The organism is Leptodesmis sp. (assembly GCF_052746595.1).
On sequence record NZ_JBRAGO010000016.1, the window covers coordinates 1 to 55,350 of the forward strand.

Annotated in this window: 55 protein-coding genes; 32 read left to right on the plus strand and 23 right to left on the minus strand. The window is 50.5% G+C overall.

Features of this window, described 5'->3' with window-relative positions:
* Window positions 1–251 precede the first annotated feature (251 nt).
* The 10 genes from ACUVQO_RS05310 (at window position 252) to ACUVQO_RS05355 (ending at window position 9,960) form a co-directional block, all read left to right on the plus strand.
* Window positions 252–1,478, plus strand: a complete 1,227-nt coding sequence (locus ACUVQO_RS05310; protein ID WP_445924849.1) for a Coenzyme F420 hydrogenase/dehydrogenase, beta subunit C-terminal domain — start codon at window positions 252–254, stop codon at window positions 1,476–1,478.
* Window positions 1,435–2,274 (plus strand): MOSC domain-containing protein, encoded by an 840-nt coding sequence (locus tag ACUVQO_RS05315; RefSeq protein ID WP_445924850.1) that lies wholly within the window; start codon window positions 1,435–1,437, stop codon window positions 2,272–2,274. The genes ACUVQO_RS05310 and ACUVQO_RS05315 overlap by 44 nt, the downstream gene beginning before the upstream one ends.
* Window positions 2,275–2,300: 26 nt before the next feature.
* Window positions 2,301–2,936 (plus strand): ribonuclease H1 domain-containing protein, encoded by a 636-nt coding sequence (locus tag ACUVQO_RS05320; RefSeq protein WP_445924851.1) that lies wholly within the window; start codon window positions 2,301–2,303, stop codon window positions 2,934–2,936.
* A 317-nt stretch (window positions 2,937–3,253) separates the two neighbouring features.
* On the plus strand, window positions 3,254–3,799 hold the full coding sequence (locus ACUVQO_RS05325; protein ID WP_445924852.1) for a response regulator: 546 nt from the start codon (window positions 3,254–3,256) through the stop codon (window positions 3,797–3,799).
* 131 nt (window positions 3,800–3,930) lie between these two features.
* Window positions 3,931–4,647 (plus strand): PAS domain-containing protein, encoded by a 717-nt coding sequence (locus ACUVQO_RS05330; protein ID WP_445924853.1) that lies wholly within the window; start codon window positions 3,931–3,933, stop codon window positions 4,645–4,647.
* A 97-nt stretch (window positions 4,648–4,744) separates the two neighbouring features.
* Window positions 4,745–5,590, plus strand: a complete 846-nt coding sequence (locus ACUVQO_RS05335) for an adenylate/guanylate cyclase domain-containing protein (protein WP_445924854.1) — start codon at window positions 4,745–4,747, stop codon at window positions 5,588–5,590.
* A gap of 94 nt (window positions 5,591–5,684) precedes the next feature.
* Window positions 5,685–6,113, plus strand: coding sequence for a DUF3067 family protein (locus tag ACUVQO_RS05340; RefSeq protein WP_445924855.1), 429 nt, complete (start codon window positions 5,685–5,687; stop codon window positions 6,111–6,113).
* A 26-nt stretch (window positions 6,114–6,139) separates the two neighbouring features.
* Window positions 6,140–7,561 carry an FAD-binding oxidoreductase gene (locus ACUVQO_RS05345; protein WP_445924856.1) on the plus strand — a complete coding sequence of 474 codons (1,422 nt, stop codon included), beginning with the start codon at window positions 6,140–6,142 and terminating at the stop codon, window positions 7,559–7,561.
* A gap of 204 nt (window positions 7,562–7,765) precedes the next feature.
* Window positions 7,766–9,112: a (Fe-S)-binding protein gene (locus ACUVQO_RS05350; RefSeq protein ID WP_445924857.1), complete on the plus strand. Its 1,347-nt coding sequence runs from the start codon at window positions 7,766–7,768 to the stop codon at window positions 9,110–9,112.
* Window positions 9,112–9,960 carry a TIGR01548 family HAD-type hydrolase gene (locus ACUVQO_RS05355; RefSeq protein ID WP_445924858.1) on the plus strand — a complete coding sequence of 283 codons (849 nt, stop codon included), beginning with the start codon at window positions 9,112–9,114 and terminating at the stop codon, window positions 9,958–9,960. Before ACUVQO_RS05350 ends, ACUVQO_RS05355 begins: the two co-directional genes overlap by 1 nt.
* Before the next feature lie 111 nt (window positions 9,961–10,071).
* On the opposite strand, the gene ACUVQO_RS05360 is transcribed toward ACUVQO_RS05355, so the two are convergent.
* From ACUVQO_RS05360 to ACUVQO_RS05370, 3 genes are all read right to left on the minus strand, one after another.
* Window positions 10,072–10,512: a 4a-hydroxytetrahydrobiopterin dehydratase gene (locus tag ACUVQO_RS05360; protein ID WP_445924859.1), complete on the minus strand. Its 441-nt coding sequence runs from the start codon at window positions 10,510–10,512 to the stop codon at window positions 10,072–10,074.
* 91 nt (window positions 10,513–10,603) lie between these two features.
* Window positions 10,604–10,960, minus strand: coding sequence for an STAS domain-containing protein (locus ACUVQO_RS05365; protein WP_445924860.1), 357 nt, complete (start codon window positions 10,958–10,960; stop codon window positions 10,604–10,606).
* A 145-nt stretch (window positions 10,961–11,105) separates the two neighbouring features.
* The gene (locus ACUVQO_RS05370; RefSeq protein WP_445924861.1) at window positions 11,106–12,440 is read right to left on the minus strand and encodes an ABC transporter substrate-binding protein; all 1,335 of its coding nucleotides are present in this window, start codon (window positions 12,438–12,440) and stop codon (window positions 11,106–11,108) included.
* A 115-nt stretch (window positions 12,441–12,555) separates the two neighbouring features.
* Here ACUVQO_RS05370 and ACUVQO_RS05375 point away from each other — a divergent pair, with 115 nt between their 5' ends.
* Both ACUVQO_RS05375 and ACUVQO_RS05380 read left to right on the plus strand, forming a co-directional pair.
* Window positions 12,556–13,173 (plus strand): chorismate lyase, encoded by a 618-nt coding sequence (locus tag ACUVQO_RS05375; protein ID WP_445924862.1) that lies wholly within the window; start codon window positions 12,556–12,558, stop codon window positions 13,171–13,173.
* A gap of 132 nt (window positions 13,174–13,305) precedes the next feature.
* Window positions 13,306–13,806: a Tic20 family protein gene (locus ACUVQO_RS05380; protein WP_445924863.1), complete on the plus strand. Its 501-nt coding sequence runs from the start codon at window positions 13,306–13,308 to the stop codon at window positions 13,804–13,806.
* On the opposite strand, the gene ACUVQO_RS05385 is transcribed toward ACUVQO_RS05380, so the two are convergent.
* Window positions 13,803–14,630 (minus strand): fumarylacetoacetate hydrolase family protein, encoded by an 828-nt coding sequence (locus ACUVQO_RS05385; protein ID WP_445924864.1) that lies wholly within the window; start codon window positions 14,628–14,630, stop codon window positions 13,803–13,805. The two genes, ACUVQO_RS05380 and ACUVQO_RS05385, sit on opposite strands and share 4 nt — an antisense overlap.
* A 237-nt stretch (window positions 14,631–14,867) precedes the next feature.
* Between ACUVQO_RS05385 and rpsF the strand changes: the two genes are divergently transcribed.
* The 3 genes from rpsF (at window position 14,868) to ACUVQO_RS05400 (ending at window position 16,921) form a co-directional block, all read left to right on the plus strand.
* Window positions 14,868–15,185, plus strand: coding sequence for a 30S ribosomal protein S6 (rpsF, locus tag ACUVQO_RS05390; protein ID WP_445924865.1), 318 nt, complete (start codon window positions 14,868–14,870; stop codon window positions 15,183–15,185).
* A 427-nt stretch (window positions 15,186–15,612) separates the two neighbouring features.
* The gene (locus ACUVQO_RS05395; protein WP_445924902.1) at window positions 15,613–16,155 is read left to right on the plus strand and encodes an Npun_F5560 family protein; all 543 of its coding nucleotides are present in this window, start codon (window positions 15,613–15,615) and stop codon (window positions 16,153–16,155) included.
* On the plus strand, window positions 16,148–16,921 hold the full coding sequence (locus ACUVQO_RS05400) for a hypothetical protein (protein ID WP_445924866.1): 774 nt from the start codon (window positions 16,148–16,150) through the stop codon (window positions 16,919–16,921). Before ACUVQO_RS05395 ends, ACUVQO_RS05400 begins: the two co-directional genes overlap by 8 nt.
* A 24-nt stretch (window positions 16,922–16,945) precedes the next feature.
* Here the strand turns inward: ACUVQO_RS05400 and ACUVQO_RS05405 are convergent, their stop codons facing one another.
* Window positions 16,946–19,285 carry a hybrid sensor histidine kinase/response regulator gene (locus tag ACUVQO_RS05405; RefSeq protein WP_445924867.1) on the minus strand — a complete coding sequence of 780 codons (2,340 nt, stop codon included), beginning with the start codon at window positions 19,283–19,285 and terminating at the stop codon, window positions 16,946–16,948.
* A gap of 307 nt (window positions 19,286–19,592) precedes the next feature.
* A complete protein-coding gene (locus tag ACUVQO_RS05410; protein ID WP_233746422.1) occupies window positions 19,593–19,793 on the minus strand; it encodes a hypothetical protein in 201 nt (66 codons plus the stop codon).
* Between the two features lie 357 nt (window positions 19,794–20,150).
* Between ACUVQO_RS05410 and ACUVQO_RS05415 the strand changes: the two genes are divergently transcribed.
* Complete coding sequence (locus ACUVQO_RS05415; RefSeq protein WP_445924868.1) at window positions 20,151–20,567, plus strand: hypothetical protein; 417 nt, start codon at window positions 20,151–20,153, stop codon at window positions 20,565–20,567.
* Between the two features lie 120 nt (window positions 20,568–20,687).
* On the opposite strand, the gene ACUVQO_RS05420 is transcribed toward ACUVQO_RS05415, so the two are convergent.
* Window positions 20,688–21,149 carry a DUF3531 family protein gene (locus tag ACUVQO_RS05420; protein ID WP_445924869.1) on the minus strand — a complete coding sequence of 154 codons (462 nt, stop codon included), beginning with the start codon at window positions 21,147–21,149 and terminating at the stop codon, window positions 20,688–20,690.
* A gap of 124 nt (window positions 21,150–21,273) precedes the next feature.
* On the minus strand, window positions 21,274–22,800 hold the full coding sequence (gene bchB / locus ACUVQO_RS05425; RefSeq protein ID WP_445924870.1) for a ferredoxin:protochlorophyllide reductase (ATP-dependent) subunit B: 1,527 nt from the start codon (window positions 22,798–22,800) through the stop codon (window positions 21,274–21,276).
* 762 nt (window positions 22,801–23,562) lie between these two features.
* Here bchB and ACUVQO_RS05430 point away from each other — a divergent pair.
* Complete coding sequence (locus tag ACUVQO_RS05430; protein ID WP_445924871.1) at window positions 23,563–24,186, plus strand: TMEM165/GDT1 family protein; 624 nt, start codon at window positions 23,563–23,565, stop codon at window positions 24,184–24,186.
* Window positions 24,187–24,276: 90 nt separating this feature from the next.
* Here the strand turns inward: ACUVQO_RS05430 and ACUVQO_RS05435 are convergent, their stop codons facing one another.
* Window positions 24,277–25,194: a tetratricopeptide repeat protein gene (locus tag ACUVQO_RS05435; RefSeq protein ID WP_445924872.1), complete on the minus strand. Its 918-nt coding sequence runs from the start codon at window positions 25,192–25,194 to the stop codon at window positions 24,277–24,279.
* Window positions 25,195–25,477: 283 nt separating this feature from the next.
* Between ACUVQO_RS05435 and crtA the strand changes: the two genes are divergently transcribed.
* From crtA to hpsJ-A, 3 genes are read left to right on the plus strand one after another with little or no spacing between them, the layout of a single operon-like run.
* Window positions 25,478–26,338: a cyanoexosortase A gene (gene crtA, locus ACUVQO_RS05440; protein WP_445924873.1), complete on the plus strand. Its 861-nt coding sequence runs from the start codon at window positions 25,478–25,480 to the stop codon at window positions 26,336–26,338.
* Complete coding sequence (locus ACUVQO_RS05445) at window positions 26,331–27,023, plus strand: cyanoexosortase A system-associated protein (protein ID WP_445924874.1); 693 nt, start codon at window positions 26,331–26,333, stop codon at window positions 27,021–27,023. Before crtA ends, ACUVQO_RS05445 begins: the two co-directional genes overlap by 8 nt.
* A gap of 41 nt (window positions 27,024–27,064) precedes the next feature.
* Complete coding sequence (gene hpsJ-A, locus ACUVQO_RS05450) at window positions 27,065–27,745, plus strand: HpsJ-like protein, cyanoexosortase A-associated (RefSeq protein ID WP_445924875.1); 681 nt, start codon at window positions 27,065–27,067, stop codon at window positions 27,743–27,745.
* A gap of 104 nt (window positions 27,746–27,849) precedes the next feature.
* Here the strand turns inward: hpsJ-A and ACUVQO_RS05455 are convergent, their stop codons facing one another.
* The 4 genes from ACUVQO_RS05455 to ACUVQO_RS05470 all read right to left on the minus strand — a co-directional run bounded on the left by ACUVQO_RS05455 (window position 27,850) and on the right by ACUVQO_RS05470 (window position 31,818).
* Entirely contained in the window at window positions 27,850–28,566 is a 717-nt protein-coding gene (locus ACUVQO_RS05455) for an ABC transporter ATP-binding protein (RefSeq protein ID WP_445924876.1), read from the minus strand.
* Window positions 28,567–28,570: 4 nt separating this feature from the next.
* Entirely contained in the window at window positions 28,571–29,788 is a 1,218-nt protein-coding gene (locus ACUVQO_RS05460) for an ABC transporter permease (protein WP_445924877.1), read from the minus strand.
* 13 nt (window positions 29,789–29,801) lie between these two features.
* A complete protein-coding gene (locus ACUVQO_RS05465; RefSeq protein ID WP_445924878.1) occupies window positions 29,802–31,151 on the minus strand; it encodes an efflux RND transporter periplasmic adaptor subunit in 1,350 nt (449 codons plus the stop codon).
* Between the two features lie 121 nt (window positions 31,152–31,272).
* The gene (locus ACUVQO_RS05470) at window positions 31,273–31,818 is read right to left on the minus strand and encodes a GbsR/MarR family transcriptional regulator (RefSeq protein WP_445924879.1); all 546 of its coding nucleotides are present in this window, start codon (window positions 31,816–31,818) and stop codon (window positions 31,273–31,275) included.
* A gap of 320 nt (window positions 31,819–32,138) precedes the next feature.
* On the opposite strand from ACUVQO_RS05470, the gene ACUVQO_RS05475 reads away from it, so the two are divergent.
* Window positions 32,139–33,263 (plus strand): hypothetical protein, encoded by a 1,125-nt coding sequence (locus ACUVQO_RS05475; RefSeq protein ID WP_445924880.1) that lies wholly within the window; start codon window positions 32,139–32,141, stop codon window positions 33,261–33,263.
* Window positions 33,264–33,313: 50 nt separating this feature from the next.
* Here ACUVQO_RS05475 and ACUVQO_RS05480 read toward each other — a convergent pair whose 3' ends face one another.
* Entirely contained in the window at window positions 33,314–34,495 is a 1,182-nt protein-coding gene (locus ACUVQO_RS05480) for a homocysteine biosynthesis protein (RefSeq protein ID WP_445924881.1), read from the minus strand.
* Window positions 34,496–34,658: 163 nt separating this feature from the next.
* A complete protein-coding gene (locus tag ACUVQO_RS05485) occupies window positions 34,659–35,948 on the minus strand; it encodes an FAD-dependent hydroxylase (protein ID WP_445924882.1) in 1,290 nt (429 codons plus the stop codon).
* Between the two features lie 116 nt (window positions 35,949–36,064).
* Between ACUVQO_RS05485 and mtnA the strand changes: the two genes are divergently transcribed.
* Window positions 36,065–37,126, plus strand: coding sequence for an S-methyl-5-thioribose-1-phosphate isomerase (gene mtnA, locus ACUVQO_RS05490; protein ID WP_445924883.1), 1,062 nt, complete (start codon window positions 36,065–36,067; stop codon window positions 37,124–37,126).
* 29 nt (window positions 37,127–37,155) lie between these two features.
* On the opposite strand, the gene ACUVQO_RS05495 is transcribed toward mtnA, so the two are convergent.
* Window positions 37,156–37,308 (minus strand): hypothetical protein, encoded by a 153-nt coding sequence (locus ACUVQO_RS05495; protein WP_445924884.1) that lies wholly within the window; start codon window positions 37,306–37,308, stop codon window positions 37,156–37,158.
* 508 nt (window positions 37,309–37,816) lie between these two features.
* Here ACUVQO_RS05495 and ACUVQO_RS05500 point away from each other — a divergent pair.
* Window positions 37,817–40,336 (plus strand): HAD-IC family P-type ATPase, encoded by a 2,520-nt coding sequence (locus ACUVQO_RS05500; protein WP_445924885.1) that lies wholly within the window; start codon window positions 37,817–37,819, stop codon window positions 40,334–40,336.
* Here ACUVQO_RS05500 and rsmH read toward each other — a convergent pair.
* On the minus strand, window positions 40,333–41,226 hold the full coding sequence (gene rsmH, locus ACUVQO_RS05505) for a 16S rRNA (cytosine(1402)-N(4))-methyltransferase RsmH (RefSeq protein WP_445924886.1): 894 nt from the start codon (window positions 41,224–41,226) through the stop codon (window positions 40,333–40,335). The two genes, ACUVQO_RS05500 and rsmH, sit on opposite strands and share 4 nt — an antisense overlap.
* Window positions 41,227–41,587: 361 nt before the next feature.
* On the opposite strand from rsmH, the gene ACUVQO_RS05510 reads away from it, so the two are divergent.
* The 4 genes from ACUVQO_RS05510 to ACUVQO_RS05525 all read left to right on the plus strand — a co-directional run bounded on the left by ACUVQO_RS05510 (window position 41,588) and on the right by ACUVQO_RS05525 (window position 45,658).
* Window positions 41,588–42,772: an NAD(P)H-quinone oxidoreductase subunit H gene (locus ACUVQO_RS05510; protein ID WP_445924887.1), complete on the plus strand. Its 1,185-nt coding sequence runs from the start codon at window positions 41,588–41,590 to the stop codon at window positions 42,770–42,772.
* Between the two features lie 860 nt (window positions 42,773–43,632).
* The gene (gene hetR / locus ACUVQO_RS05515; RefSeq protein ID WP_445924888.1) at window positions 43,633–44,535 is read left to right on the plus strand and encodes a heterocyst differentiation master regulator HetR; all 903 of its coding nucleotides are present in this window, start codon (window positions 43,633–43,635) and stop codon (window positions 44,533–44,535) included.
* 308 nt (window positions 44,536–44,843) lie between these two features.
* Entirely contained in the window at window positions 44,844–45,284 is a 441-nt protein-coding gene (locus tag ACUVQO_RS05520) for an alpha/beta fold hydrolase (RefSeq protein WP_445924889.1), read from the plus strand.
* Window positions 45,230–45,658: an alpha/beta fold hydrolase gene (locus ACUVQO_RS05525; RefSeq protein ID WP_445924890.1), complete on the plus strand. Its 429-nt coding sequence runs from the start codon at window positions 45,230–45,232 to the stop codon at window positions 45,656–45,658. Before ACUVQO_RS05520 ends, ACUVQO_RS05525 begins: the two co-directional genes overlap by 55 nt.
* A gap of 176 nt (window positions 45,659–45,834) precedes the next feature.
* On the opposite strand, the gene recA is transcribed toward ACUVQO_RS05525, so the two are convergent.
* The gene (recA, locus tag ACUVQO_RS05530) at window positions 45,835–46,908 is read right to left on the minus strand and encodes a recombinase RecA (protein ID WP_445924891.1); all 1,074 of its coding nucleotides are present in this window, start codon (window positions 46,906–46,908) and stop codon (window positions 45,835–45,837) included.
* A 215-nt stretch (window positions 46,909–47,123) separates the two neighbouring features.
* Here recA and xseA point away from each other — a divergent pair, with 215 nt between their 5' ends.
* Window positions 47,124–48,377: an exodeoxyribonuclease VII large subunit gene (gene xseA / locus ACUVQO_RS05535; protein ID WP_445924892.1), complete on the plus strand. Its 1,254-nt coding sequence runs from the start codon at window positions 47,124–47,126 to the stop codon at window positions 48,375–48,377.
* A gap of 71 nt (window positions 48,378–48,448) precedes the next feature.
* Window positions 48,449–48,745: an exodeoxyribonuclease VII small subunit gene (xseB, locus tag ACUVQO_RS05540; RefSeq protein WP_445924893.1), complete on the plus strand. Its 297-nt coding sequence runs from the start codon at window positions 48,449–48,451 to the stop codon at window positions 48,743–48,745.
* 136 nt (window positions 48,746–48,881) lie between these two features.
* Here the strand turns inward: xseB and ACUVQO_RS05545 are convergent, their stop codons facing one another.
* From ACUVQO_RS05545 to ACUVQO_RS05555, 3 genes are all read right to left on the minus strand, one after another.
* Entirely contained in the window at window positions 48,882–49,256 is a 375-nt protein-coding gene (locus ACUVQO_RS05545) for a hypothetical protein (protein ID WP_445924894.1), read from the minus strand.
* A gap of 288 nt (window positions 49,257–49,544) precedes the next feature.
* A complete protein-coding gene (chlP, locus tag ACUVQO_RS05550; RefSeq protein WP_445924895.1) occupies window positions 49,545–50,768 on the minus strand; it encodes a geranylgeranyl reductase in 1,224 nt (407 codons plus the stop codon).
* A gap of 314 nt (window positions 50,769–51,082) precedes the next feature.
* The gene (locus ACUVQO_RS05555) at window positions 51,083–52,072 is read right to left on the minus strand and encodes a zinc-dependent alcohol dehydrogenase family protein (RefSeq protein ID WP_445924896.1); all 990 of its coding nucleotides are present in this window, start codon (window positions 52,070–52,072) and stop codon (window positions 51,083–51,085) included.
* A 129-nt stretch (window positions 52,073–52,201) separates the two neighbouring features.
* Here ACUVQO_RS05555 and ACUVQO_RS05560 point away from each other — a divergent pair, with 129 nt between their 5' ends.
* From ACUVQO_RS05560 to ACUVQO_RS05570, 3 genes are all read left to right on the plus strand, one after another.
* The gene (locus ACUVQO_RS05560; protein WP_445924897.1) at window positions 52,202–52,375 is read left to right on the plus strand and encodes a hypothetical protein; all 174 of its coding nucleotides are present in this window, start codon (window positions 52,202–52,204) and stop codon (window positions 52,373–52,375) included.
* A gap of 188 nt (window positions 52,376–52,563) precedes the next feature.
* A complete protein-coding gene (locus tag ACUVQO_RS05565; RefSeq protein ID WP_445924898.1) occupies window positions 52,564–53,340 on the plus strand; it encodes a DUF4079 domain-containing protein in 777 nt (258 codons plus the stop codon).
* 115 nt (window positions 53,341–53,455) lie between these two features.
* The gene (locus tag ACUVQO_RS05570) at window positions 53,456–54,142 is read left to right on the plus strand and encodes a DUF6391 domain-containing protein (RefSeq protein ID WP_445924899.1); all 687 of its coding nucleotides are present in this window, start codon (window positions 53,456–53,458) and stop codon (window positions 54,140–54,142) included.
* Between the two features lie 71 nt (window positions 54,143–54,213).
* On the opposite strand, the gene larB is transcribed toward ACUVQO_RS05570, so the two are convergent.
* Together larB and ACUVQO_RS05580 are read right to left on the minus strand one after the other, a co-directional pair.
* The gene (gene larB / locus ACUVQO_RS05575; RefSeq protein ID WP_445924900.1) at window positions 54,214–55,008 is read right to left on the minus strand and encodes a nickel pincer cofactor biosynthesis protein LarB; all 795 of its coding nucleotides are present in this window, start codon (window positions 55,006–55,008) and stop codon (window positions 54,214–54,216) included.
* Between the two features lie 119 nt (window positions 55,009–55,127).
* The gene (locus ACUVQO_RS05580; RefSeq protein WP_445924901.1) at window positions 55,128–55,298 is read right to left on the minus strand and encodes a tetratricopeptide repeat protein; all 171 of its coding nucleotides are present in this window, start codon (window positions 55,296–55,298) and stop codon (window positions 55,128–55,130) included.
* Window positions 55,299–55,350 lie beyond the last annotated feature (52 nt).

Genomic DNA, 55,350 nt, shown 5'->3' on the forward strand with positions numbered 1-55,350 from the left:
CCTCAACATGCAGATCGACCTGATGAACCGCAATCTGGCGATCGAATTGCTTCGTCAAATCCTGGGTGCGAATGGCCAGTTCTTTCACCATAGGGGTTGCCCCTCAGACAAAGTTATCCGCTAGCCTAACCTCTCTCTATCCGATTTGCCACCCCATCCACGAGTTTATCTTCAGGGGCAATCGCCAATCGAATAATCTCGTTTCTCTATCCTCAGGGGACAGCATTGGGCTATTGTGATCATCAGTGTTGATGACAAGCCGCTATAAAAAACTGCTCCCCATGACTGCTGTTTATCCTCATCAAAAAGCAAAAGCGCTCAAGCCATCTAGCCGTCGTCCTGCAAAAGAACTTTGTAGCGAGTGTGGCCTGTGTGACACCTATTACATTCATTATGTGAAAGAGGCGTGCGCTTTCCTGACGCAACATATCGCCGAGTTGGAAGCGGCAGCTCACGGCCGCAGCCGCAACTTAGATCACCAGGATGACTGGTACTTTGGGGTGCATCAGGAGATGATGGCGGCGCGTAAAAAAGAGCCAATTCCGGGGGCACAGTGGACTGGAATTGTTAGCTCGATCGCCATTCAGATGCTCACCCGTGGGATTGTGGAAGGGGTGGTTTGTGTCCAGAATACCGAGGACGATCGCTTTCAGCCCAAGCCTGTGATTGCGCGTACACCAGAGGAAATTCTGGCGGCACGGGTGAATAAACCCACCCTGTCCCCAAATTTGTCAGTTCTGGAGCAAATCGAGCAATCCGGGATGAAGCGGTTGCTGTTGATTGGCGTGGGATGTCAGATTCAGGCCCTGCGAACGGTGGAAAAACAACTGGGCCTAGAAAAACTTTACGTCCTGGGAACGCCCTGTGTAGATAATGTCACCCGCGCCGGACTGCAAAAGTTTTTAGACACGACCAGTCGATCGCCGGAAACAGTCGTCTACTACGAATTCATGCAGGACTTCCGGGTGCATTTCAAGCACGAAGATGGCTCCACGGAAACGGTGCCGTTTTTCGGGTTGAAGACGAACCAACTGAAAGATGTATTCGCTCCCTCCTGCATGAGTTGTTTTGATTACGTCAATTCTCTGGCGGATCTGGTGGTTGGTTACATGGGGGCACCGTTTGGCTGGCAATGGATTGTAGTGCGGAACGATCGCGGTCAGGAAATGCTAGATCTGGTGCAGGATCAGATCGAAACGCAACCTGTAACTTCCCAGGGCGATCGCAAACAAGCCGTGCAGCAGAGCATTCCCGCTTACGACAAAGGCGTGACCTTACCCATGTGGGCTGCTAAATTGATGGGCGTGGTGATTAAACGGATTGGGCCAAAAGGATTGGAATATGCCCGCTTCTCGATCGATTCTCACTTCACCCGCAATTACCTGTACGTGAAGCGCCATTATCCCGAAAAACTAGCAGCCCATGTGCCGGAGTATGCCAAACGGATTGTGGGACAGTACAAACTTCCTGAAGCCTGAAGCCATGCCCTATCTCAGTCGGATTATTCTGTATCCCATCAAGTCACTGGATGGGATTGCGGTGCAGCGGGCGATGGTGTTGGACAGCGGGGCACTGCAGGGCGATCGCGAATATGCGATCGTCGATTACCAGGGCAAATTTGTCAACGGCAAACGTACCGCGGCTATTCATAAGCTACGGGCGGAGTTTGATTGGGAAAATCATCTTGTATCCTTGAACATTGCAGGATCAGATGCAGTGGAACAGTTTCATCTGGATGACGATCGCGTGTCGCTAGAGGGATGGTTGAGCGAGTATTTTGGCTTTCCCGTAAAGCTGATTCACAATGCGGAAATGGGCTTTCCAGATGACACGAACTCTCCCGGCCCCACCGTAATCAGTACCGAAACTCTCCAGGAAGTTGCCAGTTGGTTTCCCGGTTTAACGGTGGACAGTCTACGAAAACGGCTGCGAACCACCCTGGAGATTGCCGATGTCGAACCATTTTGGGAAGACCAGTTATATGCTCAAACAGGCACTTTTGTGCCGTTTCAGATTGGCACGGTCAATTTCATGGGAGTCAATCCCTGCCAGCGCTGCATCGTGCCTACTCGCGATCAAGAGACGGGAGAAGCCTATCCCGAATTTCAAAAAATCTTCTCAGTCCAACGCCGACAAACCCTACCAAACTGGGTAGACACCTCTCGTTTCAATCATTTTTACCGTCTAGCGATCAATACGCGACTAACACCGTCAGAAGCCAGAAAGATGCTGCAGGTCGGGGATTCGGTTCACCTGGGGCTAGAACCCCTGTAACGTTTAGCAGAAAGGTGATCTGTAGAATGGTAAAGACAAAATATTACGCGGTGATCAAAGGCCGACAAACTGGCATCTTTACCAGTTGGGATCAATGCGAGAAACAGGTGAAAGGCTTCAGTGGTGCCATATACAAATCTTTCAACACCAGAGAGGAAGCAGAGGCCGCGATCGCATCAGCGAATCAGCATGGTGAACTGGTCGAGCAGGCAAAGAGCCAACAGGGATTCACAGCCAATCAGCCCTCTCTTCATCACTTGATTGAAAACAGTATTTGTGTTGATGCGGCCTGTTCAGGCAATCCGGGTGCGGTTGAATATCAAGGGGTTTGTACAGCCACCCACGAGGTGCTGTTTCATCAAGGCCCGATTCCGCACGGCACCAATAACCTGGGAGAATTCTTGGCGATCGTGCATGCGCTGGCCTACTTAAAACAACAAGGCAAAGACTTACCAATCTACTCAGATTCAGAAACCGCGATTCTCTGGGTTAGAAACAAGCAGGTTCGCACAACTCTGAAACAAAACTCCAACAGTGAAGAAATTTTCAATTTAATCGAAAGGGCGCTGAATTGGCTGAGAACTAATGACTATAGTAATTTGATCCTGAAATGGGATACGAAAGCCTGGGGTGAAATTCCAGCCGATTTTGGTCGTAAATAGGGACTGGAGCGATCGCTTTGAGGAGATCATGAGCCTTCCGAAGAAATTCCAGCCGGTTTTGGTCGTAAGTAGTTATCCTGCAAGGCTGTATCTTTGATTACTTGCCACCTTGCCAAACCCTGAAACAGGCAGCATCCATGCTCTCTATTTTGCAACAATTCCATAGAACTTGCTCCATCAAGGAACCATAAAGCGGAAAAATAGAGAAAAATTTTTGCATAAACTTTCTGTTCAGAGCAAATAATCCTTGTAAATTAGGAAGCAGGTGCAGCATTGATTATCTGGACATTCATAGAGCCTGTTTAAGGGCATCTCTTATGTTGATTGGGAACACTGATCATGGCTATAACTTCCTAAAGGACATCTTGTTAAAAGACATCTTGAGAAACAAGAACCTGGAACCGAATATTTCCGATGACTCTAGAATCAGCGCTGTAGCCAGCATTTTAATTGTCGATAACGACCCCCACAACCTGCATATCCTGTCGCGCTTGTTGCAGCGTGAACACTATTCTGTCCACCTTGCTACCAATGGCGCCATGGCATTGCAAGCTGTGCAGGTACAGGCGCCCGACCTGATTCTGCTCGACGTTCACATGAGCGAAATGAGTGGGTTTGAAGTCTGTAACGTACTCAAACAGTCCTCGCTCATCTGCGACATTCCGATTCTGTTTATCAGTGCCTCGGATGACCTTGATGATAAGGTAAAAGGATTTGAGGTGGGAGGAGCAGACTACATCACCAAACCCTTCCAGTTTCAGGAAGTCCTGATGCGAGTACGCCATCAACTCAAGCTGCGCACCTTGCAACAACAACTCGAAGCTAAGAATAGGGAGTTGCAGCAAGCGATCGCGGAGCGTTAGCAAGCCGAGAAAGTCAGAGAATTACTGCTCACCATTACTCAAGACATTCACGTTTCAGGTGACTTCCAAACTGCCCTGACGGTCACTCTCAAAGGCATTTGTGAGGTTACAGGATGGTCTTATGGTGAAGTGTGGGTTCCCTGGCTAGTGGTCAAGCGCTGGAATGCCATCCTGCCCGGTACTTGAACACGGATGGGTGGAGCGAGCAACAGCGGTACCAATGGCAAAACTTTCGTTCTGGCCGCGAACGGTTAACCCTGGTGCCCGGTCAGGGATTGCCGACGCAGGTGTGGCAACAACAAGAGCCTGTCTGGATTTCCGAACCAGAGCTGACGGCAGATGTACTCAGGTTACACGAATCTTTTAGCCAGGTCTGTGAGCTGAAAGGTGGGGCGGGCTTTCCCATCCTGACTCAACAGGGACAGGTGTTGGCTGTGCTGGTGTTCTGGACGAGAAGCGTCCAAGAGCAATCTGACGCAGCGACGAAATTGGTCAATACCGTGACCATGCAGCTAGGTATCGTGCTACACAATAAACAAATTGCGGCCAAGTTGGCAGGTTTGTTTGCCGCCATGCGGGACATCGTTTTGATATTTGACTTCCGTGGCTATTGTCTGGAAGTAGTAACTACCAATCCCGAAATGCTTTACGCTTCCCCCCGGGAACAGGTAGGTAAGAACGTGCGAGAGATCCTACCTGCTGATCAAGCCGATCGCTTTTGTCACCGTATTACAGAAGCCCTCGCCTGCAACAAAACGATCACCATTGAATACAGTTTACTTATCCAAGACCAGGAACAGTGGTTTTCTGCCCATATCTCCCCGATTTCGGAGGAAACGGTCATTTGAGTGGCACGCGATGTAACGCAGCACAAACGATCGGAAGCGGTATTACGCCAGCGAGAAGCTGAACTCGCTCAAACGAGCCGCTTCCTGGATAGCATTATTGAAGCAAACCGAAGACAAGTATCGCAGCATTGTCGAAAACGCGATCAATGGCATCTTCCAGACCTCCCCCACAGGCGATTACCTGAGTGCCAATTTAGCCCTGGCCAAAGTCTATGGCTATGATTCCCCAGAAGAGTTATTGGCGAAGCTCAAGAATAGCTGTCAGCTTTATGTGAATCCCAGCGATCGCGATCACTTTGTGGCAGAAATCCAGCCGACCGGAGTGATTTCCTGCTTTGAAGTGGAGGTCTACCGCAAAGATAGCAGCACCATCTGGGTGGAGGAAAATGCCCGCAAAGTGCGGGACTGCCAGGAAAAGCTGCTTTACTACGAGGGGATTGTCACCGATATTACCCGGCGACGACAGGCAGAAATTGCTCTCCGCCTGGAAAAGGAAAAGTCGGAGCGTTTGTTGCTCAATATTTTGCCGGAACCGATTGCCGATCGCCCGAAGGATGACGATAGCGCGATCGCCGAGAGCTACGAGGAAGTGAGCATTCTATTTGCTGATATTGTGGGCTTCACGGCTCTGTCAGCTCAGATGCAGCCGATCCAGATTGTAAACTTACTGAATCATCTGTTTTCCGAATTCGACCACCTGGTAGACCGCTATCGGCTGGAAAAGATCAAAACCATTGGCGATGCTTACATGGTCGCGGCAGGCTTACCGATTCCCCGTAAAGATCACGCCCATGCCATTGCCCAGTTGGCGATCAATATGCAGACCACCGTTCAGAATGTGGCAAAAAGCATAGGTGAGCCGCTGCAGCTGCGGATCGGCATTAACTCTGGGGTGGTGATTGCCGGAGTCATTAGTCATTGGTACAAAGAAGTTTATCTATGACCTATACCGTAAACCCCACATAGCCGCCGACCACTAACCAATCCTGCCATCCCGGTGGCAATACGCCTCACCCATTCTCCATCTCTCACTCCTCATGCCATTTTGGATTTGGGATTTGCGATTTGGGATTTGTGATGTTTACATCCCCACCCTTCTACCGCTCTACCCATCATCCTACCCACCCCACCTGTGGGATACTGGATCGCGTATGAATGGAAATGACCTGCACCAACTGCTACTCAATAAATGGGGCCGTTCCTACGATATTCAGTTACGGCGAATTCAGGGCAAGATTTTTGTTTTGGTGATGTGGAAGTATCTAGAGCAAGCCTCCTTTCCCCTCACCGAAGCTGAATATCTGGCACACCTGAACACAATCGCCAGCTATCTTGAGGCATGGGGCGGAGTGGAGCAGGTACGCACCTTTATTGAACAAACCCGCGATCGCCCGCGTCTGGGTAAAGCCATCAGCATTCCCCTGGATTTGGGAGAGCGATCGTCAGAATGGATACTGGACGAATAAACCCACACATTCAAGGACAGTCAGGCATGGACGGGGGTTCAAGACAACAGAAGATTTTGCAAACCCTGGAACGAGTTGTGGGAGCTTCCGGAGTTTGTTCTGAAGCAGAATTCCTCCAGCCAGAGGTTCTACAGGCGGCGATCGCGCCCGGTGAGAATATTGCCGCGATCGTCTCTCCAGCCACTCCCGAAGAACTCGCCAATGTCGTCACCACAACCCATCATCACGGCTGGCGACTTATTCCCTGTGGCAGTGGCAGTAAGTTAAATTGGGGAGGATTGGTGGGCAAGGGATCAGGAATTGGGGATCAGGGGTCAGGGATTAGGGATCAGGGATTAGGATTGGAAATCCAAAATCCAAAATCCAAAACCCAAAATCCCTCCCCTCTCCTTCTGCTCACCACCCATCGCCTCAATCGCCTGATTGAACACGCGGTAGGTGATCTGACAGTCACGGTGGAGGCGGGAATGAAATTTGCCGAGTTGCAGGGGGTTTTGGCTAAGGCGGGGCAGTTTCTGGCGATCGACCCGGCTTATCCAGACCAGGCCACGATCGGGGGCATTGTGGCAACGGCGGATACTGGATCCCTGCGGCAGCGTTATCAAAGTGTGCGGGATATGTTGCTGGGAATTTCCTTTGTCCGGGCCGATGGGGAATTGGCGAAGGCGGGGGGGCGGGTGGTGAAAAATGTCGCCGGATATGACCTGATGAAGTTGCTAACAGGTTCCTATGGCACCCTGGGGATTATTACTCAGGTTACATTTCGGGTATATCCCTTACCGGAAGCCTCGCAAACGATCGTCCTGAGTGGCTTGGAGGATAGTATTGCCCGGGCCACGAAGACCTTGCTGAGTTCCGCGTTGACTCCGGCCAGTGCCGATCTGCTTTCTGTTCCAGTTGTGCAGGATTTGGGATGGGGAACAAGAACTGGACTGGCTGTGCAGTTTCAAAGCATTGAACTGAGTGTGAAGGAGCAGATCAATCGGGTTAAAGAAATCGGGCAGGCTCTGGGATTAAGCCATGTGACCTTTGCAGAGGCAGAGGATCGGCTTCTATGGCAACGATTGCGAGAACAAATGACGATCGCCCCCCAGAACACAGCCATTACTTGCAAAATAGGGATACGACCTTCTGCCGCGATTGGCCTTTTCCAGCAACTTGACCAACTTTTTCAATCATCCTCGTTCTGCCAGATTCATGCCGGAAGTGGCTTAGGTCGGTTACTGCTGAAAGATGTCACCCTTCAGCCCACCACCCTGATGAAAATTCGTACCTACTGCCAAACCAACGGCGGATTTCTCACCGTCCTGCAAGCTCCAACAGCGTTCAAGCAAGCAGTCGAGGTTTGGGGCTACGCTGGAAATGCTCTGGAGGTGATGCAAAAGATTAAGCATCAATTTGATCCGCAGAATCTTCTGAATCCTGGTCGATTCGTCAATGGCATTTGAAGGTTGGCATTTAAACCAAGTCCAGCTAGAGAACGGTCGTTTTCCGATCAGAGAAACTACGGTTCTGGACTTGGACAAGGTTTAATTCCTCTGTACGGGCATAGCATTCGGCAGAGGGTTCTCGGTTAATGGCTAAGGATTGAAGCCGAATGCCACGCCCCTAGCCGATTCTGGATTTATTCTGTTCTCACTTCTGAATTCCCAATGGCGCAACTCGATTTAAAAACTCAAAACTTAGAACTCAGCACTCAACACTCCTTCGACCCTGATCATCCTCCCGATCCGAAGCTGATTGATACCTGTGTTCACTGCGGGTTCTGCCTGTCCACCTGTCCCAGTTATCGGGTGATTGGCAAGGAAACCGATTCTCCCAGAGGCCGCATTTATTTGATGGATGGGGTGAATGAGGGAACGATTCCCCTGTCTCCGGCCACCGTTGAGCATTTTGATACCTGCCTGGGTTGTCTGGCCTGTGTTACCACCTGTCCTTCTGGTGTACAGTATGACCAGTTAATCGCGGCTACCCGTCCTCAAATTGAGCGCAACCACCAGCGATCGCTCTCCGAAAAACTACTCCGCGCTCTCATCTTTAAAACCTTTCCCTATCCCAGCCGTCTGCGAATTCTGCTGCGTCCCCTCGGCCTGTACCAGAAATTGGGCCTGCAACGGCTGGTGCGATCGCTAGGCTTCCTGCCCCGCATTTCTCCCCGACTGGCGGCCATGGAATCCATGCTGCCTCCCATTTCTCCCCAGGCGTTTCAAGATAATTTACCAGAACTGATTCCGGCTCAAGGCGAAAAACGCTATCGGGTGGGGATGCTGTTGGGCTGTGTGCAGCGACTGTTTAATCCAGAAGTCAATGATGCTACCGTTCGTGTGTTAACGGCAAATGGCTGTGAAGTCGTGATTCCCCGTGGGCAGGGATGTTGTGGTGCCCTCAGCCATCACCAGGGGCAGGAGGAGCAAGCCAAAACGCTAGCTCGTCAAATGATTGATAGCTTTGCTGATGCAGGAGTAGATTACGTGCTGATCAATGCCTCTGGGTGCGGCCATACCCTCAAGGAATACGAACGCATCCTGGCAGACGATTCCCTCTATGCGGAGAAAGCGAAGCAGTTTGCCAGTCAGGTGCGAGATGTGCAGGAATTTCTGGCCGAGGTGGGTCTGACTGCCAAACTCTCTCCTTTACAAGCAGACCCACTGCCGATTGTGTATCAGGATGCCTGCCACATGCTGCACGGTCAGAAAATCAGCGTCCAGCCCCGACAATTGTTGCGGCAAATCCCTGGGGTGCAACTACGGGAACCATTGGATGCAGCACTGTGCTGCGGCAGTGCGGGAGTGTATAACATTCTACAACCGGAAGTAGCAGAAGAATTAGGCCGGCAAAAGGTACGGAATCTCCTCAATACCGGAGCATCGATAATTGCCTCGGCCAATATTGGCTGCTTTGTCCAGATCAGTAAGCATTTACAATTGCAGGGGAAATCTATTCCAGTGCTGCATCCGATGCAGTTGCTGGATTATTCAATTCGGGGAGTGCAGTTGTAGTGAAGAGGCAAAGTGCGATCGCGGTGTTTGACATTGATGGAGTGGTACGGGATGTGGGCAATTCCTACCGTCGCGCTCTGGCGGATACCGTTGAGTATTTCACGGCTGGAGCCTACCGCCCCTCCCAGGCAGAAATTGATGCTCTGAAATCGGAAGGCATCTGGAACAACGACTGGGAAGCCTCGCAGGAACTGGTCTATCGCTTTTTTGAAACCCAAACTGCCCATGGCAGTGCTCTGCCTACCGGGGAAGCCGCAATCCGGCGAGAGCAAACAGGGCGGGGCGGGGTGGAAATTGATTATTCCAAGCTAGTTGCCTTTTTCCAATCCCGCTACCGAGGGCCAGATCCAATTCACTGGACAGGTTACATTTGCCATGAACCTCTGCTCTTCCAGGCCGATTATCTGGAACGGCTCACCCAGGCTGGCATCCTCTGGGGCTTTTTCAGTGGGGCAACCCGTGGCTCGGCTTCCTATGTATTGGAGAAACGACTGGGCTTACAGGATCCGGTGCTGATTGCAATGGAAGATGCTCCTGGCAAACCGGATCCTACAGGACTGTTGGCGACGGTCGATCGTCTGGAGCAACCCGCAGACTTCAATCAGACTCCTGTGCTCTACCTGGGGGACACGGTTGCAGATATGTATACCGTACAGCAGGCGCGAGAACAGCAGCCCCAGCGATCGTGGATTGCCGTTGGTGTATTACCACCTCACGTTCAGGAAACGCCAGAGCGCAGCCAGATGTATGCTCAAACTCTGAAGCAGGCAGGAGCCGATATAGTCTTCAGCAATGCTCAGGAACTCACGCCAGAGAAAATCTGGGAGTTAGTGAGTACCGCACCGTAGTGTGTTTTGAACAGTTATTAGAGTAGATTGATAGATTGACAGGGGCAGGTTTTGGTATTTAGTTACTAACAGAGCAATAAACTTGTTGGCTAAGCCTGCCCCTACAAGTCTCTATTTCGCCAGTTCATTGGCACGTTTGGCCAGTTCTACATCTTTGGCGGTAATGCCACCGGAGTCGTGAGTTGTCAAGTCGATCGTGACCCGGTTGTACACATTGAACCATTCCGGGTGGTGGCCCATAGTTTCAGCAACCAGAGCCATGCTGGACATAAATCCAAAGGCTTCCACAAAGGAGCCGAACTGAAATTGACGGTGGAGTTTGCCATCCTTTACACTCCATCCGGTTAATTGAGCCAGGGCGGTATTGAGTTCATCAGCAGACAAGACAGGGGCGCTCATAGGGGACTCCTGAGAGATCGTAGGGGATGAGGAAGTCTTAACTTGGCTAGCGTTTGGGGGGTGAGCCACAGCACTGAACAGCAGAACGATCGCAATCAGCCCTCCCACCGTCAGAATAGCAGCAAATTTCAGCCAGTTCGACAGCTTAATCAAGAAACAAGCAATCCTCCTGCACATAAAAAGCCGCTCTGTCTGAATTGCGGCTGGGAAAGTAGCGATTCCCTGATCGCTCGATCAGCGATCGTCAGCCTCTTGCTTTTTTGATATTCTCAATCGCCGCCTCAACTGAGGGCTGCAATGCCAGAAACCGTTCCAGGCGCACCAGTTTTACCGTTTGCGTCACCCGTGGATTGGTCACGATTTGGATAGAGCCATCGGCTGATTGAGCTTTTTTGGCCAGTTGTACCAGGGCACCCAATCCAGAACTATCGACAAAGTCAATCTTGGACAGATCCAAGATCAGGTATTTTGGCCCTTCCTCAACGCACTTCGTCATCACCTTCCGAAAGGTCGGCTCAGAAAAGGCATCCAAAAGACCTGTGAGGCGGAATAGTTGATAATCATCCTTGACTTCCCGCGTGCCTCTTAAGCTGACTGTCAAGGTTAGTGGCTCAGGAATAGAACCCTCCTACCGTTTTCATCCTTGATTCGACGGTTCAGTATACACCCTAACGGATCGATTGGCTACCACAGGATGACGCTGAAGTTTCGATATCTTAGCACCCGGATTTGCCGGAGGGGTAATTCTACTTCTGACTTTTCTTTCCCGCTGCCAGGAGTCGCCTTGTTTCTTCCGCTGCCGCTTTCATAGCCTGTTCAGGCGATTTTTGGTTGGTCAGGGCGGCACTCAGATAGCGCTGCAAAATATCGGAGGTTTGGGCGTACTGGGCGATCGGGGGGCGCAGAACAGCATTCTGCACAACCTTGAACAGTTCTGGATAGTAGCTGTATTTGGCAGTGATTTGAGGCTTATTGAATAAGTTCTGGCGGCTGGGTACGTATCCCGCCTCCATGACAAATTTTTGCTGAGAGGGTTCACTGGTTAAAAACCGAATCGCCTCTAACGCTTCTTTCGGATGTTTGGAGGTTTTGGCAATGCCCAAGCCCCACCCTCCCAAACAGGAGCCTCCCTGTTGTCCAGCAGCGGGAACCATCGGCATGATCGCCACTTTTCCTTTTACTGGAGAAGTCTCTTCATTCAGCAAGGGCCAGGCATAGGGCCAATTCCGCAGAAAAGCCGCCTGGCCATTTTGAAACAGCCGACGGGTATCTTCTTCCACATAGGTTGTCACACCGGGAGGAGAAATCCCCTGGTTGATCGTGTCCTGCAAAAACTGGACGGCGCGGATGGCTTCGGGGCGATCGAGGCCCACTTCCAGAGTCTCTGGGTTCACCCAAAATCCGCCAAATCCTTTCAGCACCTCGACAAACATCGCCGATAGTCCTTCATACTGTTTGCCCTGCCAGAGATACCCCCAGCGCACCGCTTGCCTGTCCTGCAATACTTTAGACAGGGTAGCAATGTCTTCAAAGGTCTTCGGTGGGGCCAATCCAGCCTGTTCCAGCAAATCCTTGCGGTAGTAGAGCATCCCGACATCCGATCGCACAGGAATCCGGTACAGCCGCCCCTGGTAACGCCCACCATTCACATCTGTCGGGGAGAAGGCTGCTAAATCTTGGGGCGAAAATTGCTCCGTTAGATCCACTAGCCAGCCTGCTGCTGCAAACTTGGGTGTCCAGATAACATCCATCGTCACCAGATCATAGGGCGAGTCCCCCAGCAAGAAGGCGGTGGTATACATATCCTCCAGCAGGCTGACATTGTTTGGCCCTTCCACAATCTGCAGCCGGATGTTGGGATGGGAAGCCTCAAATGCCTTTACCATATACTTCGTCCAGGGTGGCACATCCGGCGCACTCATCAACAATTGCAGCGTCACGGGTTGTTGGGGAGCAACAGGAGACGCTGCCACCAGAACCATGTACAGGATACCGATCGCCAGCAAACCGAGGTAACGGATGAATCGGGGTAAACGGCGGAACACTGACCAAAAACTTTGCAGGGCGGTAAAGAATTGCATAACAGGCAGCATACTCACTGCAATAGGTTGGCGTAAAGCATTTTGCAGGAACACTTAACGAGACAGCCCTACCCTGACGCTATGATTGAATAGAGGTTAAGTTGTGTAAAGAAAGGTGACAGTAACCTTTAAACCATCCGATATTACCCTGCCCAAAACCTGGCACTCGCTGAAGCCTCTCTGGCAGGGAGACGAAACGGCAGTCCAGGAAGGCTTACCCCATAGCCAACTGGCCCCCGCATGGCAAATTTTGCTTTTAGGAGATGGGTCGCCCACCCGTCATCTCCAACTTTTAACCGGGGAACGTACCGAGGTAGACGTGATTGATATGTCGCCGATCGGCCTGGATCCTGACAATGCTCCAGCCCAACTGCAGGTCGTACCGGGGCCACGATTGCGGCGACAGGTGTGGCTGCGAACCGCTTCTGGTCAGCGGCTGGCCTATGCCACGTCCTGGTGGGAAGCCAGCCATGTGGATGACTATTTGCAAAACCGATCAATTCCCATCTGGGCCAGCCTCGCCCGTCTGCGAACAGAACTCTACCGCGATGTGCAGGGTCTTTACTACGGCCACTCCCCGGAATTAGAAAAAGCCTTTGGCCAACCAGGGCCATTCTGGGGCCGCCATTACCTCTTCTGGCATCATGGGCAACCCTTTACCCTGATCTATGAGGTGTTTTCTCCGTATTTGGAGCGGTATTTAGGGCCAACGAGTTTAAGTGAAAGGGAATAGGAATTAGGGATTAGGGATTAGGTAGGTTTTAATCTCCCCCTCATTCCTAACCCCTATTCCCTATTCCCTGAGTTATTCTGAGCAATATCCAGGAATTTTGGCAGCAACGATAGCAACAGGAGTAAGGCAACTATGGCTTGGCGCGGATCAACAACCCCTTCCGATCGCATTTTTTCATGTCTGGTCTACCTGCTCCCACTGATGGATGTGGTGGGCTTGGCAGGTGGAGTGCTTATAGCCTCTGGTTCGTTCTTGACCCCGGTTCTAGGGGCTATTGTTCTGCCTCTCAGGCCGTTGTTCAGCATTTACTATGGGTTTGGTGGCTTTATGCCGCTGATTATTTTCTTTGCCCTGTACATGCTGGTAGTACGCAACGAGTCTGTACCGCACTTCATTCGTTTCAACACCATGCAATCGATCTTGATTGGCATTGTGTTGAGTCTATTTTCAATTCTCTGGAGTTTTGTATTCAGTTCAATCTTCCCTGCAACTAGCCTGGTGACACAAACAATCTTTAACACCATATTTCTGGCTGTCATAGCAGCCGTCGGTTACTCGATCGTGCAATCGGCCCTGGGACGCTATGCAGAAATTCCCACCATCTCTGAGGCGGCCTACACCCAGGTTCGTTAAGGATTGCTGCCAGCAACGAAATCATCGGAGTGGGTCTGCATAGGTTCGGGGTGCCTGGCAATCAGGTAGTTGTCTAAATACCCGATCCCCTCGATCTCCACGCGAACGCGATCGCCCACCTGCATAGGGCCAATTCCTTCTGGCGTTCCGGTCAGCACCACATCTCCTGGCAATAAGGTCATCACCTGACTGATGTAGGACACAATCACATCCGGGGCAAAGACCATTTCTTGGAGCAAGGCCGATTGCACCGGATTTGGGTCATCGTTCAAAAAGGTCTGCAGCCGTGCACCTGGGCTGAGTTCCCGAACAATCCAGGGGCCGAGCGGACAGAAGGTATCAAAGCCTTTGGCGCGAGTCCACTGGCCATCACTCTTTTGTAAGTCTCTGGCGGTTACATCGTTGGCGATCGTGTAGCCCCAAATCTTACTCCTGGCCTGCTCTGGGCTACAGTCCACACAGCGATCGCCGATCACCAGAGCCAGTTCCCCTTCATAATCTACCCGTTTGGACTGGCTGGGGTATTGAATCGCTGCATCTGCGGCAATCACAGCCGTTGTCGGTTTCAGGAACAGGAGTGGCTCCGCTGGAACCGAATTCCCCAGTTCTTTGGCATGATTCACATAATTCCTGCCCACTGCCACGATTTTAGAGGGCGCACAGGGAGCGAGCAACTGATACTGTCCTGGTGCCAACTCCTGATTCATCGGTTGCCCCTCTAACCAGGGTGGTGCATCCAGTAGACGAACTTGTCGATCAATTTGCAGAAGACCGTAGTGGACTTGTCCGTCTACTGTCTGAACCCGGACATAGCGCTGTGCCATAGTTCGTTCAATGTTTAAGTCGTTAATTTAAGCAGATCACTATTTGCTCATTATCCATCTAGTCTTTCATGACCTGTGCTTATCCCCAAAGCAAAAAAGCGGTTTTCTACCCCGATCGCATCAGCCCCTGGCTAATGATATGATCAGAGATCCTTGCTTCCTGGCATATGGAAAGAACGGGCCGTGAGGTTCGGTTCCATTTTGCTGAGAAGCCACCCAGTCCATAAGGAGAACAACATGAGTCAGCTTTACGAAACGATGTATATTCTGCGCCCTGACCTGGGTGAGGAAATGGTGGGGCAGGCGATCGAAAAATATCGCTCCATTCTGCAAGACAATGGAGCCGAGATTCTGGAAACCCAGCACCGGGGCAAACGCCGTCTAGCCTACGAAATTGCTAAACACCGGGAAGGGGTATATGTGCAAATGAACTATACCTGCAACGGTAGCCAGGTTGCAGTATTGGAACGAGCGATGCGGCTGAGTGATGAGGTAATCCGGTATCTCACCGTCAAGCAGGAACCCCCCAAAGCTGCCAAGGAAGCAGACGCTTAAGCTTGAAAAAAGCAGAAAGCAGGGGGCAGAAGGCGGTAAGTTCTGAGTCTTAATAGAATGGAACTCTTGCCTATTAGGCTCAATCATCAGGAGGATGGGAAGAGCTTGGCGTGCCTATTCAAATCAGCCAGAATGACAGGATGGAGCGTTTCCCTTTGCCCATCCTAAGTTTTTTCCAGAATTCATAAATTTAAAGCTCTACTTCACAGCCTTCTGCCTTTCTCCTTCTGCCTTCTTTCGTCTTTAAGAAGTTTTGTAACTTTCCGTTGAAAACAACAAAATATTGGGGTATCAATTTCGTTCGCAGGTGGTACATTAGCTGCAATCAAATCTCAACGAGAGCTAGATACTTTTCCATGCTGAAGGGTGGGGATGCTCTTCGTTAGCCCAAAACCATCGTGAACGGAGTTGCAAGACTGTGACGGAAATGATCAGTAATCATGTGTTAGATCCCCAGGCCGAAGCTGCCCGTCTGCGGGAAGAATTGCAGGTACGGGACAATCTGGTGCAACAGTTGTCTCAGGAACTTTTCCGTCTGGTGCAGGGGAATGCCAGCTTTATGCCTAGCCCAGACACATCTGAGCGCCACCTGGCAGAAGTACGTGCCCTGCGGGAGCAATTGAAGACCGTTGAAGAGCAGGTCACTTTTTATCAGGAGCAAATTACGGAGCGTGATAACGAAATTTATCAATTGCGTCAGTCGGTTCAGGAATTGACCGATCGCTCCCGCATGTTGGAACAGGTGGTTCAGGAACTGCCTAAGATTTATCGGCAAAAGTTTGCGGAGCGGTTAGCTCCCATCAAGGAAAAAGTTGCTCTAATTCAGCGCGAGAACCGTCAGCTTCACGCAGAATTACAGAGTGTGACCTATCGCTTAGCCATGCGGAATCGTCGTCAAACCCAACTGGATTTGCCAAGTTTCCCCCGCTCCAGATCGGGGGTTGCCCTACCTAGCTTTGGCAATGCGTAACGTTCTGATCATTGTCGATTCAGCGATCGCAAGCAACTCTCAGCCCAGTGCCCTTGCAGGGGCTACGGCGCAGATGGTTTCTGCCTTGCAGCAGGCAATTTTGCAAGATGCAGGTGAGGAGAAGGGCGATCGTTCTTCTCATTTTCAACAGGTTCAGCCAGAGATTGATGCAGTTCAGGTCATCAATCCGACAGCACTGGCGGAAAAAATCGCATCCGGCGATCTGGTGCCGTCTAATTATTTACTGTGTCCCTTAACGCTGCATTTACCTGAAACTCTGATATTTCCCGGCCAAGGCGTATTCCAGATCTGCCGAACGGTTGAGGCGATGAGACAAACGGTAGCCGTTTGGGACTATCCAACGGGAGAGGGAAATTATTGGCTGCCTGTGGTGCTGACGGCAAAAGGACCATTGTATGCCGAAGTGATTGGTAAGAGGGCGGATCAATTAGGAGCAGCAGGAGTTTCAACCTTCCCCCCTGAAGCAGTGGGATATGTGCAACCCATCCATCTCACAGACGCTCAACGCCAGTCCTTATATGAACTGGGTTATCGACTTCTGCGATCGCTGCAGGCCACTCCATCTGTCTATCTCATGCAATTTGGATATGAGGGGCAGTACCTCTGGTTCGATCGCCTCTTTCCCTTTCCGGCAACACCTGCGATCGCCAGCCTGAAGGTGCAACAACCCGACTTATTTACCTGCCATTGGCGATGTCTGACGCATCAACCTCTCCGCGAGTTAAGTATCTCCCAAGCAGAGTAGGGGAAAGCCAATTGAGCGATCGCACTAATACACCTTATCCAGCACCTCCTCCGGATGCACGATTGGTAGGGAAATGCAATCATCGGCTCCTTCAGCTTGCCATTGACGGCACTCCATGTCCGCATCATCCGCCGTGGTCATCACAAGAATCCTGAAGGGGTGGCTGAGATTCTCTTGTCGCAGCCGCTGCAGAATTTCGCTGGTACCCATTCCAGGGATCTGAGTACTGACAATGACCACCTCTGGCTTCAAAATTTCAATTTGTTGCAGAGCCGTCATGCTATCAATCATCCAGATCACCTGGTGGCCCGCAGCGGTTAGCAGGTCACACAGAAGGTGAGCGATCGCCTCATACTTCTCAATGAGAATAATCCGTTTTTCAGCACGTTGAATTTCTGGGAACTCGGAGGGTTCAGGGTTCCCTCTTCTAGAGGTGAGTGATTGGGCGGGCAGCAAAACGGTAAAGGTAGAACCAACGTTAACAGTGGATTCAACCTCTATCTGGCCACCGTGAAGCTCAACTAGTTGTTTAGTCAGCGCCAGTCCTAGCCCTGTACCTTCATACTGCCGATGGTAGGAGGTATCCAGTTGTTGAAACTTTTGAAACAGCAGGGGAAATTTGTTTCTGGGAATCCCAATTCCCGTATCTTCAACCTGTAAGACCGCTTTGTTTCCATCTACCCACACCCGTAAGGTCACTTGCCCGCCTTCAGGGGTGAATTTGATGGCATTACTGAGCAGGTTCAGCAGGATTTGCTTGACTCGCCGTGGGTCTGCCGTAAAGCGATCGCTCTGCTGCCTTTTCTCTTCACTGGATTGAGACGTTGGTTTGAGATCCAGTTCTAAGTGAATCCGGTTCTGTTCTGCTTTTTCTTTCAAGGCATGTAGACTTTCACTGGCCACTTGGAACAGGGAGAACTCTCTTACATCTAGAATTGTGCGACCAGCCTCCAGTTGAGACAGATCCAGAATGTCGTTAATCAGTTCCAGCAAATGCTCGCCACTGTTACGAATGATCTTTAGATACTCCTGCTGCTTTTCAGGTGGCAGCAAGCGATCGCGCCGAGAGTCAGTAGGCAACCGAAGCAGTGTAGTCGCCATGCCGATAATTGCCGTCAAAGGGGTTCTCAATTCATGGCTCATCGCTGCCAAAAATTCTGTTTTTGCTAAGCTGGCAGTTTGAGCAGCAGTTAGCGTGTCATGCAATGCCTGGGTTCGCTCAATCACCCGTTGCTCCAGGGTCTGGGCTTGCTGTTGCAAATGGCCGTAAAGCTGAGTCTGGTAGATGGCGATCGCCATCAGTTCAGCAATGCAGCGCATAAAACGAGTTTCGCTATCCTGCCAGTGGCGTGGGCCAGAACACTGATGGGCAATGAGTAAGCCCCATAAATCTTCCTGGACCACAATTGGCACCACCAATTTGGCCCGGATCTGTGCCCATTCTAAAAATCCCACCAGACAGGGAGACTGAGCATAGGTGGTATGAATGTCTGCTACCGCCTGAGTTGCTCCCTGACGATACTTTTCTCGATAGTCGGGTACACCAATAAAGCACTGAGTCCCCTCACTCAAATACAACACTCGCGGAACCGATGAATTCGCCCTGGCCTCGTAAGTAATCCGACCACACACTAAATTAGTCGGGTTCCCATCTTGTCCAGCAGGGGGCGGAGTTTGATGGGCAGGAGTTTCTGGTTCAAACTGATAAATAATCAAGCGATCGGCCTTTAAGTAGTCACACACTTGTTGGAGTGTGGTTTCCAGAATCAGAGATAACTCCTGAGTACGGCGAATTTGGGTAGCGACCTGGGTAAAAACTTGTTCCTGGTCGGGTAGAAGGGCTGGATCTTGGGCTGGAAGATTAGCCAGGACACAATCTAACGGAGAGGTTGATTTTGACCCAGCGGTTAAAATATCCACCAATTCCAACGTAAACTGGCTCTGGCAGTTTGCCTGGTTGGGACGCAAACATTGATGAGCCTGCTGCAGTTTATTCACTACTGCCGCAGATGTCGCCTGGGTTTGCAGGTGGGTGAGAAAAGGCGCGATCGCTTCCGGTGCAAAAATCAACCGAGTCTGATAAGTCGTCACCTGAGTAGACGTAGGATTTGATTCAGCCAAAGACTCAGAGCCTAAAGAAGTGGGTTCCCCCATTAACAGCGCACTGAAGGAACAAGAAATAACCAGAAAAAAGCACTGGATACCAGTCTGCTTGGAATGGCTACGATCGAAAAAGTCGGCTTCTGTAAACGTGAAGATTTGCTCATTAGTAGATTGAGCAGTCTTCTCTAGAGCCAGGGCAATTTGCTGAAATACGGATGCAGGTAAAATTCGACTGAAGGTAGAGGATGGGTCACTGGACATAGGACTTGCCAGCAGTTCAAGGCTTAAGCTCGGCCATGATCTCTGCGTATACTCACGCACCTGGTTGCCCATGCTCTACCTCCTACTTGCAGGGTTCAGCGTCGTTTACGTCATCCTGACTCAGAAGGCTTAGCGTTGAGATATGGCGTAGATTTATCCTATCACTTTGGTTTCTTGGCCAGTTGAAGACCGCGATCACAGCTGTTTAGAGGGAGTTCTAAGCCTTGTCCAAGTCCAGAACTAGGGATGCAAAAAAGAGCCGTTTCCGGCTCCCTTTCCAATTAACCAAGAAAAAGCAAATAGGGCTTTAACTAACCTGTCTGGACACCAATTTTTCGAACTGGGCCTGGGTTTGTTGCAACAACTGCTCTCGACTATCGGCAGCCTGAGTAATGGTGGGGACTAAATTCCGAGCCTGTAACGTCATGTGAAGCTGGAGGTGGGCAACATATTCGCTAAAGTCTTCTCGACAAGAGGTTTCAAAGCTTTGATATAAACGCGATTTCAAGGGTGTTCTCCTTTCCCAACTCTGCATTAACTATGCAACGTAAATGAAAGTATCATGTTCGCTCTCTTCTTCAACCTTTTGCATCAGAGTTTGCAATGAAGTTTAACCATTACCCTTACGCATGTTTCAGTATGTAACGTTTATCCGGAATTGGGTAACTCAAGGGCGCAGCAAACTGAGGAGAAAAATTTTCTTCTGAAACTTTTAATCAATCACAGTTGATAGCAACGCTGAGGCATTATTCAACGCAGTATTTCAAGTGACACTTCAGGAACAGGATCATTCCTCCGGAGGGCCAGTTGGTCGTCAGGGATACTGAAGATAGAAAGAGTTCAATCTGGGGTAAACAAGGGTGAAATGAAAGCTATAACACGTTGGTTCATAGTTCCTATCAGCATTGCGATCGCTCTGAGTACAGCTCAGGCCGCGTTCAGCCAGGCAATTACCATTTCACCCAACTCCCAGCCAATTCAGGTGAGTGGCACTTCAGGAGGGGAACGCAGCGATAGCTGTGCCGGACATATTGCTGCCGCTCCCAACCATGTGATTAATGTGACGGAAGATGCCAATCTGCGCTTTGTACTGCAAAGTCAGGGCGAACCAGCACTATTGATTCGTACTGCATCGGGCCAAAATTTCTGCGTTCCAGCAGACCGATATTCCAATGGTAAGGTTGAAATTCCTGGACGTTGGCCCAAAGGAACCTACTCAATCTACATCGGCGATCGTGCGAATGGACGTCATGCCTACACGCTAACGATTTCTGGAAGTTAACCCAGCAGCCCAGATCAATCGTTTCTAGATGGTGAGGACTGAGGACTGAGGACTCATTCTTTCTCGGCACTCAGCACTCGGTTCTCGGCACTTCTTACCCCCATCCTGGTTAGTCTTAGTTTAGTTGTAGTGATGATCCGACAGGACATCCGATCGACTACGACTGTCTCCGGTTTTCCAATCCTCATTTTCGCCCCCAATAATCACCTGCTCTAAGGTGACGTAATCTTTGCTGAACTGGCGCAGGGCATTGATCAGAACATCGAGGGCGATCGCATCACTGGTGCCCAGATCAAACCAGCACCGCGCCCAAGTTCCCTCATATTCCACTTCACCCATGTTGTGCATCAGGGCTAACAGACTATCTTCGGCTATATCTTCGTCGTAGGTCATGTAGCTAATATCCAGTCCAACGTCCTGAACCTGAAGATTTTCGGCATTAAACCCTCCCAGTTTGCCAAGAAAAAACCAGGAGCTAAAAATCTCCTCCACGTACTGCTTCTCAATTTCTGAGGGAACGGTTGTGAATTCCAACCAGATCCAGACATTGAAGGGATCGAATTCGCGAAACTGAACTTGCATGACGAACTTCCCAAGGGATTATGAATTTAAATAACCCTGAAAATTGTACGGGCGGGTTTAGCTCATAAACTGACATGACGTATCAATTGACTAACAAAACCCGCCGCTCCTACCCAGTTCTTGCCTAAGCGCCAACTGCTTCTTTGGCAGCATAAAGTACTTCGGCAGTGATCACTTCGATACCCCGATCGCGGGCAAATTTCTCAGTATTGCGTTTTACCTTGCCACGCACAAAACCAGGAATCTTGTTAAGTTCTGCCAAGCCATCTTTGCTCCAGGTCATATCGGAATCGGCAGAAATCCCTTTGGTGATTACCTCTTTGGTGTCGTGACCACCAAAGATTTCCAGAAGATGGTCTTCCATGCCCAGGGTGAAGGAGTTGTAAATCAAATCGACAATCTGATTCGTGCCTTCGTAGCCCAGGAAAGGCCGATAACCAACCGGGAAGTTCTGGATGTGAATGGGGGCAGAGATGACACCGCAGGGAATATCTAGTCGCTTACCCACATGGCGTTCCATTTGAGTGCCAAAGATGGCAGCAGGTTCCGCTTTAGCGATCGCATCCCCGATCACCCCGTGGTCATCGTTAATGATCACTTCATCGCAATACTCGCGCACCTGTTCCTCAAACCAATCGGCATCGTACTTACAGAAGGTGCCAGCCCAGACCACTCGAATTCCCATTTCGCGAGCCAGGATTTTGGTAATGGCCGCCGCATGAGTGGCATCACCGTAGACAACAGCTTTCTTGCCTGTCAGGTTCTGGCAGTCGATCGATCGAGAAAACCAAGCAGCCTGAGAGACGTGCAGTGTTTGTGTCTCAATCAACTCCTCGTAGTCCACATCGATGCCCTGAGCGTTCAGAATAGATTGAATCTTACGGATGCAGCGAGCCGTTTCCACCACTCCCATCGGCGTAATATCCACATAGGGCATACCAAATTCCTGTTCCAGATACCGCGCCGTCATCAAGCCCAGTTCTCGATAAGGCACCAGATTGAACCAGGCTTTGGGCAAATTTTTGAGATTGTGAACGGAGGCTCCTTCCGGGATCACTTCATTCACAGCAATCCCCAAATCCGCCATCAACCGCTTCAACTCAGTGCAGTCATGATTGTTATGGAAACCCAGGGTAGAAATGCCAATGATATTAACGGAAGGCTGCTCAGTTTTATCTGTGGGGAGATCTTCTTTCTTGCGGGCCTTTTCGATATAAAACTGAACGATCTGCTGCAGGGTACGATCGGCGGCCTGCAATTCATTCACCCGGTAGTGATTCACATCGGCCAGCAGTACGTCGCCTTTGGATTCCAGTTGGGCGCGATCGACGAAGTTTTGCAGATCTTCTTGCAGAATACTGGAGGTGCAGGTGGGAGTTAGCACAATCAAATCTGGGTGTTCTTCCCCATCTTTGCGGGTAATGTTATCCACCACTTTTTCCTGGGAACCACGGGCCAGCACATGCCGATCGACCACACTGGTGGTCACGGGCGTAAAGTTTTGCTCGCGCTCCAGCATCGATCGCATGACGTTAAAGTAATCGTCACCCAGGGGAGCATGCATGATGGCATGGACATTTTTGAACGAACTGGCAACACGGAGAGTTCCAATATGGGCTGGGCCTGCATACATCCAGTAAGCCAATTTCATAAACTGCCTCTTCTTATAGTGTTCTGCTTCAGTGTTCTGCGTTGCGCTTATCGATTGTCTCAAAGATGGTGAGGCGGCGATCGTCCCAAGAATCAGCATTTCAGATAGGTTAAAAAAATATAAATTTGACTGTAGTGCCGATAAGGACTGATGTAGGACATTTTTTGATGAAAGTGACAGGAAATTAAGGCGCAAACAATCTTAATATGTGAAGCCTCGTTGAAAGGTGATCTGAATGAGTGCAGTAATGGATCGCCTTCAGAGTTGAAAGGGTAGGTTGAAACGACAGACTCGCATAATGACGTGGCTACCTGGCAGGTTTTAAACGGTGACTTAAATGGTAACTGTGTCACAACGGTGATAGTATCCGTCGGTTACAACCACGACTACACTCACCATGTCTACCGACGCAGACTCAATAAAATCAAAGTTTTCAGTAACCGGCGCCGGCAGGTTTTCTCCGGATAGCCACGACTTCAGTCGCTAGGGTGACAAAGAGACAGGCCCTTTAAAACATCCTCTAACATATTTGACGGATTTCCTTAACCCTGTATAATTTTGGAAACCGAAGGGGAGTAGCTGCTGGCGGTTAGTCAGCTTGTCTGAATCAACATACTGGTGATGAACCTGGTTCAGGCAACAAGTGTATGACTTGTAAGCGAGACCTTCACTAAGTCCACAAACTGAGTGGGCTTGGTGAAGTGTAGTTGCTCCATCAAGCTCACTCAGATCTCTCTACGTCATCCTGAGGAGCTTTAGAGAATGCTTACTGCCTTCGTTGCTAGTCTTTTGCTTATTACCCTATTTGAATTAGGCGATAAGTCATTTTTTGTCGCCATGCTTCTGGCTATGCGTCATTCTCGCCGCCTGGTATTTATCGGTGTACTGGGGGCGCTGATTGCGATGACGATCGCCTCTGTCATGATAGGGCAGGTAATTTCCTACTTTCCGAAAGGCTACATTGTTTACGCGAAGGTGGCCCTCTTTATTGGCTTCGGCTTGAAGTTACTGTACGATGCTTACCGCATATCTCTTACCGCCACTAAGGATGAAATTTCGGAAGCTAAGGAGGCCATTGCTGAATCTGAATTGGCGTGGTCTAAGACCATAAACGGTGGTGGTGTCCTCCTGCAAGCCTTTAGCCTCACCTTCGTCACTGAATGGGGCGATCGTACCCAGTTCGCGACCATTGCCCTGGCTGCCTCCGATAATCCAGTCGGGGTAACCGTGGGCGGAATCTTAGGTCATGCCATCTGTACTGCTATTGCTGTGATCGGTGGACGGCTGATTGCCGGACGAGTTTCCGAACGACTGGTGACCGCTATTGGGGGCGGCTTATTCATCTTCTTTGGGATTGTTGCGGCGATCGAAAGTCAAGCCAGCTAACCGAGATAGAGGGGGGAAGGAGTGGAGGCATGAAGGGGTAATACTTCTTCATCTCTTTCATCTCTTCACCTCTTTACCCCTTCACCCCCTTTACTTCTGCGGTGCTGCTGGTGTGGCGCCGGGTTGAGGGCTGGCCGGAGCCACAGGAGTGTCTGGAGTACTTGACGTTCCTGCCGGAGTGGTTGCCCTAGGAACTGCACTGGCGGCCTGATTAATTTGATCCCGATACTTAGCGGGAGCCAGTTCAGCCGCTTTGGTAAACAGGGGTTTGGCTTCCTCCATTTTTCCCTGCTCTTTGAGAATCACCGCCTTACCATAAACGGGCCGGAAGTCCTGTTTATTTGTTTTGGCGGCTTCATCGTAAATGGCGATCGCCTCGTCATAACGCTTCTGGCTGGTATATACCCCTCCCAGAAGCACCTGAACTGAAGTAACATCAATACTGTTGGGTTGGACTTGATTAGCCTGGGTGGCCGTCTTCAATGTATCTTGCAGCAGAGCGATCGCCGATTCTGGGCGGTTTTGTTGGAGTAACAATGAGGTGAGGCCATTCAGAGCCTGAATATCCCCAGGGTGATTCGTCAGTACAGAACGATAAGTTTGGGCTGCCCCTTCGCGATCGCCAGTTTGCTGTTTCGCTTGAGCCAGCAGTACGGCATACAGAGTTTCATTGGAATTTAACTTGGCCAGCTTCTCCAGGGGGGCAATGGCTCCTTTTACATCTGCCAGTGCCAGGCGAGTTTCCAGGAGTCCCTTTAAGGCAGTCTGATTCTCAGGTTCGCGCTGTAAGACTAACTCGTAGCCTTTGGCCTGGGCTTCCAGCTCTTCCTTCTTAGCAGTAGGAGAGGCTGATGAGCTGGGCGTTGGAGAACTCGCCACAGGCGGTGTGCCTCCTTGAAACATACCACTTAGGAGAGGAGCCAGGGAAATACCTACAAAAGCCAGCAACGCCAGCACCATAAATACACTAGTAATCCAGCGATTGCGTCTTTCAGTCGATTCAGCCACAGAACTGCCTTGAACTCTAATGCCATTTCATTATCAACCACAAACGCAATTTGGCAAGGGCAGGAGCAGTTTCTCCTCTGCTTTAGACCCCGTAAAGATTAGAACAAACCAATACATGAATTGCCCTTAAAATCAATCTCTTAGACTGTAAATATCGGGGATTTCAGATGATTTTTCTCTAAAGTTTTGAAGAAAGGGGTTTACAGTCAACTTTTTCTTGGGAACTCTGGAAAGTGAAGCCCCAAAGGGGACATTCATAATTGTTGCTGAAGTGGCGAGCAAGATGGAATTGTCAAAACGTCTGCAGGAGCCAAAATTCTGGCTTTTGGCTATTGTGGCTGCGATCGCGGCCCTGCACCTAACTTTACTGAGCCGCCTTGATGACTCTGATATATTCGCAACTGCGATTTTATTTTGGGTTGCGGCAGGGTCTTTAGTGTGGGATAAGCACGACGCGTTGATGCTTGAGAGCAAGCCGTTGCCGACTGTGTTGGGATTGCTGCTGCTGGTGTTCATTCTGTTGAGGACAGCCCTATCAGGAGACTCCGTCAGTTCGGCCTGGGTAATTCCCCTGTTATCGGCCCTGGGTGTTGGTCTCATGGCTTCAGGGTTTAAAGGACTCAAACAATATTGGAAAGAGTTAGTCATTTTCGGATTGCTGGCCATCTACCCCTTCCTGAAGTTGCTCTTACAAATTATTGACCTGTCTGAAATTACAGCCAAAGCTGCCAATGTAATGCTCTGGTATGTGGGCTTTAATGTTCAGCGCCAGGGTGTTTTCTTGATCCTGCCAACCAGTCGTGTTGAGGTTTACGGAGCCTGTTCGGGGTTGCAAAGTATCCTACAAATGCTGGCCATCTCCGTGCTGTTCTTGCTCATGTTTCCGATTCGCTCCCACGTGAAGAAGCTTCTCTGTGTGGTAATTGCCGTCCTGATTGGCTTTTTTGTGAATGCCATTCGGGTAGCACTCATGGTTATCCTGAACAACGCTGGGAATAAAAGTGCCTTCGATTACTGGCATGAAGGAAATGGATCCCTCGTCTTCGCCGCCATTTCAGTATTCATCTTTGGCTGTTTCTGCTGGTTAACCTTCCTGCGTCAGCCTCCCCAAACCCCCGATTCAGGAGCAAAAGGCAATGCATAAGTTAACCTGGCAATCGGTTCGTCTGTCGTTATTGGCGGTTACGTTTTTGGGTACAGTGCTGGTCACAGCAAAGCTGGCGACTGCTCCCAAGGAAAGTAAGGATCAGGCTGCGGCCCAAAAACCGAATCCTTTACCAGAAACTGTGTCCATGCAGGATTGGCAGTTTGTCAACAGCACTTCGACCAAGCCCCATAAGGAGGCTCAGTTTGGCAGGCAATACCGCTATCAACAGGGCGATCGCCCCCTGGATGTGGAATTGCAGTATATGTCCAGTGATGGCAACGTCAGCCGTTATCTGTTTGTCTATACTCCGGTGCGGACAGCTAATGCCGCAATGAAAATTCGGCACAAACCCGGGGTGGGGTATTACGGAGTTTTGTCTCATAAGGGGAATGCTTACTTAAGTGCTTGCGTTAATCCGCGAGGAGAAAGTACGGTAACGGAACAGCAATTTACTCAAAACCGTTACACTTACGACCTGCAAGCCTCTCGTTTATTACCCTGGTTACTGGGGAAAGAGCCTTTGATTGATCGTCGTTGCCTGTGGACATTTATGTCTACTCCCGTGAAGACAAATTCCAACGCGGGAACGGCAACCGCAACCGAAGCCACTTACAAAACACTAGAAACAACCTGGTTCTCTTGGAATAAATGGTGGCAATCCAACTTTCCGCCCCCATCTTGAGCCTTTTAGAACGCCGCTATTTCAACAGGAGGAGCCAATCAATGGCAATGTCAACGGGTGATGCCAGCGAAAATTTAACAGTCTATCGCTTACGCTGGATCGGCTATGGTCTTCTAATTTTCGCGCTGATCGATGTAATCCACATTCTGACTTCTGTTCAGACTTCAGACCCAACCTGGGGACTGCAAACAATCGGCCAGTTTGTGGAACGGGTCGTTGTCCCCCTACTGGGATTTGCTCTGGTATTTTTTGGGGAGTTTTATGGACGGAGAGGGCCAGAAAAACTAACCCTGCGAATTCTCTCATGGCTCTGCATGATTCTGGCTGTTCTGTTTTTCCTGATGGCCCCTGCCGTTGTCTTTCAATCGGTCAGCCTGAAGGGACAGGCAGAACAACAGGCCAGAAAAGTGGTGGATCAGCGTCTGGCGCAACTGAAGCAATTGGAAGATCAACTGAACAAAAGCAATCCTGAACAAATTAAGGCTCTGGCCAGTCAGTTAAACGCGCTAGGGGTTCAGGTAGATCCCAAAAATCCAGCCGCTGTCAAGGACCAGATTGAAACCCGGATTAAAGCCTTTCGGGAGCAACTTCCGGCTCAGGTTCAAGGAGCGGCGGCCAGCCAGGCATCTGGATTGCTCAAAAATGCTGTGAAGTGGAGCCTGGGAGCGATCGTTGCAGGGGTTCTGTTTTTATACCTCTGGAAAAGCAGCCGCTGGACATGATTCAGAATTACTTGATTAATTACCCAGTGCAATAAAGTGCAATAACTGGACAAATTGGTAGGGCTACTCCATTCAGTGCTCCTGTTTGTGGTTCGTCGGCAGGCTCAGGCGGCTGTCATCAAATGACCCAGTTCTTCCGGAGCAAGATTCTGGTTCATCACCCGGCCATCCTTAAACCAGATGATGCGGCGGGTGAAGCGGGCGACATCCGGTTCATGAGTCACCATGACAACCGTCATCCCTGTGGTATTGAGTTCAGCAAAGATATTGAGAATTTCGGTGGTTGTGCGCGAGTCCAATGCTCCGGTGGGTTCATCCGCCAGCAGTAAGACGGGATGGCCAACGATCGCCCGGGCGATCGCCACCCGCTGTTGTTGTCCTCCGGAGAGCTGATTGGGTCGATTATGCAACCGATGGGCCAACCCAACCTGGGTGAGGGCTTCTACCGCCCGATCGCGCCGCTCCCGTTCCGCTACATTGGCATAGACCAGGGGCAGCATGACATTTTCCAGGGCCGAGAGTTGGGGCAGCAGATGAAACTGCTGGAAGACAAACCCCAATTTTCGGTTCCGCACATGGGCCAGGGCTTTGTCATCCAGATTGGACACATCCACGTTGTCCAGGTAGTAGCGACCAGAGGTCGGCTTATCCAGACAGCCAATGATGTTCATCATGGTCGATTTTCCAGAGCCGGAGGCTCCCATAATCGAGCAGAATTCGCCCGACTCTACGGTTAAGTTGACTCCTGCTAAGGCTTGCACTTCCGTTTCACCGGAACCATAGATTTTGTAAATGTCTTCGAGGCGAACGATAGTGGACATGGTATTAGTTGCTTCTGAGGGCGACGATTGGGTCGAGTTGGGCAGCGCGACGGGCGGGAACGACACCAAAGAAGAGGCCGATGCCACCGGAGACAGTCGTGGCGATCGCGAGCGCCACAGGGGAAATTCCGGCTTGCAGCGGGGTGAAGGCTCCTACTAAGAGAACTCCACCTACGCCAATGGCCGTTCCCAAAAATCCTCCTGCAGCGGCAAGAATCACGGCTTCAATCATGAACTGCACCAGGATGTCTTCCTGGGAGGCTCCGATCGCTTTCCGCAACCCAATTTCTTGAGTTCGTTCGGTGACGGAAACCAGCATGATATTCATGATCCCGATGCCACCCACCACCAGGGAGATGGCGGCGATCGCTGCCAGCATAATCGTTAAACCACCTGTAATCGTGCCGACAATTTGCAGTATGTCTTTCTGAGTTTGAACGGTAAAGTCATCCGAAGTGGTAATCTTATGCCGCAGTCGCAGCAGGTTCGTGATCTGGAATTCCGCTGCCGGAATGCTGGCTTCGTTCTTGGCAGAAATTGAGATAAAGGTAAGATCTAAGCCATAGGGCGAGGTACGGCCTGTCAGACGATTAGCCAGCGTTGTAATCGGGACATAGGCGGCATCATCCTGGTTATTGCCCAAGAAAGCGCCTTTCGATTGCAGTACCCCAATCACCCGAAAGGTAACCCCTTTGATACGGATCTCCTGTCCGATCGGATCCTGGTTCCCAAAGAAGCGATTGGCCAGGTCGGAACCCAGAGCCACCACCTGCGTGTTGCGCTCCACATCCTGATCCGTAATAAAGCGTCCCTTGGCCATATCAAAGCTACGCACCGATAGGAAGGTCGGCGTAGTCCCAACCACCAGAGAATTCGTATTCAGGTTGCGATACACGATCGGTAGCTGACTTTGCCGTTGCGGGGCGACTTCTTTAATTGAGGGAACCTGCGTCGCGATCGCTTTGGCATCTTCCAACACCAGTGTTTTTGGCAAATCGAAGGTGCGGTTCCGCATTTCGCGGCTTCCCGGAGATACAAACAGTACGTTGGGTCCCAGGGATTCAAACTGTTCTGAGGCCAGTCTTTGTGCTCCCTGACCAATGCCAATCATGGCAATTACCGAGGCGTTGCCAATGATAATTCCCAGCATTGTCAGGGCGCTGCGTAATTTATTGGCTGTTAGGGTTTTGACAGCCATCTTGCCACTTTCGACGAGATCCATATTTATTTGCTGCCTACTTTTTCTCCATGCCTTTAATCACGTCGTCCAACTTCTGTCCTGCCGGAAGCTCTACAAACACCGGATCTCCCGGTTTGATACCTTCTATAATTTCTGTTTCGTTGCCAATATTGGGGCCGATCGTTACAGGCTGAAACTTGGGTTTATTGGTGCGATCAGGAATGAGAACCCCCGGTTGTCCCTTGTTGGTGACAATCGCCACTGTAGGTACCATCAGGGCATTATTCTTCTGCTTGCCTAAAAATGCCAAATCAGTCGTCATCCCAGAGCGCAGCGTATCCTTACCACTAACAATCCTGACTCTTACTTCGAATGTAATCACCCCTCGTTGAGTTGGATCTTCTTTCGCTTCCGGCGAGACTAAGCGAACAATTCCTTTGAAGGTTTGATCGGGGAAAGCATCCGCCCGAATCTCTACTTCCTGACCTTGCTTGATCTGGCCAATATCCACTTCGGGCACCTTGGCCAAAATTTCCAGGTCATTTGCCAGAGTCACGATTGAGGTGGCTGAAGAGGTGCTGGAAGCAAAGCTGGTGGGGGTCACAAAGTCTCCGGGTGTGGCATTTTTCTGGGTAATGATGCCCGCGAAAGGAGCACGAATGATCGTGTCTTCAATCTGGGTATCAATCGCTTTCAAATTGGCCCGTGCCGCTTCCACTTGAGCCGCCGCCTGAGCAATTTCCTGCGATCGCGGGCCATTTTCCTGCTGATTCAATTGCTGGACAGCATTGTTATAGCTTGCTTTTGCCTGTTCCAGGTTCGCTTTGGCACTGCGCTGTTCATTGATTACTTCGTCCAAGCGATCGCGGCTGATGGCTCCTTCAGCAGCTAATGCCTGATTGCGACTAGCCCTTTGATTGGCCAGATCCAGGCGAGTTTGAGCTGCTGCAATGGCTGCCTGCGCCTGATTCACACCAGCTTGGGCCTGACCAATGGCTTCCGGGCGACTGCCTGCTTTTAAGAGCGAGAGATTGGCTTCGGCCTTCGAGAGTTCAGCCAGAGCCTGTTGTCGCTGGGCTTGTAATTCTCGGCTATCCATACGGGCAATGATCTGACCTTGCTGCACGCGATCGCCCTGCTCCACATACAGTTCTGCTAGCCGTCCTGCCGTTTTAGGATTCAGGTTCAACCGCCGCACAGGAATTACTTCACCGTTAGCAGTAATTCGCACGGTGACATCTTTCTGCTGAACGGGCATGGTGTATTCGGCAATATTCTGCTTGGGGGCAGCATTCCGCAATGCCACAACGGTTGCAGCAGGCACACCAACCAAACCAGCGGCAAGCAGTCCGATCAACCAGGGGGACGATCGCTTGGTCACTTTATCGATCCAGGGAAGTTGCATGATGCTTAGGGATGAGAATAGCTAAAGAACAGACAAAAGATGAAAAACAAAAGACGTTGAAGCAGGGGACAGGGATGAAAAAGAGTTAAGGTAAGAATTCTAGCGATCGCAGTCTGGCGGGTTAACTCTGTGGTAGGCCAGATTTGCTGCGCTGCTGTTCCCAACGTTCAGTCATCAGGGGCAGCTCCCGCTCTAAGAAGGCATGCATATCTCGCATTTCCTCTAACCGCTGCAGTAAGTGGGGGTCTTCTCCCTGCAATAACTCCAGCCCTCGTTCCGCTAGCTGGCGAAAGGCTCTGATTTGGGTCAGACGTTGCTTGCTCAATTCAGACCAGGCATTCAATTTGATGCGGAAATAATCCCGTCGTTGACCAGGTAGGCTGATGCGCTCAATTAGGCCAATTTGCACCAACAGTCGGGTCATTGTGCTGATCGAGCCTTTGCTGGCCTGCAGCACTTCAGCCAATTCTCCTGGGGACTGATGGGGTGGGTTGGAAATCAGAAGCCAGCCAAAAATTCGTCCGGCCATTCGAGGTAGCCCCACCATCTCAAACAAAAGCCCAACCTCTTCGATAAATTGCTTTTCTCTAACCTCTTGCTCTTGACGAATCAGACTGTTGCTCAAGTTCACGGTGCAGGTACTCAGTTCATAATCATACTGTAACATATCTTAGTTTTTTATGTTCAGTAATTACTGAACATAATGAATGTGACAGTGGCCGATCGCGGTTAACCTAAATATCCTTGTTATTGGCTTTTCGATATGATGAGTTAATCGATCTTGCTGTCTACTAATTTGAGTGTTAAGAAGGAATTCTCTGACCTAATATGATTGGGCCAGAGCTTATCAATCGATAAGTTGAAGGATGTTGAAATCTTTTAAAGCTCTCAAAGTTTGCATAAACTGTTCTGATTCGTTTGTACCCTGCTTGCATTCAGTACAATATGCAAACTGATGCATCCATGCACCTGCCTCAATAAGAGCCTATGAGTCCCTCGCCTGAATTGTCCCCCCAACCCTCGAAACCTGCTGCTGCAACTAATCCCCTTCCCGCGGATCAGCAGGTGTCAGAAAAGTCTAAGCCATCCATTAATTCTGAGACCACGCCTGCCCCAACTCCGCCCCCCCCTCAGGGCTCTCAGGAAAATGCTCCTACTCTGCATCGCCCACCAATGCGTCCGGTTCGGCCCCAACCTGTTGCTGAACCTGCCAAGGCTCCGACTCCTCCCCCAGCAACGGCTAAACAGGCCTCCATTTCAGTACCCGTTGCCAGATCTACTGTTCAACCCACTCCGGAGGAGCAGGCCGTTGAAGCTGTATTGAGGCAGCAACCCATTCCACCCCCCAGTGAACCGAAACAGTACCGGGCGATCGGGGTAGTACGAGGACGGTATACCTCCTCCCAAGAAGAATTTACGCGAGGTACTCTGGTTACACCAGACAGCGTTGTGTATAACGCCGTGTTACTAGGACGGGTGATGAGTCTGGTGCGTAACCATATTGATCTGGAAAAAGACCATTTGTGGGTGGTTTATCCCCGAACTCGTGAAGGGGAAAAAGAACTACACATGCAAATTGTGGGAGTTTGGGAGCCAGAAACTCTCAAGCGCCAACCCGATGAATTGGCTGAAGCAGGCTCAACTGCATCTGAAACATCTGCAGTTGAGGAAGTAACAGACCCAGGGGTAGAAGATGGATACTTTTCTATTCGGGGAGAAGTGGTTTTTCATTCCCCAGAAGAACAGAATACGGTTGTTAAAATTCAACAGGCTCCCAGAAAAAGTTCTCAAAAAGCTAAGTCGTTTAAGCTCAGTCTGCACGGTGTTTTAGACAGCCCCAAAACATTAGGGTACTTCTGGGATTTAAACGTCAAGCTTCAGAATAACGCTCTGGTCATTCAGGATGGGACTTGTGTTGGGCTGCCTCCACCGAAGAAGAGGTCTAAAGAGATGGGAAGCCGAGGAACCCGTCCTCGTAAGCCAATGGGATCTGGTGGTCGAAGTGTAGCAGGCCGGGGTGCTGGTCGTCCTAGTGGTTCCCCCCGTCCAGTGAGCCGCCGTGAAGCAGCCGCTAAACCTGTTAAGCGTAGTGAGCCATCTGGGGAAGGCTAGGGCTAAGAAGTAGCCTGACCTTGTTGGATTGGTAGATATGTTCCAGCGGTTCAGTTGATTTCAATTTGGGAACCCCAAACGTCTTGCGGGAGGAAGGTGCGATCGCTGGGAATCGCACCAACAAATTCACTCAGGTAAAACTTTCCGGCCTCGATCCACTGTTTCAATTCCATGGCAACCTGGCGAGATAAATAAATGCTGGCCAAAGGAGCCACCCGGACTGGCTTACCATCAATGACGATGCGTCCCCCTTTAAGCTGGGCATAGCTAACCAGGCCGAACGTAGGCCGAACTCGACGGGGAATTGAAAAATCAACGACGGGAGCGACCAGATCCTGATCCCGAACCGCACAGTGAGCTATAACTTCTTCCTGCAAAACAGGTAGGGGAATTCCTACACCCAGCATCAGGGAGGGACCATAGTTTTTGAAATAGCATCCCCGCACCCAGCGTGGATCCATCTGCTTGGCATCTCCGATTAAGGCCAACGTCGCAGCGGGGCCAATGGGAGTTCGGTTAGGCAATCGTTTTTGTAAGGGAAAATGTTGCGTCCCTTCCCAGGAAACGTACCCAATTCCGCCTCCCAGAAAAATGCGGGTACCAATCCCAATCAACTGCAAATCAGGATCATTGAGTAGAGGAGAGATAGCCCCAGGATTGGAGTAAACGGCGTTGCCTAAACGGGGTTGTAGGGGACCAAGGTAGGTAAAAAGAGGCCGATCGCCCCCATTCACACCGACAATAAAGTTCTGGTAGACATTGCGCGGATTGAATAAATAAAACTGATTAATCGTGTCCTTCGTGATCGTGGTTTCAAAGGAGGCGCGAGGGTAGCAGTCTGTCACCTGGCCGATCGCTCTCAGGTGAACAGGTTTGCCTGCTATCAAATCGGCAATTACATGGCCGCCTCCCCGTTCCCGAACTTCTTCTCCATCCATCGATTCCCCCACCTGCGTTGCTCCTAGATAAAGATCAACCGCTCCAAATCCGGAGTAGGCAGGAACCCCATCTATCCAGCACTGGCGGATTTTGATCGGTGGATCCGTGTGGCCCAAATTGATAATCGCGCCAGAAGACTCCATCGGCTCGAATGTGCCTGTGGTAATCACATCAACTTCCTTTGCCGCCTGCGCGATCCCAACGTCCGCTACTCGCGCCTTTAATTCCTCAACCGTCCAGACGGTAGCGGCTTTGCGGCTAATCTTGTCATTAATCTCAGCGATCGTTCGCATAGGCAAGCAATTTTGGATTTTGGATTTGCGATTTTAGATTGAGCAAGTGTGAATGGTGGATAAATGATGCGAGGGTGAGAGGATGTAATAATGGATTCCCATAGTCTCATCATCCCATCCCCCCATCCCCTTCTTCATTTTTCTTACCTTCTCTCTACCCTCCTCAATCCTTAGCCAAATCAGGGGTACGACCGCTTAAACCCGTCATTAGTTTCAGGGCAGTTATTTTGAGGGGACGAATATGCCGCAAGCCCCATAATCCCAGTCTACGAAGCACTACCAGCGGCAGAAAGGTGTTGGAGAAGGTGCGGTTGAGGAAGTCGGTGAAGCCCAAAATGATCAAATTCTCCAGCGATCGCCAGCGTCCATACTCTTGCAAAACGGCCAGTTCTCCAATGTCTTGCCCCTGTTGATGAGCCGTAACCAGAACTTGGGCCAAGGCTGCCGCATCTCGAATTCCCAGATTAACTCCCTGCCCCCCCACCGGATGACAACAGTGGGCAGCATCTCCCATTAAAGCTAGCCGGGGCTGCACATAACGGCGGCTTTGCATCAACTGCACTGGAAATAGATAGCGCTGTCCGACAAGAGACAGGTTCCCCATTTGATCCCCATATCGCCGTTTGAGCTTGGCCAAAAAATCGGTTTCATTCAAAGCCAGAATTGCTTCTGCCTCCGCCTTCGGAGCCGTCCACACAATCCGACAGAGATTATCAGGAAGGGGCAAAATGGCAAAGGGGCCATCGGCTTGAAAGCGCTCGTAGGCGATATTGTTATGGGGTTTTTCAGGTTGGATAAAGGCCACAACACAGGACTGCCAGTACTGCCAACCATAAGTCGGGATTCCGGCTCGTTGACGAATCGGCGATCGTGCCCCATCTGCCGCTACCAGTAACCGCGAGTGAATTCGTCGGGTCGTTCCATCCTGGTTTAATTCCAGTTCCACTCGATCGGTTTGAACCTCGGTCGTGACGACTTCTACAGGACACCAGTAAGTCACATTGGGGCAGTGCTGGAGATGGTTTTGTAATGCCTGCAAGACTACCCGATGTTCCGCCACATAGCCCAGAGCATTCGTTTTTAAGTCATGCAAAAAGAACCGCACAATACCGGGATGGTTCGCGTCAGAGAGGTGAATTTGCTCAATGGGATTGACCGCGGGACGCATCTGCTCCCAGACTCCAATTCCCTGAAAAATGCGACTGGCCAGCAGGTTGATGTGGTACGCCTGACCTCTAGTCACTGCGGCAGATTCCACTTTGGCCTCAATCAGAGCGATCTGCAAACCTGAATTTTGTAAAGCACAGGCGAGGGTAAGGCCGACGATTCCCCCTCCGACAATCACCAGGTCATAGTCAGTCTGCTGGTGCTTGAGAGCCGATAACTGTGGTTCTGGTTGATGGGTTTGAGATTGTTGAGCAGCGGGAAGAGTTGCTGCTGTCTCCATGGTCATATTAAGGAAACGTATCGTTATATAAAGATCCTTTTACATTTCATTGTCGCGCGATCGCCGAGCAGGAGCAAGGCGATTTCGTAGATAATTGCCCTAGTTCCTAATTACCAAATCCTATGTCCTCAGCAAATCCCGTTTATCCCGTCATCTGGCATATCGATCATGTGCGGCTGATTGATCAAACCCGCCTGCCTAATGAGTATGACATGGTGGAGATTCGCCGTTATGAAGACATGGCAATGGCGATCGAGACGATGATTGTGCGGGGTGCTCCAGCCATTGGGGTGGCTGCGGCCTATGGCATGTATTTGGGCGCACGGGATATTAAGACTGAGGATCGGGGTGAGTTTCTGGCCCAACTAGAGAGGGTTGCGGAACGCCTGCGGTCAACCCGTCCGACAGCCGTGAATTTGTTCTGGGCGATCGCTCGCATGATCAAGGTAGCCCAGCAGACCCTCGGCCCGATAGCTCATCTCAAACAGGTCTTGCTAGAAACGGCTCAGGAAATTAACGCGGAGGATATCAAAACCTGTCAGCAAATAGGGGATTACGGCCTGAGTGTCTTACCAAATTCTCCCAGCAAACTACGGATCTTGACTCACTGTAATGCTGGTGCATTGGCGACTGCCGGATATGGTACAGCCCTGGGAGTCGTTCGTTCCGCCTGGACTGCCGGACGCTTAGAGCGAGTTTACGCAGATGAAACCCGTCCCCGCTTGCAGGGAGCCAAGCTAACGGCTTGGGAATGTGTGCAGGAAGGCATTCCTGTGACGGTGATTACCGATAATATGGCGGCTCATTGCATGAAGTTGGGCATGATTGATCTGGTGGTGGTCGGGGCCGATCGCATTGCTGCCAATGGGGATGCTGCCAACAAAATTGGTACTTACAGTCTGGCTCTGGTCGCTAGAGCACATAACATTCCGTTTTATGTGGCGGCTCCCCTATCTACAATCGATTTTGCGATCGCGGATGGTAGCCAGATTCCGATTGAGGAACGGAATTCTGATGAAGTCTATCAGGTCGGGGATACAAGACTGTGCCCAGTTGGAGCCGAATTTTACAACCCAGCCTTTGATGTTACTCCGGCCTACCTGATTGCCGCCATTATTACCGAGTATGGAGCGATCGCTCCTGCTAATTTGAAAGACGAACTCCAGTCTAAGCAGGTGGTCTAGCTGCAACCTGAAAAGCCGTTACCTTTCAGCTACAACCCAGAGGATGGATGATAGACAGCGGCAAACAGCAGGGCCGAAATGAGAGGAATCAGGATCGGCACCGCCACCAGCAATCCCCATTTCCCAAAGCGGATGGGTTGACCATCGGCTTTGAGCAACGCGATCACTGTCACGACTCCCATTACCGTCTATAGCAACCCAAACCCGATAAACAAAACAAACGCTGAATCATCCATCACCCTACTCCTGCTTTACTTTCATGCTAAACCAAGTCCAGCTAGAGAACGGTCGTTTTCGTATCAGAGAAACTACGGTTCTGGACTTGGACAAGGTTTAGATCAACATCTCAGGCAGTCTGATTGATACTGCCCCTCTTCCTCTCTCATTATCCTGCTGCTCTCTCAGCAAGAAATAGCAAAAGGCAGAGAGCAAAGCCCATTTTCATAATTACCGCAAGTGGCAATCGTAAAAGACTACTTGCTACTATTTTCTGCCCAAAAACTAATTATAGTCAGCACGATCGTTGTCCTCAGAAGACAGTTAAAATCGCACTACTGCGGCATAAATAAACCTTGTCTAAGTCCAGAACTATTAGTTTTCTGATGGAAAAGATTCCTTTAAGGGAAATTTCTGTTTTCTAGCTGAACTTGGTTTTAATGCCTTTTTCCAGGACGGTAGCAGGATAAGTGAATGAGTCAAAAGGATGAAGGTTTAGCCCCAGTTCTGAAGGGGTTGAGCGATCGCGAAGTCATAGCCCGACGAACTGCTGGCCAGGGAAATCATGTCCCATTCCAGAGTAGCCGTCCCTATAGTCTGATTTTTAAAGAAAATTTATTTACTTTTATCAATGCGGCATTCTTTACTATCAGCCTGGTGATGTTTCTATTAGGGCGGATTGGTGATGCCGTGCTGGTGGTAGTCGTCATTTTTGGCGGCGTGCTCATTAATATTTATCAGGAAATTTGGGCCAAACGGAAACTCGATGAAATTGCCCTCTTGTATCGACCTAAAGCGACAGTGCTGCGGGACGGTGAGGAACAGCAAGTAGACCCCAGCGAGATTGTCTTAGGCGACATCTTACTGCTGCATCCTGGGGATCAAATTGTGGTAGATGGCTCGATCGTGGGCGACGGTCGGATTGAAGTGGATGAGTCTCTATTAACCGGAGAATCGGATTCGATCCCGAAAGTGGCTGGCGATCCGGTCTACTCCGGTAGCTTTTGCGTCAGTGGCACGGCCTGTTACGAAGCTGAGCAGGTGGGCACAACTACGGTGGCTTACCAACTTATGAGTGGAGCACGGGCCTTCCGGCAAATCCTAACCCCGGTACAACGAGAGATCAACGTGGTGATCCGGGTGTTTCTATTGATTGCCTGCTTTCTTTGGATTCTGGTGGGAATTAGCTTTCTCAGCCGCTCCTACTCCTTAAATGACGTGGTACAGCGATCGGCGGTGATTGCAGGCCTGGTGCCAGCGGGTTTACTGTTGGCTATTACCCTGGCCTATGGCTTAGGAGCCGTGCGGATGATTGGTCAGAATGTGCTGATTCAACAGGCTAATGCCGTAGAGTCTCTCAGCAATGTGGAAGTGCTGTGTCTGGATAAGACAGGCACCTTAACTACGAACCAGATTGAACTCCAGGAAGTCTACCCGATCGGCATAAGCGAGGCCGACCTGCGATCGCTCCTGGGCATCTATGCCGCCAGCACCAAAGCCGGAAACAAGACCAGTGAGGCTCTCTCCAACGCCTGCCCTGGCATCATCTACGAACCCCTCGCCGAAGTCCCCTTCTCCTCGGCTCGCAAATGGAGTGCCCTCGTCTTCGGCAATGAATTCAGCAACGATCTCTCCCAGCCTAAAGACCAGGGTACACCATCATCCCCGCTCCCCAACCCCGGCACTTACGTTCTTGGCGCACCTGAAGTCCTTCTTTCCGCAGAGTTCATGACTCCTGACATGCTGCACTACATTGAGGAAGGTGCCCACCAAGGCTTACGAGTGGTGTTGTTTGCCTACAGTCCAGAAGTACGATCGCTCAGTCAGGAAAACGCTCCCCCTGTCTTACCCAAGTCTTTGAAGCCATTGGGGATTTTACGGTTCAGTGATCAACTCCGCCCGGAAGCACACGAAACCCTGGCCGGATTTGCCAAAGCAGGTATTGAATTAAAAATTATTTCTGGTGACAATCCCAAAACAGTGGCAGCTCTAGCAAAACAAGCTGGACTGAGATCTGAAATTACGGTGGTGTCTGGACAAGAGTTGGCCCTGATGGATCAGGCCCAATTTGACCAGACCGCTTTAAGTAGCACCGTATTTGGCCGCATTACCCCGGAACAAAAAGCAGAACTGGTGAGAAGTTTGCGGCGGCAGGGCCGTTATGTAGCTATGACGGGAGACGGGGTCAATGATGTCCTGTCTTTGAAACAAGCGAATCTGGCGATCGCTATGGAGAGCGGTAGTAAAGCTACTCGTGGAGTTGCCGATATCGTACTGTTGAAAGATTCTTTTGGCGCACTGCCGCACACCTTTCTAGAAGGGCAACGCATTCGCAACGGAATTCAGGATGTGATGAAGCTATTTCTAGTCAGAACCTTTTGTGTTACCCTGCTGATTTTTGCTACCGCGATCGTCACTGATAGTTTCCCATTACAAAACAAGCACAGTGCAATCGTCGCGCTGATTGGCGTGGGCTTTCCCGCCATGTTTATTCCCATCTGGGCAAAACCTGGAGCGATCCCCCGTCGTAGCATGGTGCGATCGATGCTCCACTTTGTCATCCCCGCTACCCTCACCCTGACGCTCACCGCCCTGGTAGTTTACCTGTTTTATCTAGTGGTGGCCGTCCTCGATCTCCCACCAACAATGGATCCATCCCAACTGGATTATGGTGAACCCCGTAGCGCTCTCGTGACAATCCTGGTGATGGGGCAGCTGCTGCTGCTGCCATTTCTGAAACCACCAACAAAGCAATGGGTCGGTGGCGAACCGTTGAGTGGTGATTGGCGCTATACGATCGTCGCTTTCATCCTTCTGGGTATTTACTTCATGATCGTGGCTGTGCCCCCTTTCCGCCATTTTTTTGAGCTTACTCCCCTCAGTCCCTTGGGCTATCTATTCATTGGTCTAATCGCCCTGGAATGGTGCTTCATTTTGCGAGCGATCTGGCGCAGCCGCTTCCTGGATCACTTCCTGGGGATTGATTTGGGTTAGCTCTCGACTCGCTCGGCAATTCGCAGTTTGGCCGATCGCGCTCTGGGATTCTTCTCCACCTCTTGCTCCCCAGCTACGATCGGTTTTTTGGTGATCACTTGCAACAGGGGCGATTCCTTCAACCGATGCTTCACGATCCGGTCTTCTAGACTGTGAAAACTAATTACCGCCAACCGTCCCCCTGGTTTCAACCATTCAGGAGCCTGAGCGAGAAAGGCTTCTAAGACCTCTAATTCCCGGTTGACGGCGATACGAAGGGCTTGAAAGGTACGAGTTGCTGGATGGATCCGCCCATAGCGATAGGAACGGGGAACAGCATGGAAAATAGTTGCCGCTAAATCTGTAGTAGTAGTGAAAGGACGGCGTTCCACAATCCGGCGGGCAATTTGGCGAGAGAGCCGTTCTTCTCCATAGGTATAGATGAGATTGGCCAGTCTCGTTTCTTCCCAGGTATTGACCAGATCGGCTGCCGTCAATGCCTGCCGTTGATCCATTCGCATGTCCAGGGGGGCCGTTTTCTGAAAGCTGAAACCTCGTTCTGACGTATCAAACTGGGCCGAACTCACCCCTAAATCCGCCAGGATGCCGTCAAACCTACATTCACCTGGATCAAAGCTGGCAAAGTTCGTCTGGTAGAGCCGCACCCGATCGCCAAAAAGAGCCAGCGTTTCCTGAGCCGCCGCGATCGCCCAGACATCTTGATCCAGTCCCGTAATTTTCACCGCTGGTGCCGTTTCTAGAATCAATCGACTGTGCCCTCCACCACCGACAGTGGCATCTAGGTAGTGTCCCCCTGCTTTAACGGCCAATCCTGTCACCACATCCTGACTCAGAACCGGAATATGCCTGAATTCAAATGGCGGCTCCCGATTGTCTTGCTCCCTATCCACGAATCATCCTTAATATTTCTGCATTTATCCTCAATTCCCCATCGAGACGCTCCAGCGAAACATCTCTATAACCCCCCATTCTCCTCACCGCCTCTGCGTCCCCTCGCATCCCCCCATCCACTGATTCACCCATCACTCCCCACTCCCCACTCCCTTGATCATTGTTCTAAATATTGAACCTAACTTATCGTTGCGCTTTTGAGTGCGTATGATCCATTGGAATTCCGTTGTCCTGCGGAGTGCGATTACTCCCTATAATTTTAAGAAGACGTAATATAAGCAAAGCACTGTCCCGGCTACGGCTGTCGGTGTTTACTATCATTTAACCCGCTCAAGCGATCGCAAGGGGAACCGTTTACCTATGGTAATGATCGAAACCAAAACTGAACCCATGATTCTCAACATGGGGCCTCACCATCCCTCAATGCATGGGGTATTGAGATTGATCGTAACTTTGGATGGGGAGAACGTCATCGATTGTGAGCCAGTTATTGGCTATTTACATCGCGGCATGGAAAAAATTGCTGAGAACCGTACCCCCGTTATGTACGTCCCCTACGTAAGCCGCTGGGACTACGCTGCGGGCATGTTCAACGAAGCCATTACCGTTAATGCACCTGAGAAATTAGCCGGAATCGAGGTTCCTAAACGCGCCAGCTACATTCGCGTCATCATGCTAGAACTAAACCGGATTGCCAATCACCTGTTGTGGTTTGGCCCCTTCCTGGCAGACGTGGGTGCCCAAACCCCCTTCTTCTATCAATTCCGGGAACGGGAAATGATCTATGACCTGTGGGAAGCCGCTACAGGGTACCGCATGGTTAATAATAATTACTTCCGCATTGGCGGTGTGGCCGCTGACTTGCCCTATGGCTGGGTGGATAAGTGTCTCGACTTCTGCGACTACTTCATGCCCAAGATAGACGAGTATGAGAGGCTGGTCACGGATAATCCCATCTTCCGTCGTCGCGTTGAGGGGATCGGCACCATCAGCCGGGAAGATGCCATTAACTGGGGGTTGTCTGGCCCGATGTTGCGAGGCTCCGGAGTAAAGTGGGATCTGCGCAAGGTGGATCACTACGAGTGCTACGATGACTTCGACTGGGAAGTGCAGTGGGAGACGGCTGGCGATGCCTTTGCCCGATACTTGGTGCGGATGCGGGAGATGCGGGAATCCGTGAAGATCGTTCGCCAAGCCTGCAAGATGTTGCCCGGCGGCCCTTACGAAAACCTGGAGGCAAAGCGGTTGGCGGCTGGCCCCAAATCGGAATGGGATGGCTTTGATTACCAGTACATTGGTAAGAAGATTGCGCCCACATGGAAAATTCCCGCTGGCGAACACTACGTCCGTTTGGAAAGTGGCAAGGGAGAACTGGGCGTTTTCATTATGGGCAATGACAATGTTTTCCCCTGGCGCTTCAAAGTTCGTCCTGCTGATTTCAATAATCTCCAGATCCTTCCCCACCTGTTACGCGGCATGAAGGTGGCCGATATTGTAGCCATTCTGGGTAGCATTGACGTGATTATGGGATCGGTCGATCGCTAGGCCGTTAGTTGGCTAAAAATTGAATAATTCATTGACTTGGGGGCGCGATCGCGTCTCCAATTTTTTTAACTTTAACAACTAGCTCCTTGTGTAAAGTTATCCTGATCTACCCAGGGAAGCTCCGTATCAAGAATTAGCGATCTGATACGGACATTTCCTTATGCGTCTTTTCACTTCCCTCTTAGTCTCTGGCTTACTGCTTACGGTATCGGTTTCTTCAAACCACGAACCCCCCCTATCTCTGCAACATCTTTCTTTGACCAGTCTCCAGGCTCCTTCTATTAATCAAGTAATTGTGAGAGGCAATAGAAGGCTGCCCAGACATCGAGGCAGTGGTCGTCTGGAGTCTCAATGGCTAAAGCAATCGCTGGCCTGAGAGTCGGACTACTTGCCCTTCTTATGAACCTGAAAATGCCAACTTTACAAGGAGAATTGCGGAAAACTGGGTAAATTAGGCAATACTATAGAAATTAAAAGCTAAACCAAGTCCAGCTAGAGAACAGTCGTTTTCCTATCAGAGAAACTACGGTTCTGGGCCTGGAGAAGGATGGCGCGTCTATATTTTGGATGATTTAGCCTTTCTTCCATCAGGGGTTGCTGCAATATTCTGTGTGTTGCCTAACTAAACCAAGTCTAACTAGGGAACTGGAGTTTTTTGATAAGAGAAACTATGGTTCTAAACCAAGTCCAGCTAGAAGACTGGAGTTTTCTTACCAGAGAAACTACGGTTCTGGACTTGGACAAGGTTTAGATTATGACAAGGTGTATAGATTCATCCGCTGTAAAACAAGGATTGCCAGCGAGGATTAGCGCTAAGAATCTTCTTTGCATCATGGTTCTAAATGGGTAACCTTATTGAAATGACTAACGACCTCGATCTGATCAAACGCCTCAGTCCCAGTGCGATGGATCAGATCATGTTATACCTTGCCTTCAGTGCCATGCGAACCAGTGGGCATCGTCACGGAGCCTTTCTGGATGCAGCGGCAACAGCGGCTAAATGTGCCATTTATATGACCTATCTGGAGCAGGATCAAAACCTGCGAATGACGGGGCATTTACATCACATTGAGCCAAAGCGTGTAAAGGCTATTGTGGAAGAGGTGCGGGAAGCCCTGACAGAGGGTAAGTTATTGAAGATGCTGGGTTCTCAGGAACCCCGGTATCTGATCCAATTTCCCTACATCTGGCTGGAGCAGTTTCCCTGGCAGCCCGGGCGATCGCGCATTGCCGCCACCAGTTTGACCAGTGAAGAAAAACGGCAGATTGAGCAAAAGCTGCCCCAGGGAAACCTACCGGATGCTCAGGTGATTAGCTCTTACGAGTTTTTGGATTTAGTGGAGTCTCTGCACGCTCGCTCCCAAGAAGACCTGCCCAGCGATCGCCGGACGCCCCTAAGTGAGGCATTATCAGAACACATTCGCCGACGCTTGCTTTATTCCGGTACGGTAACTCGCATTGATTCTCCCTGGGGAATGCCTTTCTACGCATTGACGAGAGCTTCCTACTCTCCTGAAGCTGAGGAAGAACGCACCTACATCATGGTGGAGGATACGGCTCGCTACTTCCGCCTGATGAATGACTGGGCCAACCGAAAACCTAGGGTGATGAGGATTCTGGAAGAACTGGATATTCCTCCAGAACGGATTAACCAAGCCATGGAAGAACTGGATGAGGTGATCCGCGCCTGGGCTGACAGATACCATCAGGCGGGAGGCGTTCCCTTTGTCCTACAAATGGTAATGGGGATTAAGGAAGAATAGGACTTACGCAAATCTCGGAGGTTGTAACCAAAATTAAGCATCGTGATCAGCGTAGTGGCTTAAACCTCCGAGGTTTTGGTCAAGACTCTTCGCCCTTACCATGCGTCTCCAGACCCAACCGTATAGTTAAAATTTCCCTCTCCAATTGTTTCTCGTAGGATTCTTAAAGCCTTGAGCGGGTCATCTCCTTCAGGCTGGCATCCCTAATGAGATAGAGGTAATATTTTAGACTGAGAGGCAGGATCATTTGGAATTTTGGATTTTGGATTACAAAATTTACGAGTGCAATTAGCTTAACGTCAGAGTTTGTGTTTCCCGATTTTCTACCAGCCGATACTGCCCTACTTAGCGAAGCTGCCTCGATCGCACTGGCTCAGAGTATTCAACGGCAACCCATCCAAACATCGCTGGCTAGTGGAGCGATCGCCACAACTTACGTACACCAGGGAACGGGCCATCCTCCCATACTGCTGTTACATGGGTATAACAGTTCTGTGTTGGAATTCCGGCGGTTGCAACCCCGGTTAGCCGAGCACTGCTCAACCTGGGCCATCGATTTACTGGGGTTTGGCTTTACCGATCGTCCCCCGAAGATCCCCTTCACTCCAGCAGCGATTAAGACCCACCTTTACTACACCTGGAAAGCCTTGATTGGGGAACCCGTTATCCTGATTGGGGCTTCGATGGGGGGGCTGTGGCGATCGATTTTGCCCTCACCTATCCCCAGGCTGTCCAACATCTGGTGCTGATTGACAGTGCTGGATTTGCCAAAGGCCCAGACATCGCTAAATTGATGATTCCGCCTCTGGGATATTTAGCGACGGAATTTCTGCGTCGTCCCAGCGTACGCCGCAAGGTCAGTCCGCAAGCTTATCATGACCCCAGCTTTGTCACTCCAGATGCTCAACTATGTGCTGCCCTGCACCTGCAACATCCCAACTGGAATCAGGCATTAGTGGCCTTTACGAAGAGCGGTGGCTATAACTTTCTGGCAAACAAAATTTCTCAGATCAAGCACCCCACTCTGATTTTGTGGGGAGATACTGACCAGATTTTAGGCACCGCCGATGCCGAGAAATTTCAGCAGGCGATCGCAGACAGCCATCTGGTCTGGATCGGTTAGTGTGGCCATGTCCCCCACTTGGAACAACCTCAAACCACCGCAGAAGTCATCTTGAAGTTTGTCCGATAAGTTGGTTTGTCTGACGCAGAAGTAAATAGGAGTGATGAGGGGATGATGGGTTCCTCTCCCACTCTCATTCTCCCACCCCCCCATCCTCTCAGGACTAACGGATTTTTTTACTCTTCTTCGTAATCTTCATCGTCCTCATCTTCGTCAGGATGGCCCACTGAATTCGCTGAAACGACCGCCCCCATTTCCAGTTTTTGGCGAACTTCCTGATCTACCTTCTTAGCAAAATCGGGCTTTTCCTCCATATATTTAATGGCATTGTCCCGTCCCTGAGCAATATTGTCACCGTTATAGCTGTACCAGGCTCCCTTGCGAACCACCACCCCTGTTTCTTCTGCCAGGTCGATTAAGCAGCCCAGACTGGAGATGCCCTTGCCAAAAATAATGTCGAACTCAGCCACCCGGAATGGGGGAGCAACTTTATTCTTGGCCACTTTCACCTTGGCCCGGTTGCCATATTCTTCCGTGCCTTTCTTCAGAGTTTGAATTCGGCGAATATCCAGTCGCACTGAGGCATAGAACTTGAGTGCCTGCCCCCCAGTCGTGGTTTCAGGATTACCATAGGTCACGCCGATCTTCTGCCGCAGTTGGTTGAGGAAAATCACCGTACAGCCTGACTTACCCATATTGCCGGTAATTTTTCGCAGTGCCTGACTCATCAAACGAGCCTGTAAGCCCACGTGAGCATCCCCCATTTCGCCTTCAATTTCCGCACGGGGTACCAAAGCGGCCACGGAGTCTATAACAATGATGTCGATCGCCGACGATCGCACCAGTTGATCGACAATTTCTAGCGCGGCTTCTCCCGTATCAGGCTGAGACACCAGCAGGTTATCAATATCAACCCCCAGAGCTGCAGCATAGGTAGGATCCAGCGCATGCTCCGCATCTACAAAGGCGGCAATCCCACCATTTCGCTGCACTTCTGCAACCGCATGGAGAGCTAGAGTTGTTTTACCCGAGCTTTCCGGGCCATAAATTTCAATCACCCGTCCTTTGGGTAACCCCCCGCCCAACGCCAAATCTAGAGTCAATGCGCCAGTCGGAATGGTTTCAACTTTCATGCGGGTGGCATCTCCCAGGCGCATAATGCTACCTTTACCGAAGTTGCGCTCAATCTGCGTCACAACCAGGTTCAGAGCCTTTTGCTTATCGGAGGAATTATCAGTTTTAGTAGCCATGAGCGCCTCAACGCAAGAGTATGAATGGATGTGGGAAAACCGAGTGGGTAGGGGGTTTGAACCTTGTCCAAGTCCAGAACTGTAGTTTTTAGTTTTTCCTATAGGCAGACTTCAGTTCTCTAGCTGGACTTGGTTTAGAGGAATTTTAGTTGTTTACCTCGGTTTTGGAGAAGTCTGGTTAATCTATAAACAGTTGCTGCTGCTGCTAATCAAGTATGACATCCTATTTTCATAACCTCCTGGTTCCAGATACAGCCCTGTCTGTAGCAGGTTTAACAGCTTACATCCAGGTCTTGTTGGAACAAGATGGCCAACTGCAGCAGATCTGGGTGACAGGGGAAGTGTCCAGTGCTACGCGGTATCGCAGTGGCCTGTTTTTTACCCTGCAGGATCCAGACGAAAAGGCGGCCATTAACTGCGTGGTCTGGAATCACCAAATCGATCGCCTGGCCACTCTGCCAACCCAGGGAGAGCAATTGATTATCCTGGGTCGGATCCATGTGCACCCTCAACGGGGACAGTACCAGTTGATTGTCTGGCAGGTGTTACCGGGAGGAGAGGGCTTACGGGCACTGCGATACCGTCAACTGCGCCATCGGTTAGAAGCTGAGGGCTTGTTTGATCCTCAACGAAAACGTCCGTTACCCACCCATCCATGGGTTGTGGCAGTGGTCACCTCCCCGCAAGCCGCTGCCTGGGGAGATATTCAACGGACGCTACGACGACGCTATCCTGGCTTGCATGTGCTCTTTTCTCCGGCACTGGTTCAGGGTGATCAGGCTCCCAATGCCATCGTCCGAGCGATCGCACGAGTCATCCGAGATGGCAGAGCAGATGTACTAATTCTATCACGCGGTGGTGGAGCGATCGAGGATATGGCCTGTTTTAATGACGAACGAGTGGTCAGGGCAATTGTTGAATGCCCTATCCCCGTTATAGCGGGAATTGGCCACCAACGAGATGAGTCGCTGGCTGATCTGGCTGCCGATTTTTGTGCCCATACCCCCACCGCTGCCGCCGAACAAGCCGTTCCCCAACTCGCTGACCTGTATGCCGAACATCGAGAACGAATGCTGGCTCTCAACGATGCCATGCAATATCGACTGGAAGTGGCCCACGATCGGCTGCAACGACTGCGAATCCGCCTGCAGCAGTTGCAACTCGATCGCAAACCGCATCAGGAAACACAACTTCTGGGCTGGATGCAGCGACGATTGATTCAACACAGTACCCAGCAGTTGCAGCAAGCGAAACAACATTGCCAACTGCTGCAGCAAAAATTAGCCACCCTGGATCCCAAAGCGGTGTTGAAACGGGGATACGCGGTAGTGCGGCAGAGCAATGGGGCGATCGCCCGCTCTACGGAAACTTTATCTCTGGGTGAAGAACTCCAGGTGCAACTAGGCCAGGGTCAAGTTAAGGTTACAGTTACAGAAATTTTGGCTGAACAGCCTCAAGCTTCTAAATAGATCATGAGATCTTTGAGTAAGAATGCTGGGTAAAAATATACTGGCGATATTACTCTTGTCCAAATCAACCTGTGAACGATGTGCATAACTCTGTAGACAACAGAGGTAATCCACCCAACTCAAAAGACGGTTCCCTGACTTCTCCCACTTCTGGTGTACAGCGGGAGGACTGGAACTATGAGCAAACGGTGCAAAGGATAGAAGCAACCATTTCCCGGATTGAATCTGGAGAGCTGGAGCTGGCTGAAGTATTCGATGAGTTTGCCGCAGCAGTCAAGAGCCTGCAAGAATGCGAAACCTTTCTGGCTGAGCGACAACGACAGATGGATCTGCTAATTGAAAGCCTGAAGGATGAGCCAGAGTTTTGAGAGAGTAAAGCAGGTGAGGGAGATAGGGGAGTGAGGGGGTGGAGGAGTGGAGGAGTGGAGGAGTGGGTGGGTGGAGGAGTGAGTGGTAGAAAGTAGCACATCTCAACCCCGATCCCTGATCTCCAATCCCCGATCCCTATCCCTCAGGATATTTATCGATCAACTTCGCATACCGCCGTTGCAGACGAACGATCGCATTGTAGGCTTTGAATCCCAGTAAGGCTTCGCGATCAGTCATGGGATCAAGTTGATCAAAATCGCGGGCGGTAGTGTGGGGATCTAAGCGGCCTACAGTCAAGACTTCATCCTTCGCTTCCATGAAGTTGTAGCCTTCCTGCATCAGGTAACGCACCAGACGTTCAATCAACTCGTTATAGCGTTGCATTTGGGTGGCGGCTTTAGCCGAGGGAGACCAGCGTTGAGCAGTGGGTTGGGCAGTGGGCGAGATCGTGCGTGAGGTAAAGACGTTCTGAGATCTAATAGGAGATAGGCTGCAATAGGGGGCTGTCATAAGGGGGCACCTTTGATGAGTATTGGAGTTTGAGCCGAGGCACAGCACCGCAGGACTTTATCAATCCTTTCAAAACTTCCCTCGTAAAGAGATCATCAAAGGTAGTGGCCACCATTCCAAATGAGGCCAGATGATCCTGCTCACTCATCAACGTGATTTTAATAGGCATCAAGAAAAAACCAGCACTTGGAAAATTTCCCGTGCTGGCTAGTAGGAATGACTCAGGTGAGGAGTAAAAGTTGAAATATTTAGGTTTAGAAGTCGGTAAATCTCTAAACCCGAATACCTTTAAGGGGCCAATGCGTTGCCGCGAAGCAGGCTACCAATGGTTTTAGCGGTGATTTTTAGTTGCACCAGGGGATTGGCTGGTACCACTGTCTTGTACAAATAGCTATCGAAAGTCAGTTTTTGTACATCAATGTCCGAACACATTTCGACGAAGGCTTCACGAGTCGCATCGGAGCGATAGAAGACCCGCTGCAACAGATCCAGTACCAGGTAGGTCATGCCGTACTGCTTATCCCACCGCTTGATGTAAACCTTCAGGTCTTGCTCCATGGGAATTCGTTCTCCTTTGTTGGAGAATTCAACGATCGCCTCAGCACACATCCGGCCCGACTTGGCGGCAAAGTAAATCCCTTCTCCCGACGACTTGGTGACGGTTCCGGCGGCATCACCAACCAAAGCAACCCGCCCTACAACCCGACGAGGTCTGGGATGTTCGGGAATGGGGTGTGCTTCCACGCGGATAATCTTACCGCCCCGCAGTTTGGCGGCTGCACGTTCCCGGATGCCCCGTTGTAGTTCTTTGATCCGGGCCTGGTTGGGCTTCATGGTGCCTGTACCGACCGCAACGTGATCGTATTTGGGGAAGACCCAGGCGTAGAAGTCGGGGGACACATCATCTCCCACATACATCTCGGCCAGATCCTCGTAATAGGCCATCTTGTCATCGGGGATACGAATCCGCTCCTGGAAGGCGATCGCGTAGTTGTAATCGCCCGCATCGATCGCTTTCGCCACACGAGAGTTAGCGCCATCCGCACCGATCACCAGATCCACTTTCAGGGTTTTGTTTTCCCCTTCCAACGTGCCGTTGGAGTGATCTGCGTAGTGCAGGATGTAAGGATCGGTGTCGTTATCGGGAATTTCCAGTTTATGCAGGGTGCCATTGATGACTTTAGCTCCCAGTTTTTCGGCACGAGTCCGCAGGAAGCCATCCAGGATTTCCCGACGACACATCCCGATATATTCGTCATCCTTTAAGGTGCTGCCAATATTGACTTCAATATTAGACGGCGAAATCATCTTCATCTTGCGAACCCGGCGATCGATGATTTCTGGAGGCAGTTCGAACTCGCCTACCATGCACAGCGGAATGGCACCACCGCAGGGTTTCACGTTGTCTAACTTGCGTTCGATTAAATAGGTTTCAATACCAGCTTTTGCCAAAACTTCGGCGGCGGAAGAACCAGCGGGGCCTCCACCTACAACAGCAACCCGTAGTGCCAAGGCGTTTCTCCTAAAGTCTCTAGAAGCTACGAGAATGCATCCTATCATGGACGTTTTACAGAACTGCCGCCCACGGAGCCAGATCCAGCCAATTGAAATAGAGTGTAATATTTTCGCAACAGAGCGTAACGATCGCCATAGAGCATAATGAACAATAACGATAGAAGCCCATCTTGTTTATCACCCTGGTGACTGAAGTTGCGGCTATACCGAGAAAACCTGCCGACGCAGGTTACTGAAAACTTTGATTGTATTGAGTCTGCGTCAGCAGACTTGGTGAGTGTAGTCACGAGTAGACCTCCGACTTTTATTCATCAGCGCTCCATAACTAAGGCCGCAGCACCTTGAATTTGGCCGCTACGGAGAGCATTCAGGGCGGTATTCGCTTCCTCCAGGGGAAAAGCCTGTACCTGAGTATGAACTGGAATTTTGGGAGCCAGGGCTAAAAACTCTTCACCATCTCGTCGGGTCAGGTTGGCTACTGAACGGAGCGATCGCTCCTCCCACAACAGGTCATAGGAAAAAGACGGAATATCACTCATGTGAATTCCGGCACAGACCACCACGCCTCCCTTAGCAATAGCTTTGAGGGCGGCTGGGACGAGAGCACCAACAGGAGCAAAAATAATCGCAGCATCCAGCAGTTCCGGTGGAAGTTCATCGGAACTGCCAGCCCAAACCGCTCCCAATTCACGGGCAAACTGCTGACTTTGACTATCTCCAGCACGGGTGAAAGCGAACACTTTCCGGCCCTGATAGCGAGCAACTTGAATGATGATATGGGCCGCCGCCCCAAAGCCATACAATCCCAACCGTTCGGCATCCCCTGTCATGGTCAGGGAGCGGTAGCCAATTAATCCGGCACAAAGAAGGGGAGCGGCTTGCAGGTCAGGGTAGCCAGAAGGAATGGGAAAGCAAAAAGACTCTTCGGCAACGGTGTATTCTGCATAGCCGCCATCCAGTTGATAACCCGTGAACTGCGCCCAATCGCACAAATTTTCCCGTCCTGTCAAACAATAGCGACAGTGATGACAGGTATGGCCCAGCCAGGGAACACCCACCCGATCGCCAATCTGAAATCGTTCGACCTGATCTCCCTTACCAACAACTGTGCCGACAATTTGATGGCCTGGAATCAGCGGCAGTTTGGGATGAGCTAGTTCTCCATCTACCACATGCAAGTCAGTGCGACAGATACCACAGGTTTGCACCTGAATCAATACCTGAGCAGAAGCAGGAGTGGGAACAGGTAACTCAGTCAGTTGTAGCGGTTGACCGGCAGCCTTTAGCACCATTGCACGCATACAAACGACCCTGATGATTTAAGGTTAATGGGCATAGCGATGCCTTGTGTCCATCCTACACTTTTCCCGATCGGTGCTTGTCAAGCACTACAATAACCTGCGGAAAATCATCAAAAACTCGTGCTGATTATGGCTTCACTTGACCGTCAACAATCCGATCGCCTGGTTCACTTAATTACTGCAGTCGAGCAACTCTTAACTGAGGTGGATGAAGGGGGAGCGGAGGAAATTTTGGATGAACTTTACATGCTGATCACCAAAATCTTTGAGCTATTTCCTCAGTTAGACAAGGAAGAGGAGTAAAAGCCTGAAAGCGATGAAAATTGACTCCATACATATTCTGATGCTCCAATTCAATGGGAAATTGAAGATCCAACATGACTTAAACGCCGTATCAAGAAGAGCAGGGATTGCAAGGCTTTCAAACAGCCTCTAAACTCTTACAAAAGAATATATGTTTTCATAATCACCTGCTACTCTACAACTCAGGTGTGTGGATTTCCCAGGCTGTCCTGACTCAAACACCCTTACTGAACTATCAACGAGGCTTTATGTATCTGGGTTTTGAAGATGTTCTGCGGCTGATCCATCCTGTGCTTGCAGTGACGGTTGTATTTCCGATCCTTGGCATCACAGTGTTTATGGCCTGGCAGACTCGCCAGCGACGCTTACAAGCAGGCACAACCAGTAAGAGCAACATTTCCCCTCTGGTGGGGCAAGAACATCTCAAGCTGGGTCGAGTGCTAGCAGTTTCTGTGATCATTGTGGAACTGCTGGGAATTACGCGCCCCATGTTCAGCAAAATTATTGGGGATCAACTGTGGAGCAGTGAACCGACTAAATTTGGGTTAATCCTGCTGATGTACGTTGTGACCATCGGCTCCCTGATCTGTTTATACCGGGCAGAGGTACCACTCTGGCGTGGGATTTTTGCCACCCTTACTGGAGCGGCTCTGGTGGTTCTTAGTTTTCAGGACGGAATTTATCGTCGGGATGAAGAAAGGTTTCTCTCCCATTTCTACTTGGGAGTTACAGTGACGTTATTGATGATTTTCTCTCTGGCGATTATTCAAGACATTTATCAAGACCGAAGAAATCGTTGGCGCACAGTGCATGTAGTCCTAAATTGTGTTGCTCTAGTGTTGTTTATTGGTCAGGGCATTACTGGCACGCGGGATTTACTGGAGATCCCTTTAAGTTGGCAGGAGCAGGCCATCCAACAGTGTGATTACAAGAATAGGACGTGTACAGTGCCTCAACAGAGGTAGGGGCCAGAGATTGAGGTTTGACAACAAATTGCAACAATCGATCGCGGCTGTTCCCTAACAAACGCTAGAGTGATTAACATTCAAGTGTTGCGTCTGTTATCGGAGCAATAAGATTATGACGTACTCGGCTTCCAGTCAACCAAATCAAGGGTTTTGGGAAACAGAAATCTTAGATATACTGTTTCCACGATCGCCTGCGCCGAGTTTTTCTAGCCAGGATAGCGAATTGATCCGCCAGTTTGGCTTTGTGCCAGGGTTGAAGGAAATCCTTATGGTGCGTCAGGTTCATGCCCTGGAACACGCAACAGTCTGGGTATTGAGCAATCTAACGAGATCGCCTCGCAATTTTCCCATGTCCTGGTTTGGGGCAACCAACTCCCCTCCTGCCGACGATGAACTGCTGGGTGGGATGTCTACAGAACGGGGATTTTACCTGTATGGAGAGGTTGATCCAGAGGATTTGAGTCAAGCTGTACAAACCGCATTACGACGGTTGACCTCCGGTGAATGGGAATTGGCGGTTCATCCTCGCTGTGGCACAAATCTTTCAGTTGGCATGGTCTTGACCACCTCTCTGACCCTGGGAGCCGCTTTCTTACTGCCCCGTGGCCCGATCGAGCAAGTCCTGGGGATGGGAGCCGCTGCCCTGACTGCTGCCTATCTCACTCCAGAATTGGGCCTATGGGCACAGCGCTACATTACCACTGCCATTCCCTTTAATCTCGCGATCGCCAATATCAGTTCCATTCGCGATCCACAAGGTCATCCGGCTCACTTTGTTGAAGTCCGATGGGTCGAATAACAGTTTTGAGTTATAAGGTTTGAATTTTGAACTTAAAACTTAAAACTCATAACTTAAAACTACTCCCTAAGCTACTCCCTCAACCGTCTGGCAGTTCTCAAAATCTGTCCAGCCAGGATGGCCGCGCCAAAACCATTGTCGATGTTGACAACTCCTACTCCGGCAGCGCAGGAGTTGAGCATGGACAGCAAAGCTGCCAGTCCATTAAAGCTAGCTCCATAGCCGATACTGGTAGGGACAGCAATTACGGGGCAGTTAGCGAGTCCGGCAACAACACTGGGTAACGCGCCTTCCATGCCAGCGGCCACAATCAAAACATCGGCTTCAGCGATCGCTTCCCGATGGCTCAACAGGCGATGAATACCTGCTACGCCTACATCCCATAGACGTTTCACCTGAAATCCGCATAGTTCAGCGGTGACGGCGGCTTCTTCTGCGATCGGTAAATCGGCGGTTCCTGCTGACAGCACGCCAATTAAACCAGGATTCGTTACTCCAGTCGGATAGGGGTAGGGCGTTTCATTCCGTCCTTGCACGGCACAAATTCGAGCCAGTTCATAGTAGTGTAATCCTGGCACCATGTCTTGCAACTGCTCATACACCTGGAGTTCAATGCGGGTCGCCATAACTACAGGGGTATTACGCCGCATCACTTCCATGATTCGGGCAATTTGCTCTGGAGTTTTCCCCGGTCCCCAGATCACTTCTGGAAACCCGGTACGTAATGTGCGGTGATGGTCAATCCGGGCAAAGTCATCTACAGGTTCATAGGTCAAATACTTCAGTTTATCCAGCGCTACATCGGGAGATAGTTTTCCCTCTGCAACAGCATTCAGGAGATGGCGAAGGGCTTCGGGTTGAGACACGGCGGCAAGAGAAGTAGGGAACAAAGAATAGGGAGAGGTGGGGGAGTCGGTGGAATAACTTGTGCAGATTACTTTTACTATCACCAATCCAAAATCTACAATCCAAAATTCCTGATTCTTCAATTCTCCCCTAAACTATCGAGTAATTGCTGGATAGCGGGTGCATCTTCGGCAGTCGGAAATTGCGTCAGATAATCCTCAAAATCTTGACGGGCTTCGGTAATTCGATTGAGGCGGTAGTAGAGCAGCCCACGATCGCGTAACTCTAGAGCCGCCTGGGGAAACAGCATTGACGCTCATCCCGCTAACGCTTCGCGTATAGCAGGAGATTCCCCGTTCACA

Excerpts from the sequence above, each read along its gene's own strand:
- ACUVQO_RS05455 (WP_445924876.1), bottom strand. The coding sequence starts at position 28,566 with ATGTCCACTATCGTTCGCCTCGAAGACATTTACAAAATCTATGGTTCC.
- ACUVQO_RS05385 (WP_445924864.1), bottom strand. The coding sequence starts at position 14,630 with ATGGCACAGCGCTATGTCCGGGTTCAGACAGTAGACGGACAAGTCCAC.
- ACUVQO_RS05350 (WP_445924857.1), top strand. The coding sequence starts at position 7,766 with ATGGCGCAACTCGATTTAAAAACTCAAAACTTAGAACTCAGCACTCAA.
- recA (WP_445924891.1), bottom strand. The coding sequence starts at position 46,908 with ATGGCTACTAAAACTGATAATTCCTCCGATAAGCAAAAGGCTCTGAAC.
- ACUVQO_RS05580 (WP_445924901.1), bottom strand. The coding sequence starts at position 55,298 with ATGCTGTTTCCCCAGGCGGCTCTAGAGTTACGCGATCGTGGGCTGCTC.
- ACUVQO_RS05470 (WP_445924879.1), bottom strand. The coding sequence starts at position 31,818 with ATGTTACAGTATGATTATGAACTGAGTACCTGCACCGTGAACTTGAGC.
- ACUVQO_RS05380 (WP_445924863.1), top strand. The coding sequence starts at position 13,306 with ATGGCTTGGCGCGGATCAACAACCCCTTCCGATCGCATTTTTTCATGT.
- ACUVQO_RS05415 (WP_445924868.1), top strand. The coding sequence starts at position 20,151 with ATGAAAGCTATAACACGTTGGTTCATAGTTCCTATCAGCATTGCGATC.
- ACUVQO_RS05495 (WP_445924884.1), bottom strand. The coding sequence starts at position 37,308 with ATGGGAGTCGTGACAGTGATCGCGTTGCTCAAAGCCGATGGTCAACCC.
- rpsF (WP_445924865.1), top strand. The coding sequence starts at position 14,868 with ATGAGTCAGCTTTACGAAACGATGTATATTCTGCGCCCTGACCTGGGT.
- ACUVQO_RS05445 (WP_445924874.1), top strand. The coding sequence starts at position 26,331 with ATGCATAAGTTAACCTGGCAATCGGTTCGTCTGTCGTTATTGGCGGTT.
- ACUVQO_RS05370 (WP_445924861.1), bottom strand. The coding sequence starts at position 12,440 with ATGCAATTCTTTACCGCCCTGCAAAGTTTTTGGTCAGTGTTCCGCCGT.
- ACUVQO_RS05480 (WP_445924881.1), bottom strand. The coding sequence starts at position 34,495 with ATGCGAACGATCGCTGAGATTAATGACAAGATTAGCCGCAAAGCCGCT.
- ACUVQO_RS05485 (WP_445924882.1), bottom strand. The coding sequence starts at position 35,948 with ATGACCATGGAGACAGCAGCAACTCTTCCCGCTGCTCAACAATCTCAA.
- ACUVQO_RS05345 (WP_445924856.1), top strand. The coding sequence starts at position 6,140 with ATGGACGGGGGTTCAAGACAACAGAAGATTTTGCAAACCCTGGAACGA.
- ACUVQO_RS05315 (WP_445924850.1), top strand. The coding sequence starts at position 1,435 with ATGCCAAACGGATTGTGGGACAGTACAAACTTCCTGAAGCCTGAAGCC.
- ACUVQO_RS05310 (WP_445924849.1), top strand. The coding sequence starts at position 252 with ATGACAAGCCGCTATAAAAAACTGCTCCCCATGACTGCTGTTTATCCT.
- hpsJ-A (WP_445924875.1), top strand. The coding sequence starts at position 27,065 with ATGGCAATGTCAACGGGTGATGCCAGCGAAAATTTAACAGTCTATCGC.
- ACUVQO_RS05475 (WP_445924880.1), top strand. The coding sequence starts at position 32,139 with ATGAGTCCCTCGCCTGAATTGTCCCCCCAACCCTCGAAACCTGCTGCT.
- ACUVQO_RS05405 (WP_445924867.1), bottom strand. The coding sequence starts at position 19,285 with ATGTCCAGTGACCCATCCTCTACCTTCAGTCGAATTTTACCTGCATCC.
- ACUVQO_RS05510 (WP_445924887.1), top strand. The coding sequence starts at position 41,588 with ATGGTAATGATCGAAACCAAAACTGAACCCATGATTCTCAACATGGGG.
- ACUVQO_RS05570 (WP_445924899.1), top strand. The coding sequence starts at position 53,456 with ATGACGTACTCGGCTTCCAGTCAACCAAATCAAGGGTTTTGGGAAACA.
- ACUVQO_RS05430 (WP_445924871.1), top strand. The coding sequence starts at position 23,563 with ATGCTTACTGCCTTCGTTGCTAGTCTTTTGCTTATTACCCTATTTGAA.
- xseA (WP_445924892.1), top strand. The coding sequence starts at position 47,124 with ATGACATCCTATTTTCATAACCTCCTGGTTCCAGATACAGCCCTGTCT.
- ACUVQO_RS05560 (WP_445924897.1), top strand. The coding sequence starts at position 52,202 with ATGGCTTCACTTGACCGTCAACAATCCGATCGCCTGGTTCACTTAATT.
- ACUVQO_RS05545 (WP_445924894.1), bottom strand. The coding sequence starts at position 49,256 with ATGACAGCCCCCTATTGCAGCCTATCTCCTATTAGATCTCAGAACGTC.
- ACUVQO_RS05325 (WP_445924852.1), top strand. The coding sequence starts at position 3,254 with ATGTTGATTGGGAACACTGATCATGGCTATAACTTCCTAAAGGACATC.
- ACUVQO_RS05465 (WP_445924878.1), bottom strand. The coding sequence starts at position 31,151 with ATGCAACTTCCCTGGATCGATAAAGTGACCAAGCGATCGTCCCCCTGG.
- ACUVQO_RS05320 (WP_445924851.1), top strand. The coding sequence starts at position 2,301 with ATGGTAAAGACAAAATATTACGCGGTGATCAAAGGCCGACAAACTGGC.
- ACUVQO_RS05420 (WP_445924869.1), bottom strand. The coding sequence starts at position 21,149 with ATGCAAGTTCAGTTTCGCGAATTCGATCCCTTCAATGTCTGGATCTGG.
- ACUVQO_RS05340 (WP_445924855.1), top strand. The coding sequence starts at position 5,685 with ATGCCATTTTGGATTTGGGATTTGCGATTTGGGATTTGTGATGTTTAC.
- ACUVQO_RS05400 (WP_445924866.1), top strand. The coding sequence starts at position 16,148 with ATGCGTAACGTTCTGATCATTGTCGATTCAGCGATCGCAAGCAACTCT.
- ACUVQO_RS05500 (WP_445924885.1), top strand. The coding sequence starts at position 37,817 with ATGAGTCAAAAGGATGAAGGTTTAGCCCCAGTTCTGAAGGGGTTGAGC.
- bchB (WP_445924870.1), bottom strand. The coding sequence starts at position 22,800 with ATGAAATTGGCTTACTGGATGTATGCAGGCCCAGCCCATATTGGAACT.
- crtA (WP_445924873.1), top strand. The coding sequence starts at position 25,478 with ATGGAATTGTCAAAACGTCTGCAGGAGCCAAAATTCTGGCTTTTGGCT.
- hetR (WP_445924888.1), top strand. The coding sequence starts at position 43,633 with ATGACTAACGACCTCGATCTGATCAAACGCCTCAGTCCCAGTGCGATG.
- ACUVQO_RS05555 (WP_445924896.1), bottom strand. The coding sequence starts at position 52,072 with ATGCGTGCAATGGTGCTAAAGGCTGCCGGTCAACCGCTACAACTGACT.
- ACUVQO_RS05395 (WP_445924902.1), top strand. The coding sequence starts at position 15,613 with ATGATCAGTAATCATGTGTTAGATCCCCAGGCCGAAGCTGCCCGTCTG.
- ACUVQO_RS05460 (WP_445924877.1), bottom strand. The coding sequence starts at position 29,788 with ATGGATCTCGTCGAAAGTGGCAAGATGGCTGTCAAAACCCTAACAGCC.
- mtnA (WP_445924883.1), top strand. The coding sequence starts at position 36,065 with ATGTCCTCAGCAAATCCCGTTTATCCCGTCATCTGGCATATCGATCAT.